The organism is Paracoccus zeaxanthinifaciens ATCC 21588 (assembly GCF_000420145.1).
In the GTDB taxonomy this organism is placed as follows: Bacteria; Pseudomonadota; Alphaproteobacteria; order Rhodobacterales; family Rhodobacteraceae; genus Paracoccus; species Paracoccus zeaxanthinifaciens.
The window spans coordinates 111480-166029 of sequence record NZ_ATUJ01000006.1 but is presented as its reverse complement, the minus strand read 5'-3'; the positions used below and the strand labels follow the sequence as shown (position 1 = coordinate 166029).

The following is a 54550-nucleotide window of genomic DNA, read 5'->3' as shown; positions in this document are numbered from 1 at the left end:
ATAGGCCCGCCGCCATTCCCCTGCGGCATCTTTGTCCACCCGCCGCCCACGTTCATGTGCATGACCGGGATTCTTCCATGTATTTCCGATGCTTCCCCTGTGGATGAAAAATAAAGGCAATGAAATCAATGCCCTTGGGTGCTGCCTAAAAATAGGGCAGTTTCACTGAACTGTAACGATTGCTGGTGCGGGCGGGGCTGCCTCACAGGCCTTGCACAGAGTTATCCACAGAATCCGTGGAAAGACTCTCCCTTGCCAAGGCAGTCGGAAACTTGCAGCCGATGAAAAGAATCACTTTCTTGACGACATGACCCAGAAAACCGGCCACGCGCTCATCCAGGACTATGTCAGAACGCTCGATGGCAGCCCCGGCGTCTATCGGATGCTGGATGCGCAGCAGGCCGTTCTCTATGTCGGCAAGGCCCGCGACCTGAAGGCGCGGGTGTCGAACTATGCCCGCCCCTCGGGGCATTCGGCGCGCATCGCCCGCATGATCCGCGAGACCGCGGCCATGATGTTCCTGACGACCAATACCGAAACCGAAGCGCTGCTGCTGGAACAGAACCTGATCAAGCAGCTGAAGCCGCGCTACAACGTGCTGCTGCGCGACGACAAGTCGTTCCCGAACATCCTTGTCGCCAAGGGGCACGAGTTTCCGCAGATCAAGAAGCATCGCGGCGCGAAATCCGAGAAGGGCGATTACTACGGGCCCTTCGCCAGCGCGGGGGCCGTGAACCGGACGCTGACGCAGCTGCAGCGGGTGTTCCTGCTGCGCAACTGCACCGACAGCGTCTTCGAATCCCGCACGCGGCCCTGTTTGCTGTACCAGATCAAGCGGTGCAGCGGCCCCTGCGTCGGGCGCATCGGGGTCGAGGATTACAACGCCCTTGTCGGCGATGCCGAACGCTTCCTGCAGGGCAAGTCCACGACCATCCAGGCCAATCTCAAGGCCGAGATGGCCGAGGCGGCCGAGGCGATGGAATACGAACGCGCCGCCGCGCTGCGCGACCGGATCAAGGCGCTGACCGCCGTGCAATCGGTGCAGGCCATCAACCCCAAGGGCGTGGCCGAGGCCGACATCATCGCCCTGCACATGGAGGGCGGGCAGGCCTGCCTGCAGGTCTTCTTCATCCGCGGCAATCAAAGCTGGGGCAATCGCGACTTCTATCCCCGCCTCGGCGGTGCCGAATCCCCCGACGAGGTGATGCAGGCCTTCCTGGTGCAGTTCTACGACGACAAGCCGCCGCCGCGGCAGGTGATCCTGTCCCACCCCCCCGAGGATCCCGAGCTGGCGGGCGACATCCTGTCGGAACGCGCGGGCCGCAAGGTCGAGCTGCTGGTCCCCCAACGCGGAGAGAAGCAGGAGCTGGTCACGAACGCCCTGCGCAACGCCAAGGAAAGCCTTGCGCGGCGCATGTCCGAAAGCGCGACCCAGATGCGCCTGCTCGAGGGGCTGGCCGAGGCGTTCGACCTGCCCGCACCCCCGCGCCGGATCGAGGTCTATGACAACAGCCACATCATGGGCACGAACGCCGTCGGCGGCATGATCGTCGCGGGGCCGGAAGGCTGGATCAAGAACCAGTACCGCAAGTTCAACATCAAGGGCACCGAGATCACGCCGGGCGATGATTTCGGCATGATGAAGGAGGTGCTGACCCGCCGCTTCTCCCGCCTGCTGAAAGAGGACCCGGACCGCATGACCGAGGCCTGGCCCGACCTGCTGCTGATCGACGGCGGCGCGGGGCAGGTCAGCGCCGTCCACGAGATCATGGCCGAGATGGGCGTCGAGGACATCCCGATGATCGGCGTCGCCAAGGGCGTCGACCGCGATCACGGCAAGGAGGAGTTCCACCGCCACGGTCAGCGCCCCTTCGCGCTGCGGATGAATGACCCGGTCCTCTATTTCGTCCAGCGCCTGCGCGACGAGGCGCATCGTTGGGCCATCGGCACCCATCGCGCCAAGCGCGCGAAATCGGTCATGTCGAACCCCCTGGACGAGATCGCGGGCGTCGGTGCCGCGCGCAAGCGCGCGCTGCTGGCGCATTTCGGCAGCGCCAAGGCCGTCAGTCGTGCGGGTCTGGCCGATCTGCAGGCGGTCGAGGGGATCTCGGCGGCGATCGCGCAGAAGGTCTATGACCACTTCCACGCCAAGGGCTGAAACGGGCGGAAATCCGCGATTGTCCCAAAGGGTATCGTGCTACCGCCGGGGATCGTCGGTTTCGCGCTAAGGTTGACGCCCAACCGAACAAGGGAGATTGCCATGCCTTTCCTCCGCCGCTTCGGCCTTCTTGCTGATCGCAGCCCCTGCCGCGCACCCGTGGATGTCACGGGCGCAGTCCCCACCGGGGGCGGTCAGCGCCTGACGGGCCTTCTGACGGACATCAACATCGCGGGCAGCCAGCCGACCCTGCAGGTCCGCGCCGCCGACGGCTTCAACTGGACCGTCGAGCTTGCGAGCCACGCCGAGAATCGCGCCGCCGGCCTCGAGGATGCGCCGATCCTGCAAGGCGACATGGTCGAGGTCTTCGGCCCCGCCACGGGTTCGCTGGGCGAATACCGCATCCGTGCGCATCGCCTGATCATCGCGGGTCGCCGCTTCGATCTGCCCGAGGGCTGCGCCGAGCCTGCCTGACACTGCGCCTTGCCCCTTTCCAAGCGGACGGGCAGGGATTAGCTTGCGGCCATGCGCTGGACCCTGCCCAATATCCTGACGATGATGCGACTGCTCGCCGCTCCGGCGGTGCCGCTGATGTTCCTCTATTTCCAACGGCCCTGGGCCGACTGGGCGGCGCTTGCGCTGTTCCTTCTGGCGGCCGTGACCGACTGGTTCGACGGCTATCTTGCCCGCGCGTGGAAACAGGAAAGCCGCTTCGGCGCGGCGATGGACCCGATCGCCGACAAGGCGATGGTGGTGATCGCGCTGATGGTGATCACCGGATACAGCGGCATGAACCCCTGGCTGATCCTGCCCGTCGCGGTGATCCTGTTCCGCGAGGTCTTCGTGTCGGGCCTGCGCGAATACCTGGGCGACCGGTCGCGGAACCTGTCGGTGACCAATCTCGCGAAATGGAAGACGACCGTGCAGATGGTCGCGATCTCGGTCCTGTTCCTCGGGACGGGGCTTGCCTATGTCGAGGTCGGCAGCCCCCCTCGCGTGGGCGAGACCGGCCTGATCTGGTCGGGCAGCCCTGCGGCACTGGCGACCCATGCGGGGCTGGTCCTGATCTGGATCGCCGCGGGCCTGACCTTCTGGACGGGCTGGGACTATTTCACCAAGGCGCTGCCCTTCCTCAAGGAACCGGGTGATGACGCTTGAGGTCCTTTATTTCGCGTCCCTGCGCGAACGCGTGGGCACCCCGCGCGAGACTGTCGAGACCCAAGCCGCGACCGTGCGCGCGCTGATGGCCGAACTGTCGGCGCGTTCGGCGGGCCATGCGGCGGCCTTCGCCGATCCCGCATCGCTGCGCTGCGCGGTCGATCAGCAGCTGGCCAATCTGGACGCGCCGCTGGACGGGGTCCGGGAACTGGCCTTCTTTCCGCCGATGACGGGCGGCTGACCCCCATGTCGGCCCATGTGCAGTCCGCGCCCTTCGACCCCGCGGCCCAGCTGCGGGATTTCGGGCGGGGCGCGGGCGCCATCGTCACCTTCACCGGCATCGTCCGGGATGAGGGCGGCACCCTGAGCGCGCTCGAGATCGAGCATTATCCCGGCATGACCGAGCGGCTTCTGGCCGAATACGGCGAACGGGCCGCGAACCGTTTTGGGCTGTCGGACTGGCACATCCTGCACCGGCACGGCACCATCGCGGTGGGCGAGCCGATCATGATGGTCGCCACCGCCGCCCGCCACCGCCGCGCCGCGTTCGAGGGGGCCGACTATCTCATGGACTGGTTGAAATCCCGCGCCCCCTTCTGGAAGCGCGAGATCCGCCGCGACGGGTCTGTCGCCTGGGTCGCGGCCAGGGACGGCGACGAGGACGACCTGGCCCGGTGGCAGGACGCATGATCCGCCCCGAGCTGCGCGACAGCCTGCGCCGTCATTCCGAGGCGATCGTCAGCGCCGCCGTGGCGGTGCTGGGCGTCTGGATCGCGACGCGCGGCGGCTGGTTCTGGGGTGTCCTGGGCGCGGGGCTGGCGGGTGTCGGCGCGGTCTTGGCGCTTGGGGCGGTGCGGCGGTCCTTCTTTCATCGCGACGTCGCCTCGCCCGGCCTGGTCGAGGTGGTCGAGGGGGCCGTCCGCTACTGGGGCACCGACAGCATGGGCGGAGAGATGGCCCTGTCGGACCTGTCCGAGATCCGCCTGATCGACCTGCGGGGCCATGCGCATTGGCGCCTGCGCGGCGCGGGCCCCGAGGCGCTGCTGGTACCCGTCGATGCGCAGGGCGCCGAGGCGCTGGCCGATGCCTTCGCGCGGCTGCCCGGCATCGACATGGGCGTCCTTGCGCAGGCGATGCGCGTGTCCGATGCGCCACGTCTTGCGGTGCTGTGGCGGCGGCCGCATCACGGCGCGGGCAATCGGCCGCCCACGCCTTGACTTGGCGCAGTCGGCTTGCCACCTGTGACCGACTGCAACCAGTCAAAGAGGCCGCGCCCCCATGTCAATTCCCCAGCAGGGCGGTGGCCCGATCGAGAGCCGCGATCAACTGGCAGCCTATGTCGCCTCGGGCGAGAAACCGGCACGGGATTGGCGCATCGGGACCGAGCACGAGAAGTTCGGCTATGTCGAGGCGACGAAGCAGCCGCTGCCCTACGAGGGTGACGCATCCATCACCGCCATGCTGGAAGGTTTGCGCGACCGCTTCAACTGGACCCCGGTGCAGGAGGCCGGCAAGCTGATCGGACTGGAACGCGACGGCGCGAATATCAGCCTGGAGCCCGGCGGCCAGCTGGAACTGTCGGGCGCGCCGCTGGAGACGATCCACCAGACCTGCGACGAGGTGAACAGCCATCTGGCCGAGGTCGAGGCCGTGGCATCCGATATCGGCGCGGGCTTCATCGGCCTTGGGGCCGCGCCGATCTGGTCGCAGGAGGACATGCCGATGATGCCCAAGGGGCGCTATCGGCTGATGACCGACTATATGGGTCGCGTCGGCACGCTTGGCACGCAGATGATGTACCGGACCTGCACCGTGCAGGTGAACCTGGATTATTCCTCGGAAGCGGACATGGTGAAGAAGCTGCGCGTGGCGCTGGCGCTTCAGCCGGTGGCGACGGCGCTGTTCGCCAATTCGCCCTTCCTGGACGGCAAGCCCAACGGCATGAAATCCTGGCGCAGCCATATCTGGCAGAACCTGGACGATGCCCGCACGGGCCTGCTGCCCTTCGTCTTCGAGGACGGCTTCGGATACGAGGCCTGGGTGGACTACGTTCTCGATGTGCCGATGTATTTCGTGTATCGCGATGGCAAGTATATCGACGCGCTCGGGCAGTCCTTCCGCGATTTCCTGAACGGTCGCCTGCCCGCCCTGCCGGGCGAGGTTCCGACCCTGTCGGACTGGGCCGACCACATGACGACCGTCTTCCCCGAGGCCCGCGTCAAGAAGTTCATCGAGATGCGCGGCGCCGATGGCGGTCCGTGGCGCCGCCTGTGCGCGCTGCCCGCGCTGTGGGTGGGCCTGACCTATGACCAGCAGGCGCTGGATGCCGCCTGGGACCTGGTCAAGGGCTGGGACGCCGAGACGCGCCAGGGCCTGCGCGTGGCCGCGGGCCGCGACGCCCTTGCGGGCGAGGCCGGCGGCGTCCGCCTGCTGGACCTGTCGCGCGAGGTGCTGTCCATCGCCGAGACGGGCCTGAAGAACCGCGCGCGCCCCGGCCAGGGCGGCCTTGTCCCCGACGAGACGCATTTCCTGAATGCCCTGCGCGAGAGCGTGGACAGCGGCAAGGCCCCCGCCGACGAGCTGCTCGAACGCTATCACGGCGACTGGCAGGGCGATCTGGGCCGGATCTACGACGAATATTCGTACTGATCCCGTTCATGTGACCCCGGACGCGCTTGATCGGCGCGTCCGGTGGTGGCATCGCCTGCCGAAACGAATGATTTGGGGCAGATGATGCGTATCGATTTCCTGGCGTGGTTCGGCCGTCTGGTGGCCTTTGTCTTCCTGATCGGCGCGTTGTCGCTGGTCGCGGCGGTCGCGGTTCTGATCCGCCAGGCCGAGGGCGTGCCGCCCATGCCGATCGCCCTGGGAATGGTGGGGATGGCCGCGCTGGTGCTTCTGGCGGCGGCGGCCTCGGCGCTGGTGTCGATCGCGCATTCGGCCCGTCGCGGTGCCGCCGCGCTGGAGCGGATGCAGACCCCGCCCCGCGCAGTCAAACCCGTGTTCGGACCCGGCATCGCGGATGCCCAGCCCGAACACGAAGAGGCGCGCGCCCCCGTCGCGGCCAGCCGGTCGAACCGGCCGACCATCGTCGCGCAGCGCTAGGGCGTCACTTCCGCCCGATCTTCGGTTCGGACCCGTCCATCAGGCGGCGGATATTGGCATGGTGGCGCAGGAAGATCAGCGCCGTCATGAAGACCGCGGCCAGGGCCAGCCAGGGCCGTCCAAGGCCCAGGGCCAGCAACGGCGCCGATGTCGCGGCCACCAGCGCCGACAGGCTGGAGATGCGCGAGACCGCGGCCGTCGCCAGCCAGACCGCGCAGGCGGCCAGCCCCACGGGCCAGTGCAGCGCGATCATGGTGCCGAGGAAGGTCGCGACCCCCTTGCCGCCCTTGAAGCCCAGCCAGACCGGGAAGCAATGCCCCAGAAAGGCCGCGGCCCCCGCCAGCAGGGCCGCATCCGCGCCGCCGAACTGGCGTGCGATCAGCACGGCGATCGCGCCCTTGCCCGAATCCAGCAGCAGCGTCGCCAGGGCCGCGGGCTTGTTGCCCGTCCGCAGCACGTTGGTCGCGCCGATATTGCCCGACCCGATCTGGCGCAGATCGCCCAGGCCCATCGCCCGTGTGATGACGATGCCGAAGGGGACGGACCCCAGAAGATATCCGAAGATCGCCCAGATCATGCCTCGCCCCCATAGACGCGATTGCCTGCGACCCAGGTCCCCTTGACCCGGCCCTGCATCCTTGCCCCGTCGAAGGGCGTGTTCTTCGATTTCGACAGCAGCGCGAAGCGGTCCATGACGAAGGGCGCGTCGGGATCGAACAGCACCAGGTCGGCGGGCGCATCCTTGGCCAGCCGCCCCGCCTCCAGCCCCAGCCTGCGCGCCGGGTTAAGCGAGATCGCCCTCCACAGCTGCGGCAATGTCAGCCCGCCCTGATGGACCAGCCGCATGGCGGCGGGCAGCAGGGTCTGAAGGCCGACGGCACCGGGGGCCGCGGCCTCGAAGGGCAGGCGCTTCGATTCCTCGTCCTGGGGTGTGTGGAAGCTGGCGATCACGTCGATCGCGCCGCTGGCCACGGCATCGACCATCGCCTGGCGGTCGGTCTCGGGGCGCAGGGGCGGGGTGAAGCGGAAGAAGGTCCGGTAATCGCCCACGTCGTATTCGTTCAGCGTCAGGTGGTGGATCGAGATCCCCGCAGTCACGTCCAGCCCCTTGTCGCGGGCACGCGCCAGCGCGGGCAGCGCGGCCTCGGTCGTGATCTGGTCGGCATGCCAGCGCACGCCCGTCATCTCGACCAGGGCCAGGTCGCGGTCGAGGCCCATCACCTCGGCCATGGGCGACACCGCCGGAATGCCATAGAGCGAGGCGAACTTGCCGCTGGTCGCCGCGGCCCCTGCGGACAGCGACGCATCCTGAGGATGCCCTACGATCAGCGCGCCTAAGCCCCGGGCATAGGTCATGCAGCGCGACAGCAGCTTGCTGTCGCGAACGACGCGCACGCCATCGGTGAAGGCGACCGCGCCCGCATCGGTCAGAAAGCCGATCTCGACCATCTCGCGGCCCTCGCGGGCGCGGGTCAGCGCGGCCATGTGGCGGATGTTCACGGGCGCGTCGGTGGCGCGGCGGGCGGCGAATTCCAGCGCCTCGGGGGTGTCGATGGGGGGCAGGGTGTCGGGGCGGACGATGACGGTGGTCACGCCGCCCGCCGCAGCCGCGCGTCCCGCGCTGCGGAAGCTTTCCTTGTGACGCTCGCCCGGCTCGCCGATCTTGACGCCCCAATCGACGATGCCGGGGGCCAAGGCGCGGCCGCGGCAGTCGATCTGGGTCGCGCCCTCGGGGGCGGGTTCGTCCGGGGCGCCGATGCCCGCGATCCGGCCATCGCGGACCAGCAGGCTGCCCATGCCGTCGGTCTGTGCCTCGGGGTCGATGAGGCGGGCATTCGTGAAGAGGGTCGTGCTCATACCATCACCCCCGATGCTGCGCGTCCGCGTTCGGCGCGCAGGTTGCGGGCCAGCAGGTCCAGCGCGGCCATGCGGACGGCGACGCCCATCTCGACCTGGTCCTGGATGACGCTGCGGTTGATGTCGTCGGCGATGGTGCCGTCGATTTCCACCCCGCGATTCATCGGGCCGGGATGCATGACGATGGCGTCGGGCGCGGCGACAGCCAGCTTTTCCGCATCCAGCCCGAAGCGGTGGAAATATTCGCGTTCCGACGGGATGAAGCCGCCATCCATGCGTTCCTTCTGCAGGCGCAGCATCATCACCACATCGGCCCCTTCCAGCCCCTTCTTCATGTCCTGGTGAACCTCGACCCCCATATCGGCCACCCCCGACGGCATCAGCGTCGGCGGCCCGACCAGGCGGATGCGGTTCTCCATCTTGCCCAGCAGGATCAGGTTCGACCGCGCGACGCGGCTATGGGCGATGTCGCCGCAGATGGCGATGGTCAGCCGATGCAGGCGCCCCTTGGCGCGGCGGATCGTCAGCGCGTCCAGCAGGGCCTGGGTCGGGTGTTCGTGCCGCCCGTCGCCCGCGTTGATGACGGCGCAGTTCACCTTTTCGGCCAGCAGGTTCACCGCCCCCGAATGGGGGTGGCGCACGACCAGCAGGTCGGGCTGCATGGCGTTCAGCGTCAGCGCGGTGTCGATCAGGGTCTCGCCCTTCTTCACGCTGCTGGACTGCATGGACATGTTCATCACGTCCGCGCCCAGACGCTTGCCCGCCAGCTCGAAGCTGGACTGCGTCCGGGTCGAGTTCTCGAAGAACATGTTGATCTGGGTCATGCCTGCCAGCGCGTCCGAATGCTTGATCGTGCGGCGGTTGAAGGCGGCGTATTCCTGCGCAAGATCCAGAAGCGCGGTGATCTCGTCCGGCTTCAGGTGATCGATGCCCAGCAGGTGGCGGGCGCGAAAGCTCATGGGCGGCCTCATGGTCGGGGACGGGCGATCTATCGCAGATGGGGGGGATTGCGGCAAGCGGCAGCGGTCTGCGGCTTGCCCGAAGGGGCGGCAGGGGATATGGCCTTGCCCATGTCATACGCACGCTATCGCCCCCATATCCGCGCGACGCTCGCGCTTGGGTTGCCGCTGATCGGCAGCCATCTTGCTCGCATGGCCATCGGCGTGGGCGATACCGTCATGATCGGCTGGTACGGGGTCGAGCCCCTTGCCGCGCTGGTGATCGCGACCTCGTGCTTCCATATCCTGTTCTTCCTGGGCATGGGCTTCGGCACCGCCGTGATGGGCCCCATCGCCACCAACATCGCCGCCGGCCGCGAGACCGAGGTCCGCCGCGGCACCCGCATGGCGCTGTGGCTGTCGGCGGGATTCGCGCTTCTGGGCATGCCGCTTCTGTGGTGGTCCGAGCCGATCCTGCTGGCGCTTGGCCAGACGCCCGCCGTCAGCGCGCTGGCGCAGGAATACCTGCGCATCGCGGGCTGGGGCCTGGCGCTGGTGCTGGGCCAGCTGACCCTGTCGTCATATCTTGCCGCGATGGAACGGACGGCCATCGTCATGTGGGTCACGCTGGCGGGGCTGCCGCTGAACCTGTTCCTGAACTGGGTGCTGATCTTCGGCAACCTGGGCGTGCCCGAACTGGGCGTGACCGGCGCGGCCCTTGCCAGCTTCACGGTCCAGCTGTTCCAGCTGGTCCTGCTGGCGCTCTATGCCGCCTGGCTGGCCGAGGCGCGCAAATACGCGCTGTTCCAGCGCTTCTGGAAGCCCGACTGGCATGCCATGGCCGAGGTCGCGCGCCTCGGCTGGCCCATCGGCCTGACCATGCTGGCCGAGGGCGGGCTGTTCGTCGCCTCGAACATCATGATGGGCTGGATCGGCACGCAGCAGCTGGCGGCCCACGGGATCGCGCTGCAGATCACCGCGATCACCTTCATGGCGCATCTGGGCCTGTCCAACGCGGCCACCGTGCGCGTGGGCCAGGCCAAGGGGCGGGGCGACCGCGCCTGGATGCGGGACGCGGCCATCACGGTGACGGCCATGTCGCTGGTCTTCGCGATCATCGCCATCGCGATCTACATCTTCTTCGCCCCCGGCCTGGTGCAGCTGTACATGGACCCGAACGACCCGCAGGCCCCCGAGATCGTGGCCATCGGCGTGTCGCTGCTGACTTTCGCCGCGCTGTTCCAGCTGACCGACGCCTTCCAGGTGATCGCCCTGGGCTTCCTGCGCGGGGTGCAGGACACGCGCGTGCCGATGTGGATGGCGGGCTTCAGCTACTGGGTGGTCGGCATGCCGGTGGCCTGGGCGCTGGCCTTCCCGCTTGGCGTCGGCGCGGCGGGGCTGTGGCTGGGGCTGTGCGTGGGGCTGACGCTGGCCGCGATCCTGCTGATGGCGCGGTTCTGGCGCGGCCATGCGCGGGGGGACTGGACCCGCGCCGCGCCCACGGTCTAACCTCGCGCCGCAAGGACAGGAGAACCCGATGCGAGCAGTCTTCGTGCAGTTCCGCTGCGAACCCGGCAAGACCTACCAGGTGGCCGAGGCGATCTACGACCGAGAGGTCGTGAGCGAGCTGTTCTCGACCTCGGGGGATTACGATCTGATCGCCAAGGTCTACATCCCCGAGGACGAGGATGTCGGCCGCTTCCTGTCGGATCGGCTGTTCGACATCCCCCATATCAGCCGCACCCTGACCACCATGACCTTCCGGGCCTTCTGAGGCCCATCTTGCGGCTGCCATGCGCGCGGGTATTCTGCGCGCCATGACAAGATTTGCCCCGATCCCCGCATCCCTTCCCCAGACGGTGCCCTTCACCGGCCCCGAGGAACTCGAACGCCGCATGGGCCGCCCCTTCGACGCGCGGCTTGGCGCGAACGAGAGCGCCTTCGGACCCAGCCCCCTGGCCGCCCGCGCCATGCGCGAGGCCGTGGCCGAGATCTGGAAATACGGCGACGCGCCCAGCCACGATCTGCGGCAGGCGCTGTCGACGCATCTGGGGATCGATGCCGCGCATCTCCTGGTGGGCGAGGGGATCGACGGGCTGCTGGGCAACCTGGTGCGGCTGATCGTCGGGCCGGGCGATGCGGTCGTGACCTCGGAAGGGGCCTATCCGACCTTCAACTATCACGTCGCGGGCTTCGGGGGCGTCCTGCACAAGGTCCCCTATCGCGATGACGCCGAGGATCCCGAGGCGTTGCTGGACCGCGCGCGGCAGGTCGGCGCGAAGCTGGTCTATCTGGCCAATCCCGACAACCCGATGGGCAGCTGGCACGACGCGTCGGTCGTGACCGCCATGCTGGACCGCCTGCCGCCCGACTGCCTGCTGATCCTGGACGAGGCCTATGTCGAGTTCGCCCCGCAGTCCGCGGTGCCGCGGATCGCGGCGGAGGATCCGCGCGTGATCCGCATGCGGACCTTCTCCAAGGCCTACGGGCTGGCGGGCGCGCGGATCGGCTATGCCATCGGGGATCGCGACCTGATCGCGGGCTTCGACCGCATCCGCAACCATTTCGGCGTGAACCGCATCGCCCAGATCGGCGCGCTGGTCGCGTTGCTGGACCAGGGCTGGCTGGCCCATGTCGTGGCCTCGGTCGCGGCGGCGCGGGACCGGATCGCGCAGATCGGGGCCGACAACGGGATGCGGGCGCTGCCCTCGGCCACGAATTTCGTGGCGCTGGACACGGGGCGCGACGGAGCGTTCTCGCGGGCGCTGGTGGGCGCGTTGCAGGAACGCGGGGTCTTCATCCGCATGCCGGGCGTCGCGCCGCTGGACCGCTGCATCCGCATCAGCTGCGCCCCGGAAACCGAGCTTGCGATATTCGAGGAACGCCTGCCGCAGGCGATCGCATCGCTGGAATGACGAAGGGGCGGCCATCGGGCCGCCCCTTGCGTTTCACATCGCTGCCAGCTGGTCCAGCGCGGCCTGAAGACGCGCAAGGTCGTCCTCCAGCGCGGCCAGCTTGTCGCGGGTCTCGTCGATGACCTCGGGCTCGGCGTTCTCGACGAATTTCGGATTGGACAGGCGCTTGCGCAGGCCGTCGGTATCCTTGGTCGTCTTGGCCTGCGATTTCTGCAGGCGCGCGGTTTCGGCGGCCACGTCGATCACGTCCCCGATGGGCAGCGCGAAGGACGCCCCCGTGGCCGAGACCGCGATCATGCCGCGGCCCGCCTCGCCTTCGACGGGCGCGTTCACGCGGGCCATCCGCTCGATCAGCGGGGCGTTGGCGGCCAGTGCGGCGCGGGCCGCATCGTCGGCCTCGGTCACGATCAGGTCCAGCTTCGCGCCGGCGGGAACACCCATCTGCGCGCGGGCCGAACGCACGGCCTCGATCAGCTGGATGACCCAGTTCATCTGGCGGTCGGCATCGGCGTCGATCAGCTCGGGCCCGTATTCGGGCCATTCGCCATGGACCAGCATGCCGTCGCGGTCGCCCGTCAGGGACCACAGCTCCTCGGTGACGAAGGGCATGATCGGGTGCAGCAGCAGGTAGCACTGGTCCAGCACCCAGCCCATCGTGGCGCGGGTTTCCTCGGCGTGCTCGCCGTCGAACAGGGGCTTGGCGAATTCCACGTACCAGTCGCAGACCTTGCCCCAGACGAAGGCGTAAAGCCCCGTCGCCGCATCGTTGAAGCGATAGGCGGCCAGCGCCTCGTCGGTGGACTGGCGGATGCGCGCGACCTCGCCGATGATCCAGCGGTTCACGGTATGGGCGGGCGCGGGCCGTGCCACGCCGCCGCGCACGCCGTTCATTTCCGCGAACCGGGTGGCGTTCCAGATCTTGGTGACGAAGTTGCGGTTCACCTCGACATGCTTCGGGCCCAGCTTGGGGTCGCGGCCCATCGCGGCCATGCCGGTCAGGGTAAAGCGCAGCGCGTCGGCACCGTAATCGTCCACCAGCGTCAGCGGGTCGATGACGTTGCCCTTGGACTTGGACATCTTGGCGCCCTTTTCGTCGCGCACCAGCCCGTGGACATAGACGGTGTGGAAGGGGATGTCCTTCACCACCTCCAACTGCATCATCATCATCCGGGCGACCCAGAAGAAGATGATGTCGAAGCCCGTGACCAGCACGTCGGTCGGGAAGTACTTCTCCAGTTCCGGCGTGGGTTCCGGCCAGCCGAGCGTGCCGATGGGCCACAGCCCGCTGCTGAACCAGGTGTCCAGCACGTCGGGGTCGCGGGTCAGCACCTTGCCCGGCGCCATTGCCTGGGCCTCGGCCTCGGTCGGGGCGCAGTACTGGTTGCCGTCCTCGTCGTACCACACCGGGATCTGGTGGCCCCACCACAGCTGGCGCGAGATGGTCCAGGGCTCGATGTTCTCGAGCCAGTTGAAATAGACCTTCTTGTGCTGTTCCGGCAGGATCTGGGTCCGACCCTCGCGCACGGCATCCAGCGCGGGGCCGACGATGCGCTGCGTGTCCACGAACCACTGGTCGGTCAGCATGGGTTCGATCACCACGCCCGAGCGGTCGCCGAAGGGCTGCATGATCGGCTTGTTCTCGATCACGGGGCGGCGTTCCAGATGCTCGGCGCCGGTCTCCTTCTCGATCTCCTTGTGGAGATAGGTCACGGCAAGGCCGTCGGCGGTGATCTGGTCGATCACCCGCTTGCGCGCGTCATAGCGGTCCAGCCCGCGCAGATCCTCGGGGACGAGGTTCACGTTCGACACGTCGCCCACATCCTCGCCCCGCGCGGCGCGCGATGCGATCGCGGCGCTTTCGTCATAGGACAGCCCGTCGGTGCGCAGCGCGCCCTTGGTGTCCAGCAGCGCGAACAGCGGGATGTCGTTGCGCTTGGCGACCTCGTAGTCGTTGAAGTCATGCGCGCCGGTGATCTTGACCGCGCCCGACCCGAAATCGGGGTCGGGATATTCGTCGGTGATGATCGGGATCAGGCGGCGCTGTTCCTTGGGACCCACGGGGATCTCGACCAGCTTGCCGACGATGGGGGCATAGCGGGGGTCGTCGGGATGCACCGCGACCGCGCCGTCGCCCAGCATCGTCTCGGGGCGGGTCGTGGCGATGGCGATATAGTCGCGGGTCTCGCGCAGGGTGACGGTGCCGTCCTCGTCGCGTTCCACGTATTCATAGGTCTCGCCGCCGGCCAGCGGGTACTTGAAGTGCCACATGTGGCCGGGAACCTCGCGGTTCTCGACCTCGAGATCGCTGATCGCGGTCTCGAAATGCGGGTCCCAGTTCACCAGCCGCTTGCCGCGATAGATGATGCCCTTGTTGTAGAGGTCGACGAAGACGCGGATCACGGCGTCGTGGAAATTGCCATCCTCGCCCGCGGGCGCACCGGGGGCGCCCGACATGGTGAAGGCGTTGCGCGACCAGTCGCAGGATGCGCCAAGGCGCTTCAGCTGGTTGATGATCGTGTCACCCGATTCCTGCTTCCAGGCCCAGATCTTCTCGACGAAGGCGTCGCGGCCGATCTCGCGCCGGCCCGGTTCGCCGCGCTGCGCCATCTGGCGTTCGACGACCATCTGCGTCGCGATGCCCGCGTGGTCCTGGCCGGGCTGCCACAGCGTGTCGAAGCCGCGCATCCGGTGCCAGCGGACAAGGATGTCCTGCAGCGTGTTGTTGAAGGCGTGGCCGATATGCAGGCTGCCCGTGACGTTGGGCGGCGGGATCATCACCGTGAAGGTCTCGGACCGCCGGGCATTCGCCCCGGCGGCGAATGCCCCGTTCCGTTCCCACTCCGCGCTGATCCGTGCCTCGGCTGCGCGGGCGTCAAAGCTCTTGTCCATGGTCATCGCTTCACATCCCCTTGCTTGAGGACGGGATTAGCGAATGCAGGCCGAAAGGCCAAGAGACGCTTGCGGTCAGTCGCCCTTCGGGCCGACCAGCCCGAAATGCGCACCCTGCGGATCGCGGATCATCAGGACATGCATCCCGCCCGGCACCTCTTCGGGGCCATGCAGGACCTGGCCGCCCAGGTCGCGCGCATGGTCCGCCGCCCGCGCGATCGCGCCGTGGCCGAAATAGGGCATCCAGAAGGGCTGCGGCATTCCCATCAGGCCCATCATGCCGCCGGTATCGGATCCGTCATGCGTGAAGATGTGGTACTTGCCCTGATCGCCCATATCCATCGCCTGTCCCGGCTGCCAGCCGAAGACGCGATCATAGAAGTCCAGCGCGGCTTCGGGATCGGCGGTCATCAGCTCGTTCCAGTTGGCCATGCCGGGGGTCGCCATGTCGAAGGCGCCGGGCTGCGGATCCTCCATGGGCGCGGGTTCGAGGATGCCGAAGACCGCGCCCTGCGGGTCGGACAGGATCGCAAAACGTCCGGTGCCGGGAATCTCGGCGGGTTCGCGCAGGACGGTGCCGCCGGTCTCGGCGACCAGCCCGCAGGTGGCCTCGGCGTCGGCGACCTCGAAATAGATGGTCCAGGCCGGGGGCATTCCGGGCATCTCCATCAGGCCTGCCGCCATCCGGTCACCCAGGCGCGCAAGGTGATAGCTGAACCCCTCCATCCCCGAATCCGCGACCTGCCAACCCAGAAGCGCGGCATAGAAGCCGCCCGCATCGGCAAGGCCGCCATCCGCGGTCGAAAGCTCGTACCAGCAGGGCATGCCGTGAGACGTCATGCGAAACCCCCTTTCAGGCGAAGGGGAACCATCCCGGCGAAATCGCGGGGAATCGCCCCGTCATGGTCCGATGGTCGCGCCGGATGCCGCGCAAATCAACGTCCGCGTGGCTCAGGTGGCGCGATCCAGCTTGGTGGACAGGTGGATCAGGCTCTCGCTGCCGCGCACGCCCTCGATCGCGCCGATGCGGTCCAGCGTCTCGTCCAGCTCGGACGTGGATCCGGTCGCCAGCTGCACCAGCATGTCGATCCGCCCGCTGGTCGTGTGCACGCGCTCGACCTGGGAAATCGCCCGCAGGCGGGTCATCACGCCCGCAAGGGACCGGGGCGCGATCTCCAGCAGGACGGTCGCGCGGATGCGCCCCTCGCGGGCCTGTTCGCCCAGCCGCAGCGTGTATCCGGCGATGGCGCCCGTGGCCTCCAGTCGCTCCAGCCGGGTCTGCGCGGTGGACCGCGCGACCTTCAGCCGACGCGCCAGGACGGCCAGCGACATGCGTGCATCGCCGGAAAGAAGCGCGATGATGTTGCGATCCAGATCGTCCATGTGGCCGTTTCGTCAAAATGACATGCAATTCGTCATAATAACCGATCTGTGAGGCATAACTACCCTTTTCATTGGTGAAATCGGAACCCAAAAGCGCCAGTCTGGGTTCGCGCCCAAAATTGACACCCTTCGTGCGAAAGGAACCGCCATGGGACAAGAGAAGACCGTCTGGGACAATCCGGCCGAGGTGATCCGTCACCTGAAGCCCGAGCATCCGGTCATGGTCTTCGCGCCGACGGTGCTGCAGGACCGGGCGCGGCGTTTCCTTCAGGGTTTCCCGGGTTTCGTGACCTATGCCGTCAAGTCCAACCCCGACGAGGCCGTGATCCAGAACCTGCTGGCGGCGGGCATCCGCGGCTTCGACGTGGCATCCCCGTTCGAGATCGACCTGATCGGGCGCATGGCCCCCGACGCGGCGCGCCATTACCACAACCCCGTCCGCGCCCGTTCCGAGATCGCGCACGCCGTGGGGTCGGGCATCCGCGCATGGTCGGTGGACAGCCGCTCCGAGCTGGAGAAGCTGTTCGATCAGGTCCCGACCGAGGTGGACGGGCAGGGGGTCGAGATCTCGCCCCGCTTCAAGCTGCCGGTTCTGGGCGCGGCCTATGATTTCGGGTCGAAATTCGGCGCCAGTCCCGAGCTTGCGGCCGAGCTGCTGGCCGAGGTCGCGCGCCGGGGCTACATCCCCTCGCTGACCTTCCATCCGGGAACGCAATGCACCGACCCCATCGCGTGGGAAAGCTATATCCGCGTGGCCAAGGACATCTGCGACATGGCGGGCGTGCGCGCCACGCGCCTGAACGTGGGCGGGGGCTTCCCCTCGCATCGCGTGGTGGGGGTCGAGCCGGACCTGGAATCGATCTTCCAGGAGATTGGCGACACCACGACCGAGATGTTCGGTGACGATGCGCCCGACCTGGTCTGCGAACCGGGGCGGGGCCTGTGCGCCGATGCCTTCGCGCTGATCACCCGCGTGAAGGGCGTGCGCGACGGCGGCGACGTGTTCCTGAACGACGGCACCTATGGCGGGCTGGCCGAGCTGCCGATCATCGGCAATATCGACCGGATCGAGGTCTATACCGCCGAGGGCGTCCTGCGCGAGGGTGACGCCGGCGGCCGCGTCATCTTCGGCCCGACCTGCGATTCGGTGGATCGCCTGCCGGGCGAACTGGCGCTGCCCGCCGACATCGCCGAGGGCGATTTCGTCGTCTTCCAGGGGGCGGGGGCCTATTCCGTGGTCACCAACACCCGCTTCAACGGCTTCGGCGCGATGACCCGCGCGACCGTCATGGCGCTGTGACGTCACATGCCCCCTTCCCGCACGGCGTGCTAGGTTGGGGGCATGAATTCGATTCGGCCGACCAGGACGCATGTGGTGCTGATGGATGGCACCTTCGCATCGCTTGCGCAGGGGCGTCGCAGTTCCATAGGCCGGATCCATCGCCTTCTGGGCGGTGAGCTGGGCCTGCCGCGTCCGAACGAACGGATGCGGGTCCATTACGCCATCGGCCAGCAGTGGAACCGGTGGCGCACCCTTCCCGAACTGATCATGGGCACCGCGCTGGAAGAACGCATCGTCGAGGCCTATGGCTGGCTGGCCTCGGGCTGGCGACCGGGCGATCCGATCTTCATGATGGGCTACAGCAGGGGCGGTTTCGCGGTGCGCAGCCTTGCGGGCATGATCGCGCGGGTGGGGCTGTTGCGCCCCGAATTCGCGACGCCCCGCAACATCCGGCTGGCCTGGCGCTTCTATCGCCGGGGCGGGCCGCAGAAGGCGCAGGACCTGTTCCGCCGACGCCGCTGCCACCCCGAGGCCCCGATCCGCATGCTGGGCTGCTTCGATGCGGTCATGTCGCTGGGCCTGCGCCTGCCCTTCCTGTGGATGATGACCGAGCCGCGCTTCCGCTTTCACGACGCGCATCTTGGACAGGGGATCGCCCACGGATACCAGGCGCTTGCCCTGGACGAGACGCGCTTGGCCTTCGCGCCGGTCCTGTGGGACGACGACCACGCGGCGGGCCGGATCGAGCAGGCGTGGTTCCGCGGATCGCATCCCGATATCGGCGGGCAGCTGGCGGGGTATGAATTCGCAAGGCCGCTGTCGAACATCCCGCTGGTCTGGATGCTGGAACGCGGCGAATCGCACGGCCTGCCCCTGCCGGACGGGTGGCGGGCGCTGTTTCCCTGCGATGTCACCGCGCCGTCCCTGGGCACGTGGCGGCGATGGGGCAAGCTGTTCCTTGCGCGGGGCGGCAGGCAGGCGGGGCGCTTTGCCACCGAATGCCTGCACCCGTCGGTGCCCTGCCCCTATGCGGGACCGGGCCGCCTGACGGGGCATCTGGCCGACAAGGGCTGCGAGGCCCCGGTCGAGGCCGCGCCGGGGCAGGGCCCCCACCCGGCCTGAGCGGTCAGGCGACCGCGTTCAGTTCCGGGCGGGCCGTCACGCCAAGCGCGGCGCAGACGTCGCGCGTCAGCTCGGGGCGGTTCAGCGTGTAGAAGTGCAGCCGGTCCACGCCCCCCTCGATCAGGCGCGCGCACAGATCGACCGACAGGTCGGTCGCCAGGCGGCGATGCGCCTCGGGGCCGTCCAGCTCGGCCAGCTGGAACGCCTCTTCGGCCCAGGCGGGCACGGTGGTGTTGCAGGTGGCGGCAAAGCGCTTGGTGCCTGCCCAGCTCTGGACCGGAAGGATGCCCGGAATGATCGGCGCATAGATCCCCGCGGCCACGCATTTGTCGCGGAAGCGAAAGAAGGTCTCGGGCTCGAAGAAGAACTGGGTGATCGCGCTGGTCGCGCCCGCGTCGATCTTGCGCTTGAGCCATGCCACGTCGGCATCGCTGTCCGCGCTGTCGGGATGGGGTTCGGGATAGGCGCCGACGCGGATGGTCATGTCGCCACGCGCGGCGATCGCCTCGATCAGCTCGATCGAGTTGGCAAAGCCCTCGGGATGCGGCGTGAAGCGGTCGGCACCCTTGGGCGCGTCGCCGCGCAGGGCCACAATCTCGCGGATACCGGCTTGGGCGTAGTCGTCGACGATCTTCATCGTCTCGTCGCGGGTGGCCTCGACGCAGGTCAGATGCGCCGCGACCGGCAGGCCATAGCGGCGGTTGATCGTGGTGACGGCCTCGTGGGTCAGCTGGCGGGTGGTGCCACCGGCGCCATAGGTGACCGACACGAAGTCCGGTCCCATCGGCGCCAGCGCCCGCGCGGTTTCCCACAGCCGGAAGGACGCATCCAGCGTCTTCGGCGGGAAGAACTCGAAGCTGATTTTCGGCGCTTGGGCGGACATGGTGGTTCCTTTCTGTTGGCATCGCTTGTGCCATGCGCGTATCAGTGAGACAAATTCATAATCCTCAAGATCAAGCTGAGTTTCATTCATCATGCATCTGGAGCTTCGCCACCTTCGCACCGTCGATGCCGTCCACCGTCAGGGCGGCCTGGCCCGCGCGGCCGAGGTGCTGAACATCACGCAATCCGCATTGTCCCACCAGATCAAGGCGTTGGAGGAGCAGGCCGGGGTCGAGCTGTTCGTCCGCCGCGCCAAGCCCATGCGCCTGTCCGCGGCCGGGATGCGCCTGTTGCGGCTGGCCGAACAGGTCCTGCCGCTGGTCGCCGCGACCGAGGCCGAGTTCAAGGGCGTCGAGGCCGGGCGCGTCGGGCGGCTGCATATCGCGATGGAATGCCATGCCTGTTTCGACTGGCTGCTGCCGGTGCTGGACATCTTCCGCCGCGCCTGGCCCGATGTGGACGTGGACATCCGCCAGCGCCTGGCCTTCGGCGCGCTGCCCGCGCTGGTCCGCGAAGAGGTGGACCTGGTCATATCGTCGGACCCCGAGGATCTGCCGGGCGTCGTCTTCCAGCCGCTGTTCGACTATGCCCCCACGATGGTCGTGCCCGCCTCGCATCCGCTGGCCGCCAAGGGCTTTGCCGAACCCGAGGACCTGGCGCGCGAGACGCTCATCACCTATCCGATGGACCGGGCGCGGCTGGACGTCTTCAGCCAGTTCCTGACACCTGCAGGCATCGAGCCGTCCCAGACGCGCCATGTCGAGCTGACCGCCGTGGCGCTGATGCTGGTCGCATCGGGGCGCGGGATCGCGGTCATGCCGGACTGGGTCCTGCGCCGAGAGGCCGCCAATCCCGAACTGGCGCTGCTGCCCCTTGGACAGGGCGGATTGCGCCGCCGCCTGTTCGCCGCCGTGCGCGAGGACGACCTGCGCCAGCCCTACATGGCCCATGTGTTGCGACTTTCGCGCACCGAACCCCTGCGGATGCTGCGCGGATCGGCGGGCTAGGGCGCCTTTCGCTTCACATTCGCCCCGCGCTCGCCTAAGACGCGGGCAACCCCCAGATTCCCCGAGGTACAAGATGGCAAGCGCCAATCTCAACATCATGATCAAGGCCGCCCGCAAGGCGGGTCGCAGCCTGGTCAAGGACTTCCGCGAGGTCGAGAACCTCCAGGTCAGCATCAAGGGCGCGGGCGACTTCGTGTCGCGCGCCGACCGCGAGGCCGAGCGGATCATCAAGGAAGAACTGCGCGGCGCGCGCCCCAGCTATGGCTGGCTGGGCGAGGAGACCGGCGAGGAAGCGGGCGACGACCCCACCCGCCGCTGGATCGTGGACCCGCTGGACGGGACCACGAACTTCCTGCACGGCCTGCCGCACTGGGCCGTCAGCATCGCGCTGGAACACAAGGGCGACATCGTCGCGGCCGTCATCTTCGACGCCGCCAAGGACGAGCTGTTCACCGCCGAGAAGGGCGCGGGCGCCTTCATGAACGACCAGCGCCTGCGCGTGTCGGGCCGGACGCGCCTTGCGGAATCGGTCTTTGCGACGGGCATCCCCTTCGCGGGCAACGGGCCGCTGCCCGCCACGCTGCAGGACCTGGCGCAGCTGATGCCGGTGACCGCTGGCGTGCGCCGCTTCGGTGCTGCCGCGCTGGACCTGGCCTATGTCGCGGCGGGCCGCTTCGACGGCTATTGGGAACGCGGCGTGAAGTCCTGGGACGTCGCGGCGGGCATCCTGATGGTGCGCGAGGCCGGCGGCTTCGTCCACGGCATCCGCGAGAATGACGATCCGCTGGAATCGGGCCGCCTGATCGCCGCGAACCCCCAGCTGATGGAGCCTTTCGCCAAGATCGTCCGCGCGCGCGACTGAGCCGCGGCCATTGCATCTGGGGCACGATCGGGCCGCCTTGCACCATGTGCAAGGCGGCCTTGCCTTGACCCGCGCCGCGCAAGGGCGCAGCAGCAGGGGGCAAGCAGAGGTGTCCCATGTCCCGTGAACCCGACCAGCAGCCCTATGCCGCATCGGCCGCCGCCGCATCCGCGCCGCCGCCGATCCCGCCCCGGACCACCGGCACGGGCGACCGGACGGGCTTCGCCATCTTCCTGATGTGCGCGGTCAGCTTCATCTTCGCGCTGCAGGACGCGTTCTCGCGGGTGCTGGGCAGCGCCTATCCGCCCGAGCTGATCGTCATGCTGCGATATTGGGTCTTCGCGGCCTTCGTGATCGCGCTGACCGCCCGCCAGCCCGGCGGCATCCGCCGCGCCCTGCGCACCCGCCGCCCCGTCACCCAGATCGCCCGCGGCGTCCTGCTGGCCGCCGAGGTGCTGGTGATGATCGAGGCCTTCGTGCGGCTGGGCCTGATCGAGACCCATGCCGTCTTCGCCGTCTATCCGCTGATGATCGCCGCGCTGTCTGGCCCGATCCTGGGCGAGAAGGTCGGCTGGCGTCGCTGGACCGCCATCGGCATCGGCTTCGCGGGCATCCTGTTCATCCTGCAGCCCGGCGGGGGCGTGATGACGCCCGCGGCCCTGCTGCCCGCGCTGGCCGCGCTGCTGTTCGCGATCTATGGCCTGCTGACGCGGCACGTGTCGCGCGACGATCCGGCCTCGGTCAGCTTCTTCTGGACCGGCACGGCGGGCGCGGTCGCCATCACGCTGGTCGGCATCTGGGAATGGCAGCTGCTGGCGCCGGGCGACTGGATCTGGCTGGGATGCCTGTGCGTCTGCGGGATGACCTCGCATTACCTGATGATCCGGGCCTACGAGTTGGCCGAGGCATCGGCCCTTCAGCCCTTCGCCTATACCCAGCTGGTCTGGGTCAGCCTGATCGGCGTCACCCTGTTTGGCGAGGTGCTGCGCAGCAATGTCGTCATCGGCGGCGCGATCGTCGTCGGGGCGGGCCTGTTCACCCTCTATCGTCAGCGACAGTCAGCGGCCAGATCCACCTAGAGGGCAGCGGCGGCCCGATCGTCAGGGGCTTGGGCACGGGCGGTTTGGACAGGGCCAGCGTCAGGCGCTGCGGGGGCAGGGGTTTCTGCCCGCCGCCCGACAGGTCCCACCGCGTGACGACGGGCGCGGGCCTGCCGTGGATGCGCGAACGATAGACGGGCAGCGCCTCGGCCACACGCATGACATAGTTGCGCGTCTCGTCGAAGGGGATCAGCTCGACCCAGTCCACCGGGTCGGCATCGTCGCGCAGGTCGCCGAACTGGTCCAGCCAGCGGATCGGCCGCCCCGGCCCGGCATTGTAGCCCGACGCGATCAGCGCGACCGACGGCCCGAACCGGTCCGACAGCCCCGTCAGATAGGCCGAGCCCAGCCGCGCGTTGTAGGCCGCGTCCCGCGACAGGCGCGGCAGGTCGTAGGGCAGGCCGGTCTGCGCGGCCATCTGTTCGGCCGTGCCCGGCATCAGCTGCATGAGGCCCTGCGCGCCGACATGGCTGGCGGCGGTGTGGTTGAATTCGGATTCCTGCCGCGCGATGGCCATGACCAGCTCGGGCGGCGGGCCCAGATCCTCGGATTCGAGGCCGGTCAGCGGGAATTGCGCGGCGGGCCAGATGACGCCCTGGTTGGCCGACTGCTTGGCCAGCCGCAGCCCGTGCCAGGGGGTGCCCGCCTCGTACATCAGGCGCGACATGCGGGCGATGTCCTCGGGGGTGGCCGATTGGGCAAGGTGCAGGAAGAAGCGCTGCGCCTCATCCCGGCGGCCGGTGGCCATCAGCCACATGCCCGCGCGGAAGACCGGATCGGCGCGCAGGTCGGACCCGCGCCAGTCGGGCAGGCTGTCCAGCGCCGCCCCCGGCACCGCGTATTCGGCGGGCATGGGGCGGGCCAGTTCGGCCATCGCCAGCTGGCCGTAATAGACGCCGGGATGTTCGGCCGCGGCCTCGAATGCGGCACGCGCGGCGCGGTCGTCGCCAAGCGCCCGGTGCGCGCGGGCCTGCCAGTAATGGGCGCGCGACTTGCTTATCGCGCTGCCGACCACGGTTTCCAGATGCAGGAAATGCTTCAGCGCCAGGTCGGCGCGATCGACCTTCAGCGCGGCAAAGCCCGCCAGCCATTCGAGGTCCGAATAATGCCGGTTCTCGGGGGGCAGGTAATGCGGCGCGGCCAAGTCCAGCGCGCGCTGCCAGTCGCCGTTGCGCATGGCAAGGCGGGCGTAATCGACGCGCATCTGTGCCCAGACCTCGGGGTCGCGCAGGGCGTCCGTGCCGGTCGAGGCCGCCAGCATCAGGTCCTGCGCGCCGTCATGCAGCTTGGCCCGCACGCGCCACAGGAAGCGGTCCATCGTCAGGCCGGGATCGGCGCGCAGATCCTCGGGCAGGGCCAGGATCAGGTCGTCCACCCCCGCACGCCCCGCCTGCAGCGCGATGCGCGCGGCGTGCAGGCCGCGTTCCTCTTCGGGCAGGCGGTCCAGCAGGCGTTCGGCCCCCGCCCAGTCGCGTGCGTCCAGCCTTGCGGCGATGCGGTCGGGGATCAGCGGCGTCAGCACCGCGCCTTGGGCCGCCAGAAGACGAGCCTCGTCCGCGGCGGGCATCTCGCGGGTCAGGAAGAAGCGGATCCGCGCCTCGCGGGCCTTGCGGGTCGACAGCGTCTCGGACAGGGCCTCGACGGCGGCAAGGCTGGTGGGCTCGTGATCCGCGAACCAGGCGCGCAGGTCGTCGGGGTCCAGGCCGGGCCGCAGCAGCGCATCGCCGTTGCGCCTGATGCGCGCCATGCCCGGCCAGTCGCCGTGATCGCGCACGAAGGCCGCGTAATCGGCGAACTTGCCGTGCCCCTCCTGCAGGGCCTGCCATCCGACCAGCGCCTGCGCCAGCGGCCCCGCGCGTTCGGCGGCGGACCGGGCGGTCACCCAGTCCGACACGTCGGCGGCGGCCAGCGCCAGCGCCATCGCGCCCGGTTCCTCGGCCCGGACGGGGGCGGACAGGGGCAGGACGCCCAGCATCCCCGCAAGCATCATGTCACGCAGAAGTCGCATCACCGCCCTGTGTCGCCGTCAAAGCACGCTTGCGCAATTCACATCCTTGGCAAGTCCGGCGCACGGGGATAGTGAAGGCGGCGGAATCCCATCTCATGCCCCCGCATCGGGGGACGCAATCATCAAGGAGCGTGTCATGTTCAAAGGGTCTTTGCCAGCCCTCGTCACGCCGTTCACCCAGGACGGCGAGCTGGATCTGGACACGCTCAAGAAACTTGTCGAATGGCATGTCGAACAGGGCAGCCACGGCATCGTGCCGGTCGGCACCACCGGCGAAAGCCCGACCCTGACCCACGAGGAACACCGCCTCGTCGTCGAAGAGGTCGTGCGCAGCGCGGCGGGCCGCATCCCGGTCATCGCGGGCGCCGGGTCCAACAGCACCCGCGAGGCGATCGGCCTTCTGCGCTTCTCGCAAGAGGTGGGGGCCGATGCGGCGCTGGTCGTCACGCCCTATTACAACAAGCCGACGCAGGCGGGCCTGATCGCCCATTACGAGGCCCTGGCCGAGGCCTGCGACCTGCCCATCGTCATCTACAACATCCCCGGCCGCTCGGTCATCGACATGTCCCCCGAGACGATGGGCGTGCTGGCGCGCATCCCCTCGATCATCGGGGTCAAGGACGCGACCGGCAAGCTGGAACGCGTCAGCAGCCAGCGCATGACCTGCGGCACCGATTTCGTCCAGCTCTCGGGCGAGGATGCGACCGCGCTCGGGTTCAACGCGCATGGCGGGGTCGGCTGCATCAGCGTGACCGCGAACGTGGCTCCGGGCCTCTGCGCGAAGTTCCAGGAGGCGACGCTGCGCGGCGACTATGCCGAGGCGCTGCGTTACCAGGACCTGCTGATGCCGCTGCATGTCGCGATTTTCGTCGAGCCGGGCCTGGTCGGCGCGAAATATGCCATGTCGCGCCTGGGCATCTGCAACGAGCGCGTGCGCCTGCCGCTGACCCCGCTGAGCGAGCCGACCCGTCACCTGATCGATGCGGCCCTGGAACATGCCGGCCTGATCTGAGGCCCGACTTGCCCGCGCGCCGTCAGGCTGCGCGGGCGCTTCGCATTCGCCGCGGAAAATCGCCCGCTATACGAAGGTGCACTTTTCAATTCCCTGTCCCGGTCCCATATTGGTGGCAAGGAGAGGAGTGTTCCATGCCGTTGCCCCATTTCCTGATGCTGCTGACCGCCGTGATCCTTGGCGCCGCCGTGACGCTGTGGGCCGGACTTGCGGCAGGTGTGCCCCCGGTGGCCTTCCTGGTGCTTGCGCTCAGCGCCGCGCTGTGCGCGCATCTGGGCTGGCGGAACCATCACGACCCGAAGGGCTGATCCCTCAGCTCTCCAGTTCGGCATCCCAGTACAGGTAGTCCATCCAGCTTTCATGCAGGTGGTTCGGCGGAAAGCGCCGCCCGACCGAGTGCATTTCCTCGGACGTGGGCTGGCGCGGCTTCCTTTGCAGCGACAGGCCGGAATGGCGCAGCGACCGGTTGGCCTTGCGCAGGTTGCAGGGCGAACAGGCCGCGACGACGTTCTCCCAGCTTGTGACGCCACCGCGAGAACGGGGCACGACGTGGTCGAAGGTCAGATCGCCCTTCGCGCCGCAATACTGGCAGCAGAATTCGTCCCGCAGGAAAAGATTGAAGCGCGTGAATGCCACGCGCTTCTGGGGACGGACGAAATCTCTCAGCACGACCACCGAGGGGATGCGGAACGCCTGGCGCTGACTTCGCACCTCCTGCTCGTATTCCGCGATGATCATCACGCGGTCCAGGAAGACGGCCTTGATCGCCTCCTGCCAGGGCCACAGCGACAGCGGATAGTAGCTGAGCGGGCGGTAATCCGCGTTCAGCACCAGCGCAGGGTAATGCTTCAGGTTGGCCGGTTCGCGAACGAACTGGGTCCGGAAATCGGTGTGATGATGGTCGTCCAGCATGGTGCCTTCCCGTCTGCCCCGATGGCTTGACCGGGGCGCCCGTCTCATCTGTCAACTCGACTATATATCGCGTCAGGTATCTGGCAAGCCCCTGCATGTGCGGGACGCAGGCCAAGCGATACAAGCACGCCGTGACAGCAGCATGACGGCGGGATGCAAAAGCTGCGGGCAGGGTGCGCCCGCGGCTGCCCGCAGGGGCAGCCGCCACCGCCGACCCGCATGGGCCGACAGCCCCCTTTAGTCTATTCCGGCAGGTGCTGGTTCAGGAAGCCCAGTGCAACCGACAGCCCGTCCGGCGCGATGCCGTGGCCGGTGCCCTCCATCACGTGGCCATAGACGGTGAAGCCCGCCTGCTGCAGCGCCTGCGCCGCGATGCCCATGTCGTCGAAGGGCACCACGTCGTCCTGGTCGCCATGGATCAGCACGACCGGCGGCTTGGTCTTCGCCTCGGCCTGCAGCGCCTCGGGGGCCAGCAGCCGACCCGAGAAGCCGACGACGCCCGCGATCTGCGTATCGCGGCGCGGGGCCACGTGCAGCGACATCATCGTCCCCTGGGAAAAGCCCACCAGCGCCAGCGCCTCGGGGGGCAGCCCCTCGTCGGCCAGCACCTTGTCGATGAAGGCGTCCAGCATGCGCACCGATACGGCCATGCTGGATTTCGCGGCCTCCTCGGAGGATCCGTCCAGCCAGGGGATCGGGAACCACTGGAAGCCCATCGGATTGCCCTTGCAGGGCTCGGGCGCGTTCGGCGCATAGAAGGCCGTGTCCGGCAGATGCGGGGCCAGCGGATCGGCCAGGCCCAGCAGGTCGTTCCCGTCGGCGCCATAGCCGTGCAGGAAGATCACGACGGATTTCGCGGTTTCGGGACCCTTGCGGGCGGATGTCAGCGTGGCGGTCATGTCACTCCCTCGCGGCCTTTCGCGTGGCGGTAATAGGCCCAGAGCCCGCGTGCCGCAACCGCACGCCAGGGCGCCCAGGGTTCGGCCAGTCTGCGCAGCGCTGCGGGCGTGGGGCGTTCGGGCAGGTCGTACATCACGCGCGCGGCCTCCTGCAGGGCCAGGTCGCCCGCCGCCAGAACGTCGGGCCGCCCAAGCGCGAACATCAGATAGATCTCGGCCGTCCAGACGCCGATGCCCGGCAGCGCCGTCAGCGTGGCGATGGCCCGGTCGTCGGGCATTTCGCGCAGCGCGATCCAGTCGATCCCCGCATCGGCGATGCCCTTGAGGTACCGCGCCTTGGGTCGCGACAGGCCGAGCGCGCGCAGCTCGTCCTCGGTCGCCATGCGCAGGGTGGCTTCCTCGGTCATTCCGGCAGCGTCCAGCCGCGCCCAGATCGCCCCTGCCGCCGCGATGGAAATCTGCTGCCCGATCACCGCCTGCGCGATGGCCGGAAAGCCGTCGTCGCGACGCCGCAGCGGCAATTCGCCCAGTTCCGGCAGGACGCCCGCCCAGACGGGGCAGACCCGCGCCAGATGTGCCGCACCCGCCGCGACATCCTCGGGGCCCGCGATCAGGACCGGCTCAGCCACCGGCCTTGGCCTCCAGCTTCAGCCGCGTTTCCCATGCCATCGAGATGTGCTGGCGCAGCGCCTCGTCGGCGGCCTTGCCGTCGCCCGCCGCGATGGCATCGACGATGCTGGCATGTTCGGCCAGCGCGGTCTCGCTGCGCCCCTCGGCGGCAAGCGAGGTGCGCGCCATCAGCGCCATGGTCCGGTGCACGAGGTCAAGCTGCTGCACCAGGTAGCGGTTGTGGGATGCCAGGTGGATCTGGCGGTGGAACCGCTTGTTCGCGCGGGCCAGCGCCTCGGGGTCGTGCTTGTTGGCGCGGTCCTCCTCGACCATCTGGGCCAGCACGCGCACCTCTTCCGGGGTGGCGTGGCGGGCGGCCAGGCGGCCTGCCAGCGCCTCCAGCTCCGCACGGACGGTATAGAGTTCGGCCAGCTGGTTGTGGTCCAGCGAGGCGACGATCAGGCTGCGCCCGTCGCGGACCAGCATGGCCTGCGTCTCCAGCCGCTGGAGGGCCTCGCGCACGGGGGTGCGGCTGACGCCGAACCGCTCGGCCAGTTCGGATTCGACCAGCCGGTCGCCGGGGCGATATGTCCCGCCCTCGATGGCGGTCAGGATCAGGGAATAGGCGTCCTTCATGGCGGGCAGGATTGGCAGATGCGGGGTGAATTGCAAGCGCGACCGCCGCAGGCTATCTGATCCGCATGGATTTTTCGCATGTTCGCACCTGGATCTTCGATCTGGACAATACCCTCTATCCGCCCGAGGCGCAGCTTTTCGCGCAGATCGAGACGCGGATGACGCAATGGATGATGCGTCTTCTGGGCGTCCCCGCCCCCGAGGCCGACCGCCTGCGCGCCGAATACTGGCGGCTGCACGGCACCACGCTGGCGGGGCTGATGGCCGAACATGCGATCGACCCCGTGGCCTACCTGGCCGATGTGCACGATATCGACATGACGCATCTGGACCCCGCGCCCGATCTGGCCGCGGCCATCGCGGCCCTGCCCGGGCGGCGGATCGTGCATACCAATGGCGATCGTGCCTATGCCCGCCGCGTGCTGGCGGCGCGGGGTCTGGATGCACCGGACCTGTTCGAGGGCGTCTATGGCATCGAGGAGACGGGCTTTCATCCCAAACCCTCGCCCGAGGCATTCGCCCGCGTGCTGAACGCCACGGGCATCGACCCGACCGTCGCGGCCTTCTTCGAGGACGATCCCCGCAACCTGCTGGTCCCGCATGAACTGGGCATGCGCACGGTGCTGGTGGGGCAGGGGCGCGACGGGCCGGATGCGCTGGCGGGCGATCCGGGGCCGCATGTCCATCACCGCACCGACGACCTGACCGCGTTCCTGCGCCGCATTGCCTGAGAGGGCGGGCCGTCCTATCTGGGTTGCGACACATCAGGGGGCGCGGCCATGGACACGCAGGATATCGACATCCTCATCTCGGGCGGGGGGATCGCCGGGCTGATCGCGGCGGCGGGCTTCGGCGCGCAGGGCTTCGGCGTGATCTGCGTCGATCCCGCGCCGCCCGTCACGGACGAGGGCGCCGAGGGCGCCGACCTGCGATCGACCGCCTTCCTGCAACCCTCGGCCCGGCTTCTGGAACGGATCGGGCTGTGGGAACGGCTGGGCCCGCACGCGACCGCGCTGCAGGTCATGCGCATCGTCGATGCGGGCGGGGCGGACCCCGTCCCGCGCCTGGTCCGCGATTTCGACGCGGCGGAGATCGGCGACCAGCCCTTCGGGTGGAACCTGCCCAACTGGCTTCTGCGCCGAGAGATCTCGGCCATGCTGGAGGGGATGCCCAATGTCGAGTTCCGCCCCGGCACCGCCACGACCGAGGTCGTGACCCGCGCCGAGGGGGCGATGGTCGCCCTGTCCGACGGGACGCGCCTGCGCGCGCGCCTGCTGGTCGGGGCTGACGGGCGCAATTCCCCAGTGCGGCAGGCCCTGGGGATCGGGGTCTCCACCCGCCGCTATGGCCAGAAGGCGCTGGCCTTTGCCGTCACGCATGACGAACCCCACGGCAATGTCTCGACCGAAGTGCACCGCTCGGGCGGGCCGTTCACGCTGGTGCCGCTGCCCGATCGCGACGGCAGGCCGTCCTCGGCCGTGGTCTGGATGGAAAACGGGTCCGAGACCGCGCGGCTGCGGTCGCTGGACCCCGCCGCCTTCGAGGATGCGCTGAACGCAAGGTCGGCGGGTGTTCTGGGCCATCTGCGGCAGGCGACGGCGCTGACCGAATGGCCAATCATCAGCCAGATCGCGGATCGCTTTGCCGGTCCCCGCACCGCCCTGATCGCCGAGGCCGCCCATGTCCTGCCGCCCATCGGCGCGCAGGGGCTGAACATGAGCCTGGCCGATCTGGACGGGCTGCTGGACCTGATGCGCGAAAATCCCGGCGATCAGGCCGCGTTGCTGCGATACGACCGCCAGCGCCGCCCCGAGGCCCGCGCCCGGATGCTGGGCATCGACGCGCTGAACCGTGCCAGCCAGGCGGGATCGCGCCCGCTGCGCGACCTGCGCGCGGCGGCCCTGGGCGGGCTGTACGCCGCGGCGCCCGTGCGGCGGCTGATGATGCGGGCGGGGCTGGGCATGCGCTGAGGGCCTTGCGGCCCCGCGCCCGCGACACTAGCTTCGCCTGCCAGAGGACGACCTCTCCGATCACGGGTTCCCGCAGGGCGGGAACGGAACGCCGGGACGACCCGGCCCTGTCCATGGATGCGTCATGCCCTGGATCCTGCTGACCGTCGCCGGCCTTCTCGAAATCGTCTGGGCGACGGCGATGAAATACTCGCAAGGTTTCTCAAAGCCCCTTCCCACCGCGATCATGGTGGTGGGGATGTTCCTGTCCTTCTGGCTGCTGGCCGTCGCGATGCGCCACCTGCCACTGGGCACGGCCTACATGGTCTGGACCGGCATCGGTGCGGTGGGCAGCTTCGTCATCGGAATTGCCTTCCTGTCGGAACCCGTCACGATGATCCGCCTGGCCGCCGCCGGGATGATCGTCATGGGCATCGTCACCATGAAGCTGGCGTCCTGACTGCGCGGGATCGCCCCTTCGCGACCGAAAATCACTTGAAATCGTTCGTTCCGGCAATTTCCTTCCGTCTGCGCCGGTGTTAAACAGCCCGCCAAGCCAAAGGAGATCAGCCAATGCCCGCCTATCGTTCCCGCACCACCACCCATGGCCGCAACATGGCCGGCGCCCGTGGCCTGTGGCGCGCGACGGGCGTGAAGGACAGCGATTTCGGCAAGCCGATCATCGCCATCGTCAACAGCTTCACCCAGTTCGTGCCCGGCCATGTCCACCTCAAGGATCTCGGCCAGATGGTCGCACGAGAGGTCGAATCGGCCGGCGGCATCGCGAAGGAGTTCAACACCATCGCCGTCGATGACGGCATCGCGATGGGCCATGACGGCATGCTCTATTCGCTGCCCTCGCGAGAGGTGATCGCGGATTCGGTCGAATACATGGTCAACGCGCATTGCGCCGACGCGATGGTCTGCATCAGCAATTGCGACAAGATCACGCCGGGCATGCTGATGGCCGCGCTGCGCCTGAACATCCCGGTCGTCTTCGTGTCGGGCGGCCCGATGGAGGCCGGCAAGCTGGTGCTGGAGGATGGCAAGCTGAAGGCGCTGGACCTGGTCGATGCCATGGTCGCCGCCGCCGACGACGCCTATTCCGACGAGCAGGTCGAGGCGATCGAGCGTTCGGCCTGCCCGACCTGCGGGTCGTGTTCCGGTATGTTCACTGCGAACTCGATGAACTGCCTGACCGAGGCGCTTGGCCTTGCGCTGCCGGGCAACGGGTCGACGCTTGCCACCCATGCCGACCGCAAGCGCCTGTTCGTCGAGGCCGGCCACCTGATCGTGGACCTTGCGCGCCGCTACTATGAAGGCGACGACGCGTCGGTCCTGCCGCGCAACATCGCCAGCTTCGAGGCGTTCGAGAACGCGATGACGCTGGACATCGCGATGGGCGGGTCGACCAACACCGTGCTGCATCTGCTGGCCGCGGCCCACGAGGCCGGGATCGACTTCACCATGTCCGATATCGACCGCCTGTCGCGCGGCGTGCCGGTCCTGTGCAAGGTCGCCCCCGCCAAGGACGACGTCCACATGGAGGACGTGCACCGCGCGGGTGGCATCATGGGCATCCTGGGCGAACTGGACCGCGCGGGCCTGCTGAAGACCGATGTGGGCAGCGTCCATGCTGCATCGCTGGCCGAGGCGCTGGACCGTTGGGACGTCAAGCGCACCGATTCCGCGACCGTGCACGATTTCTATCGCGCGGCGCCGGGGGGCGTTCCGACGCAGGTCGCATTCTCGCAGGAGCAGCGCTTCGAAGAGGTCGACCTGGACCGCGAGAAGGGCGTGATCCGTACCAAGGAACATGCCTTCTCGCAGGATGGGGGCCTTGCGGTGCTCTATGGCAACCTGGCCGAGGACGGCTGCATCGTGAAGACGGCGGGCGTGGACGAATCGATCCTGACCTTCGAGGGTCCGGCCCATATCTTCGAGAGCCAGGACGACAGTGTCAGCGCCATCCTGACCGGCAAGGTCAAGGAGGGCGAGGTCGTGCTGATCCGCTATGAGGGGCCGCGCGGCGGGCCGGGGATGCAGGAGATGCTGTATCCGACCAGCTATCTGAAATCGAAGGGGCTGGGGAAGGCCTGTGCGCTGGTCACGGACGGTCGTTTCTCGGGGGGGTCCTCGGGGCTGTCGATCGGCCACGTCTCGCCCGAGGCGGCCGAGGGCGGCACGATCGGCCTGGTCGAGCAGGGTGACACGATCCGGATCGACATCCCGAACCGAAAGATCGAGCTGCTGGTCGACGATGCTACTCTTGCCGCCCGCCGCGAGAAGCGCGAGGCCGAGGGCTGGAAGCCCGCCAAGCCGCGCCAGCGCAAGGTCTCGACCGCGCTGCGCGCCTATGCGGCGATGACGACCAGCGCCGCGCGCGGCGCGGTTCGCGTCATCCCCGAGTGACGAACCCGACGGCCGCGCCCTTGGCGCGGTCGTTTCGATTCAGGGTGTGTCCAGTGCACCCAGGGGCCCGGGCCTGCGTTCCTCGGACAGGACCACGTTGGCCTCGACCTGGCCCACGCCGGGCAGGGTCATGATGCGGCGACGCAGGATGCGCTCGAAATCGCTGATGTCGCGGGCGGTGATCCGCAGGCGATAGTCGAACTGCCCCAGCACGTGCTGAACCAGCTGAACCTCGGGGATGGCGGTGACGGCGCGTTCGAAATCCTGCAGCCCCGTGCGCCCCTTGGCGGCCAGCTTGATCCCCAGAAAGACCGTGACGCCAAAGCCCAGGGCGGGCTTGTCCAGCACCACGCGCCGCCCCGCGATGACGCCCTGCTGTTCCAGCCTGCGGATGCGCCGCCATGCCGCGGGCTGGCCGATGCCCACGGCGCGCCCGATCTGCGCGGCGCTTCGGGTCGCATCCTCGACCAGCAGCCGCAGGATCGCCAGGTCGGTTGGGTCCAGCGCGGTCACAGCGGCAGATCCTCTCGGTCCGAGATGGTCGAGACCAGCATCAGCGCGTCCAGCTCGGCGATATGGGGCAGGGTCAGGATCCGGTCACGATAGACCTGCTGCCAATGCGCCATGTCCCGCGCGATGACGGTCGCGCGCCAGTCCACGCTGCCCAGAAAGCTCTGGATCTCGATCACCTCGGGGACCTCGCGCAGGGCTGCCAGGAAATTGTCGAAGGCGCGGGGATCGGTCTTGTCCAGCGTGAAGCGCAGGCTGACCTCGACCTCCCATCCCAGGGCGCGCCAGTCGATCCGCGCATGAATGCCCTTCAGCACGCCCGCCTCGCGCATGCGTTCCATGCGCCGCCACAGGCTGGCGCCGGTCACGCCCGCGCGTTCGGCCAGCTGGGCGTTTGATGCCGAAGGATCGCCCAGAAGCTGGCGAAGTATGCGGCGATCCGTGCTGTCGGGCATGAAAATCATGTAATATTCACTATCAAGGCATGATTATTTCCGCAAGACGGATGAATGCGGGCGCTTTGCACGGAATCTGTCACGAAGGCCGGTTAGAAAGGTGGCAATCAAGGAAAGGATATTCCGATGCGCGTTTTCTACGACCGCGACTGCGACGTTAACCTGATCAAGGAAAAGAAGGTCGCGATCCTCGGCTATGGCAGCCAGGGTCACGCCCACGCCCTGAACCTGCGCGATTCCGGCGCGAAGAACATCGTCGTCGCCCTCCGCGAGGGCAGCGCCTCGGCAGCCAAGGCCGAGGGCGAGGGTCTGCAGGTCATGGGCATCGCCGAAGCCGCAGCATGGTGCGATGTCATCATGTTCACCATGCCGGACGAACTGCAGGCCGAGACCTACAAGAAATACGTCCATGACAACCTGCGCGAGGGTGCCGCGATCGCCTTCGCACACGGCCTGAACGTGCATTTCGGCCTGATCGAGCCGAAGGCCGGCGTCGATGTCATCATGATGGCGCCCAAGGGTCCGGGCCACACCGTGCGCGGCGAATACAGCAAGGGCGGCGGCGTGCCCTGCCTGTTCGCGGTCCATCAGGACGCGTCGGGCAAGGCGCAGGACATCGCGCTGTCCTATTGCTCGGCCATCGGTGGCGGCCGTTCGGGCATCATCGAGACCAACTTCCGCGAGGAATGCGAGACCGACCTCTTCGGCGAGCAGGCCGTCCTGTGCGGTGGCCTGGTCGAGCTGATCCGTGCCGGCTTCGAGACCCTGGTCGAAGCGGGCTACGAGCCCGAGATGGCCTATTTCGAGTGCCTCCACGAGGTGAAGCTGATCGTCGACCTGATCTATGAAGGCGGCATCGCGAACATGAACTACTCGATCTCGAACACGGCCGAATACGGCGAATACGTGTCGGGTCCGCGCGTCCTGCCTTACGACGAGACGAAGAAGCGCATGAAGGACGTCCTGACGGACATCCAGAACGGCAAGTTCGTCCGCGACTTCATGCAGGAAAACGCCGTCGGCCAGCCCTTCTTCAAGGCGACCCGCCGCATCAACGACGAACACCAGATCGAGCAGGTCGGTGCGAAGCTGCGCGAGATGATGCCCTGGATCAGCAAGGGCAAGATGGTCGACAAGTCGCGCAACTGATCGACCCGTCGCACATGACGAAGGGGGGCCATCGCGGCCCCCCTTTTCTTATTCCGCCGACAGCTTGTCCTGCGTGCGCGTCTCGAAATCGGATGCGTCGTGCCGCTCGTGCAGCTGCTGGGACGGGTCCCCGGACGTCTTGTTGACCATGATGCCGCGCCGGACGGCGGGGCGGGCCATGATCTCGTCATGCCAGCGCTTCACGTTGGGATAGCTTTCGACATCGAGGAAGGTCGCGGCATCGCCATACATGCGCCCGGCGACCAGGCCGCCATACCATGGCCAGATCGCCATGTCGGCGATGGTGTATTCCTCGCCCGCGACGAAGCGGTTCTCGGCCAGGCGCTGGTCCAGCAGGTGCAGCTGGCGCTTGACCTCCATGGTGAAGCGGTCGATCGGGTATTCCAGCTTCTCGGGGGCATAGGCATAGAAATGCCCGAAGCCGCCGCCGACATAGGGTCCCGAGCCCATCTGCCAGAACAGCCAGTTCAGCGTCTCGGTCCGGCCCGCGGGATCCTTGGGTAGGAAGGCGCCGTATTTCTCGGCCAGGTACAGCAGGATCGAGCCCGATTCGAAGACGCGCTGCGGCGGGTTCGCCGTGTGGTCCATCAGGGCGGGGATCTTGCTGTTGGGGTTCACCTCGACGAAGCCGCTGGCGAACTGGTCGCCCTCGCCGATATTGATCAGCCAGGCGTCGTATTCGGCGTCATGGCCGGCGGCCAGCAGCTCCTCCAGCAGGATCGTGACCTTCTGCCCGTTCGGCGTCGCCAGCGAATACAGCTGCAGCGGGTGCTTGCCCACAGGGCGGTCACGGTCGTACTGCGCCCCCGAGGTCGGCTTGTTGATGTTGGCGAACCTGCCGCCATTCGCCCCCTTCTGGGTCCAGACCTTGGGCGGGGTGTAACTGTCCGTCATGGCGCATCCTGCACTTGGTTGATTTCATGATGGAACATGCGGTCCCCGCGCCGATCTTTCAACGGGCTGGCGGATGTTCCGCATGTGTTCTATATTGCGGACATGCTTCCACCGCGCGATCCCGACCGCAGACTGAAGGCCCGCGGCGCGGCTTCCCAGCCCGCCGGACGGTTCGAGCCGCACACCCGCATCCGCGAAAGCGACGGCTGGGACATCCCCGAGGACGAGCACCTGCTGCGCACCGAGGTGACCGAGGAACGCCCGCGCAGCATCATCACGCGCAACACCTCGCCCGATGTGCCGTTCGACCGGTCGATCAACCCCTATCGCGGCTGCGAGCATGGCTGCATCTACTGCTATGCGCGGCCCAGCCATTCCTATCTGAACCTGTCGCCGGGCCTCGATTTCGAGACGCGCCTGATCGCCAAGCCGGACGCCGCGCGGCTTCTGGAACGCGAACTGGCGCGACCGTCATACAAGCCCGCGCCGATCGCCCTGGGGACGAATACCGACCCCTATCAGCCGATCGAGGCGACATACGAGATCATGCCGCAGATCCTGCGCGTGCTGCGCGACTGGAACCACCCGGTGACGCTGGTGACGCGGGGGCGGCTGGTGCTGCGCGATCTGGACCTGTGGGCGGAACTTGCGGCCAAGGGACAGGCGATGGTGGGCATCAGCGTGACGACGCTGGATGCCGATCTGGCCCGCAGCCTGGAACCGCGCGCCCCCGCGCCCGAGACGCGCCTGCGCATGATCCGCGAGCTGGCCCGCGCGGGCATTCCGGTCCGCGTCATGGTCGCCCCCGTCATCCCCGTGCTGACCGAACCCGAGATCGAGCGCATCCTGGCCGCCGCGCGCGATGCAGGCGCCACCACCGCCACCATGATCCCCCTGCGCCTGCCGCACGAGGTCGCGCCCCTGTTCCGCGACTGGCTGGACCGCCACCGCCCCGGCATGGCCACGCATGTGATGAACCGCGTGCAGGCCATGCGCGGCGGGCGCGACAACGACCCGCGCTTCGGCCACCGTTTCCGCGGCGAGGGGATCGAGGCAGAGCTGGCGATGAAGCGCTTTCGGCTGGCGCGCAAGCGGCTGGGCTATCACGAGGGAAGCCCCGCGCTGGATTGCAGCCGCTTCGGGCCGCCGCCCCGCGCGGGGGACCAGATGTCACTGTTCTAGCGGCGTCCGATGGTCAGCACGTCGTCGCGATCCGACCCCGCGCTGCTGAACGGCCCCAGAAGCGCCGTGATCTGTTCCAGCGTCGGGCGCGGGCCGGGGGCGCGGCTGGCCAGCGCGTCGCGCATGGCCGACAGGTGTTCCGGCATCGTCCCGCAGCAGCCGCCGATCACGCGTACGCCCAAGTCGCGCGCAAGGCAGGCGTAATCGGCCATCAGTTCGGGCGTGCCGTCGTAATGGATATGCCCGTCTGCTAGGTGCGGGACGCCCGCGTTGCCCTTGGCGATGATCGGGCGTTCGTTCCCCGATGCGACGAAGCTGGCGACGGTGCGCAGCAGGTCGGACGCCCCGATCCCGCAATTCGCGCCATAGGCGACGGGCGGGTTCGGCAGCGCCTCGACCGCGGCGGACAGCTGGCCCGGCGTCACGCCCATGATCGTGCGACCCGCCGTGTCGAAGCTGAGGCAGCCGCACCATTCCATCCCGACCTTGCGGGCGGCCTCGGCGGCGGCGCGCAGTTCCTCGAGGGCGCTCAAGGTCTCGATCCACAGGATGTCGGCGCCGCCATCCTTCAGGGCCTGCGCCTGTTCCACGAACATCTCGACCGCGCGGGCATGGGTCAGGCTGCCCATCGGGGCCATGATCTCGCCTATGGGGCCCATGCTGCCCGCCACGATCACGGTGCGACCGGCGCGATCGGCCTCGGTCCGGGCGATGGCGGCGGCCTTGCGGTTCAGTTCGGCCACGCGATCCGACAGGCCGTGCAGGCGCAGGCGGCTTTCATTGGCGCCGAAGCTGTTGGTCAGGAACAGGTCCGACCCCGCCTCGATCGCGCCGCGATACAGTCGGGCGACCTTCTCGGGCTGGGTGTCGTTCCACAGCTCGGCCGGTTCGCGGGCCAGAAGCCCCATGTTCATCAGCGCGGTGCCCGTGGCCCCGTCCGCAAGGACATGATCGCGTTCGGCCAGCATCAGGCTCAGCGGGTCGGTCATCGTAAACATCCTTCTCTGCGGGTCGATATCGCCCGCCCAGAGATCTCCAACCATCTGGTCCATAGTAGTCCGTGCATTCGGGGGAAACAATTTCGGCGCATTGGAACGAACAAAAAACCGCGCCGGTTTCCCGGCGCGGTCGAATTTTCGGTCCGATCTTCGGAAAAAGCCCTCAGGCCTCCGAATCGTCCTCGTCTTCCGAGGCGCCACCGATGTCGTCGAACAGTTCGGCGATCTCGAATTCGGCTTCGGCGTCTGCTTCGGCGGCCAGGTCCTGGATGGACTTGCCCTGCGCCTGCAGCTCGGCTTCCTCGTTCGAACGGGCGACGTTCAGCGTGATCGTCGCGTTCACTTCCGGGTGCAGGACGACGGTGACGTCGTGCAGGCCCAGATCCTTGATCGGGGCGCCCAGGACGACCTGCTTGCGGTCGACGCTGAAGCCGCCCTCGGTCGCGACATCGGCTGCGTCACGGGTCGTGACCGAACCGTAGAGCGCGCCCGAATCGGATGCCGAGCGGATGACGACGAAGGTTTGACCGTCGAGGGTCTCCGCGAACTTCTCGGCCTCGGCCTTCGATTCGGCGTTGCGTGCCTCGAACTGCACCTTCTGGGCTTCGAATGCCTTGACGTTGGCGTCCGATGCGCGAAGTGCCTTGCCCTGGGGCAGCAGGAAGTTACGTGCGTAACCTTCCTTGACCTTCACGACTTCGCCCATCTGGCCCAGCTTGGCCACGCGTTCCAGCAGGATGACTTGCATGTCCAGGTCTCCTTACTTCACGACGTAGGGCAGCAGGGCGAGGAAGCGTGCGCGCTTGATGGCACGAGCCAGTTCACGCTGCTTCTTGGCCGAGACTGCGGTGATGCGCGAGGGCACGATCTTGCCGCGTTCGCTGATGTAGCGCTGCAGCAGACGGGTGTCCTTGTAGTCGATCTTCGGCGCATTCTCGCCCGAGAACGGGCAGACCTTGCGACGGCGGAAGAACGGTTTGTTCGCCATTGTTCAGATCTCCTCAGTTCCGCTCGCGGCGTTCGCGGCGGTCGCCACGGTCACCACGCTCTTCGCGCTTCTGCATCTGCACCGAGGGGCCTTCCTCATGTGCTTCGACCTTGATGGTCATGACGCGCATGACATCGTCGTGCAGACGGGCAAGACGCTCCATTTCCTGCACGGCGGCCGAGGGCGCGTCCGAACGCAGGAAGGCGTAGTGGCCCTTGCGGTTCTTGTTGATCTTGTAGGCGAGGGTGCGGACACCCCAGTATTCGTTTTCCACGACCTTGCCGCCGTTATCGGCCAGCACGGTCGAGAAATGTTCGATCAGCCCTTCGGCCTGCGTGTTCGACAGGTCCTGACGAGCGATCAGCACATGCTCGTAAAGCGGCATGGCGATCCTTTCTCTGGTTCAAGGCGGCTTCATAGGCGGGTGTCGCACCTTCCGCACCCGCCACGAGAGGACACGCCGGTTGCGAAGTCTTCGGCGGAAGGATGGGGCCTTATAGCGGCGGCGCCTGCGATTGCAAGGTGATTCCCCCCGCCGTCGATGCTTCTTGCCGATGGCGTGGGGCTTGGCTACATCCAGTACATGCTGCCTCAAGACCGCCTCGACCAGATCACACAGCGTTTCGAGTTTCTCGAGGCGCAGCTCAATGCCGGGGCCGAGCCCGCGCGCATCGCCCAGATCAGCCGCGAATATGCCGAGCTGAAGCCCGTCGTGGCGCAGATCGCCGAATGGCGCCGCGCGACAGGCGCGCTGGCCGATGCCCGCGCCATGCTGGCCGACCCCGAGATGCGCGAACTGGCCCAGGACGAGCTGTCGCGGCTGGAGGACGAGCTGCCCGAACGCGAACAGGCGCTGCGCATCGCGCTGCTGCCGCGCGACGCGGCCGATGCCCGGCCCGCCATCCTGGAGATCCGTCCGGGCACCGGCGGGGACGAGGCCGCGCTGTTCGCGGGCGACCTGCTGTCCATGTACCGCCGCCACGCCGAACAGCAGGGCTGGAGCTTCCAGCTGCTGGAGCTGGTCCAGACCGAGCTGGGCGGCATCAAGGAGGCCGTCGCCCGGATCGAGGGCGAGGGCGTCTTCGCCCGGCTGAAATACGAATCCGGCGTCCACCGCGTCCAGCGCGTGCCGGAAACCGAAAGCGGCGGGCGCATCCATACCAGCGCCGCCACCGTCGCCGTCCTTCCCGAGGCCGCCGAGGACGTGGATATCGACATCCCCGCCGGCGACATCCGCATCGACACGATGCGCGCAAGCGGGGCGGGCGGCCAGCACGTGAACACGACCGACAGCGCCGTGCGGATCACGCATATCCCGACCGGCATCGTCGTCACCAGCTCCGAGAAGTCCCAGCACCAGAACCGCGCCAACGCGATGGCCGTGCTGCGGGCCCGGCTCTATGACATGCAGCGGCAGAAGGCGGATGCCGAACGGGCCGCCGACCGCAAGGCGCAGGTCGGTTCGGGAGACCGGTCGGAACGCATCCGCACCTACAACTTTCCGCAGGGCCGCATGACCGATCACCGCATCAACCTCACGCTCTATGCGCTGGACCGGATCGTGGCGGGCGACCTGTCCGAGATCATCGACGCGCTGACGGCCCACGACCAGGCCGCGCGACTGGCGGCCCAGGAATGAGGATCTCGGACGCCCAGGCCGAGGGGGCGGCCCTTCTGCGCGCCGCCGGGATCGAGGGGGCGGCCCGCGATACCGACCGCATCCTTGCGGCGGTGCTGGGGATCGAGCCGGGGCGTCTGCGCATGACCGACGACCGCCGCCTGACCGATCCCGAACGCGCCAGCTTCAACCGCGGCATCGCGGCGCGCGCGCTGCATCAGCCGGTGGCGCAGATCGTGGGCCATCGCGATTTCTGGGCGCATCGCTTCAAGGTGACGCGCGACACGCTGGACCCCCGCCCCGAGACCGAGGCCCTGGTCGAGGCCGCGCTGGAACGCCCCTGGCGCGACGTGCTGGACATGGGCACGGGCACGGGCGCGATCCTGATCTCGCTTCTGGATGCGCGGAAGGGGACGCGCGGTCTGGGCACCGACATCTCCGAGGAGGCGCTGAAGGTCGCCCGCTTCAACGCCCGCCAGATCGGGGTCGATGCCCGCTTCCGCCGCGCCGACTGGTTCGAGGGCGTCGAGGGAACGTTCGACCTGATCGTGTCGAACCCGCCCTATATCTCGGTCGCGGAAATGGCGGGGCTGTCGCCCGACGTGCGCGAATGGGAACCGCTTGGCGCGCTGACCGACGGGGGCGACGGGCTGGGTGCCTATCGGGCCATCGCGGCGGGCGCGCGGGCGCATCTGAACCCCGGCGGGCAGGTCCTGGTCGAGATCGGCCACTTGCAGGGCGCCGATGTCGCCGCGCTGTTCGCCGCGCAGGGTGCCCGGATCGAGGTTCTGCCCGATCTGGACGGTCGCGATCGCGTCGTCTGCGCCGATTTCGGCTGATTTCCGGCACTTGTAACGGCTTTCGGGACATTTTTCGGCAGTTTGCGCTTGTCTTGGGGGGCTTGGCATGATTAGTCAGTGGCGTGCGGCAGGCGACAGCCACCGCATGGGTCAGCCTGACACTGCCGGAACTGACGGGGCGCGCATGACGACGATGCGCCTTGAGGCAAGGCAAGGCTGAACGGAGAGGTCAACGCCCCCGTAGCCGTCCGAAATCGCCGTCCAGGTCATTCTGGCATCCCTGACGATCAGAACCCTAAAGACAGACTGATGAGATCATCGAAATCCCGCTCGCGCAGCAAATCGAACCGCCAGCGTTCGCTTGGCAATATCGTCAACCGAGTCTTCGAAAGCTCGGGCCCCGAAGGCAAGGTTCGCGGCACGCCGCAGCAGATCATCGAGAAGTATTTGACGCTGGCGCGTGACGCCCAGCTGTCGAACGACCGCGTGGCGGAACAAAGCTTCCTGCAGCATGCCGAGCATTACACCCGCATGCTGGGCGAGGCGCAGCGCGAGATGGCCGAACGCCAGGCGCAGCAGAACCAGAACAACAACCATGGCCATCCCCATCATCGCCAGAACGGCGATGACGACCAGAACGGCCACCAGCACAACCGCGACCAGCGCCGCGACGAGCCCGAACCCGAGGTCAAGCAGCCCGAGGTCAAGCAGGCCGAGCCGAAGCAGCCCGAGGCCGAGGATGCGCAGCAAAGCCTGCCCATCGCCCAGGAGGCCGATGGCGACGCGGCCCCCGTCGAGACCCCCGAGGCCGAGGCCAAGCCCGCACGCAGCCGCACCCCGCGCAGCCGCACGCCCCGCAGCAGCGGTGGCGCCCCGCGCAGCCGCCGCAAGCCCGCAGCCGATGACGGCGCGCCGGCGGCGGACACGCAGGCAGGCGGTTCGGAATAATCTACGGGTCGCAGATCGAAGAAAGGGCGCGGGGATCATTCCCGCGCCCTTTTCGCATTCTCAGCCCTGCCGCGCGTCCTTGAGGGCGCGGGCCAGGGCGCAGAACTGCTCCAGCCCGATCTCTTCAGCGCGGGCGGTGGGGGCGATGCCGCAGCCCTCCAGCAGCTCCTCGATCCGGGGATGCAGGCCGCGAAGGCTGGCGCGCAGCATCTTGCGGCGCTGGTTGAAGGCCGCGCCCGTGACCTGCGACAGGACCGCCGCATCGGCCGGAAAGCGCGGCTCGGGCAGGGCGGTCAGGTGGACCACGGCGGAATGGATCTTGGGGGCGGGCACGAAGGCCTCGGGGGGCAGGGCCATGACGATGCGCGCCTCGGCCCGCCACTGGGCCAGCAGCGCCAGCCGGCCATAGGCCTTGGAGCCGGGCTTCGCCACGATCCGCTCGGCCACCTCCTTCTGGAACATCAGCGTCAGGGACTGCCAGAAGGGCGGCCATTCCTTGGGCGTCAGCCAGCGGATCAGCAGTTCCGTCCCGACATTGTAGGGCAGGTTCGCGGCGATGCGGATCGGCGGGGTCAGGTGTTCCAGCGGATCGACCTGCAGCGCGTCGCCGTGGATGACCTTCAGCCGGTCGGGATAGGCCTCGGCGATCTCGGCCAGGGCGGGCAGGGCGCGTTCGTCCTTCTCGATCGCCAGCACGCGGCGCGCGCCCTCGGCCAGCAGGCCGCGGGTCAGCCCGCCGGGGCCGGGGCCGATCTCCAGCACGTCGCAGCCGGTCAGGTCGCCCGCCTGGCGTGCGATCTTGGCGGTCAGGTTCAGGTCCAGAAGGAAGTTCTGGCCCAACTGCTTCTTGGCGCGCAGGTCGTGGGTCTGGATGACCTGGCGCAGGGGGGGAAGGTTGTCGATGGTGCTCATGTCGGGTCCGGGCCGGGTCGGGATGCGGCCATGCTGCGGGCCATGCGAATGGCCGCGATGGTTGAGGACGGGTCCGCCAGCCCCTTGCCCGCGATGTCGAAGGCCGTGCCGTGATCGGGCGAGGTGCGGATGAAGGGCAGCCCGAGCGTGACGTTCACGCCTCCGTCGAAATCCAGCGTCTTGATCGGGATCAGCCCCTGATCGTGATAGCAAGTGACGGCCGCGTCATAGCGGGCGCGGGCGGCGGCGTGGAACATCGTGTCGGCGGGCAGAGGGCCGGTCAGATCGAAGCCCAGGCCGCGCAGCCGCTCCAGCAGGGGCGCGATCATGCGGGTTTCCTGCTGGCCCATCCGCCCACCCTCGCCCGCATGGGGGTTCAGCCCCGCGACGGCGATGCGGGGGCGGGGAATGCCGAAATCGCGGACAAGGCCCGCATGGGTCAGGCGGATCGCCTGTTCCAGCGCATCCGGGGTCAGCGCGTCAGGCACGTCCTGCAGGGGAATGTGGATCGTCGCGGGCACGACGCGACAGGCGGGCGTGACCGTGGTCGAGGCCAGCATCATCGCGACCGGCACGTCGCCGCCCAGATGCGCAAGATATTCGGTATGCCCCGGAAAGGCGAAGCCCGCGCCGGTCTGCAGGGCCTCCTTGCTGATGGGGGCGGTGGTGATCGCCGCGACCTGTCCCTGCATCGCCATGCGGGCGGCGCGGGCGATCACGTCGATCACGCCCTGCGCATTGGCCGGATCGGGGCGGCCCGCGACATTGGGCGCCGCGAAATCGTGGCGCAGCACCGGCAGGTGACCCGGCGGGACCGGGGCACCCGGATCCGCGATCTCGGTCCAGGCGGTGCCGGGTGGCAGGTGGCGCGGATCGCCCATCCAGGCGATGTCCTGGCCCGAAGCCAGCACCAGGGGCGCCAGCTCGGGGCCGATGCCCGCGGGCTCGCCGCAGGTCAGAAGGACGCGCGCCACCGGATCACGGCCTGCGGATCAGGGCGTCGGCGCGCAGGTCGGCCAGAAGCCCGTCCGCCGCCGAGTTGATGCGCTGGTTGAACAGCTCGTCGCGGACCGCCTCGCGCGAGGGGATGCCGTTCTGGGGCTGCGGGATCGCATCCTCGACCCCGTCCTGCGGCTGGGCGGTGGTCGGCACCTCGGCCTGCTGGGCCAGCGCGGGCTGGCGCGAACACAGCGTCACGACCTCGGCGGCGTTGCCCGCCGGGACGACGCCGGATTCGCCGTCGTCCAGAGATGCGAGGCGTGCGGCGATCAGCGTCGGGATCTGCGCCTGCGACACGGTCTGGCGCTGGACCTGCAGCGCGGCCTCGGGGCCGACCTGCTTGTACAGATCGTCGCAGGACAGCGTGCGCTGCGCCACGGCGGTCGCCTCGGCCATGCTGGGCAGGGTGATGGTCGCGTATTCCAGCACCTGTTCCCGCGCGCCGGGGCGCAGGCTGCCTTGCGCGTCGCGCAGGAAGAACAGGATGACCGCGCCTTCGACCTGCAGCGGCTGGGTCACCTGGCCCGGCTGCAGCTGGCTGATGACCTGGCGCAGGCCCGGCGGCAGCGCCTCCAGCTCCAGCGTTTCCAGCCTGCCGCCCGCCTGGGCCGAGGGCGTCGCGGAATACCTGCGGGCCGCATCGGCGAATTGGCCTTCGGTCGGGCGCGACCCGGCGATGCGTTCGGCCAGCGCAAGGGCCTGCGCCTCCTGCCCCGGAGGGGCGGGGATGATCAGTTCGGAAATGGCCACGCGGTCGATGATCGGCGTCTCGATCACGCGCTTGAGCTGCTGGTCCACCTGCGCGTCCGAGATCTCGATCTGGGGCAGCAGGCGTGCGCGGACGACCTGCCGCCACAGCGTGCCCGCACGGACGAAATCGCGGAAGGTGTCGGCATCGACGCCCGCCTGTTCCAGCCGCGCGATGAAGCTGGCGGCATCCAGGCCCGCGCGGCCCGCGAATTCCTCGAGGCCCGATTGAAGCTGCTCGTCCGACAGCTGCGCGCCGATGGCTTCGGCGGCCTCGACCCGCAGGCGGTCGTCGATCAGCGCGGTCTCGGCGGCCTCGGCGCTGGTGTCGGGGGCGCCGATCACCTGCATGAAGCGCTGCCGCTGAACGATCTCGTAGCGGGTGACGGCGCTGTCGTTCACATAGACGACGGTCTGGAACAGGTTCTGCGCGTTCGCGGGCGCGACGGCGCCCGTCGCGATGACCGCCGCCAGCGCGAGACCTGAGAGGAGTTGCCGCATCTGCTGTTCCTATCCTTGCCTTTTGGCGGGCAGATTAGCGCATGCAGTTGCGCTGCGCCACCGTGCCCTGACCGCCGGTCGTGTTGCCGAAACCCGCCAGCCGGACCGACAGGTCGAAGCTGGTTTCCGCGTCGATCGTGTCCGAACTGGTGAAGCGCCTGGAGACGCCCGTCTCGACCGTGATGCATTCGTTGCGATAGGTCACGTCCAGCGACGCGCTCTGGGCGCGTTCGGCGGTGAAATCGTAACGTGCCTCGGCGCTGCCCCACCAGCCGGGCGCGATCTGCCAGCCGACGCTGGCCGCCAGTTCGGATGCGTCGCTGTCGCGCCCCTCGGCCAGGTCGGCATCGATCCACAGATAGCCCGCCGAAAGCTGCAGGTCGTCGCGGAGCCAGCCCATGCGCAATTCGTTGCGCGAGACGTTGAAGCTGTCGTCGAACAGCGCCCTGTTCGCGATGGCAAGGCCGCGCCCGCTGTCATAGGTCGTCGACAGCAGCCAGTCCGACCGCCGCCCGCCGATGAAGCTCCGGTCCTCGTCGCCGCTGCCCTGCCGCGCGCGGAAGACCCGCCCGCCCGTCACGCCAAGCGACCAGCCGTTGGGGTCGATCCGCGTCCAGGTCAGGCCGGCATTGGCGCGCAGGCCGCCCTCGCTGCGGTCATAGCCCGGAAAGCGGCTGTCCGAGAACAGGTTCCCCTCGTCGAACTCGACCAGCAGGCTGTCCTCGTTCGGGATGTCGTCGTCATCGCCCGGGGGCGAATAGAGAAGCTGCAGGACCGGTTCGACCATATGCGTCGCGCGCCCGTGGACCGTCGCCAGGGGCCAGCGCAGCTCGACCCCGACCTGCGGGTCCGCGCGGGCCACCACGTCGTCATAGCTGTCGTCCTGCGCGATGCGATAGAGATCGGCCTCGAGCCCGGCGATGGCCGCGGCCATGACGCCGCCCGGCAGGATCTGGGAACGTCGCCAGTCCAGGTCGAACGAGGCGCGCGCCACGTCGCGGCCGATCCCGTCATCATCCGAGGGGCGGCGATGGGCATGGGCGGACCATTCGACGGTCGCCTCGCCTCCGATGCGGGGGGGCGTGAAGCGGCGCATCCAGATCGCGTCGGCCACCTGCGCCGGAGAGCTGGATTCGTCCTCGTCGTCGCGGAGCGAGTTGTAGTTGCCGATCCGCGCCCAGACCAGCTTCTTGCGGCGGACCTGTTCCAGCGTGATGCCCGACCACAGCCGGTCGGCATCGGTCACGTCGTAATCCAGCAGATAGGCCCGGTCGGTCGCCGCCTGCACCTGCACGCCCAGCTTGTAGTCGCGCGGCAGGTCGAACTGCGCGATCCCGAAGACATAGCCGCGCCATTCGTCGGGCAGCAGGTCGTCGCGGGTGATCGCGCCGTTCCATTCCGTCGCCCCGTTGGCGAATGCCTGGCGGTACCGCAGCTCCAGCGTGCTGGTGCGATCGACCGCGACATAGGGCGTCACCGTCACGTCCGCATGATCCCCGAGCGTCACGAAATAGGGCAGCTTGATCCCGAACCCCAGGCTGGAGGTCGTGCGGATCTCGGGGCGCAGGAAGCCGTTCTTGCGATCGACGGTCGGGTCGGGGGCGGTCACGCTGAAGGGCACATAGGCCAAGGGCACGCCGAAGGCGCGGAATTGCGGGTGGTCGAAGGTGATCGTCCGGGTCTCGGCGTCGTGGGTGATCGCGCGGGCGCGGATCTCCCACAGGGGGGTGGGGTCGCTGGCGCAGATCTGGCAGGACGATGCCGCGACCTGGCGCAGTTCGGTGACGCGGCCGCCGTCGCGGCGTTCGGCCTCTCGCGCGGCAAGCTGCAATTCGCGCCCGATCACGAGGCGCGCGCCGCGGATGATGCCGTCCTGCAATTCGCGGTCCAGCTGGGCGGCATCGGCGATCAGGATCGTGTCCTGTTCGGGGTCGGTGCTGTCGGGGCGGGACAGGTGGATCGGACCCTCGATGGTCAGATCGCCCGTCGGGCCGTCCACGATCACGCGCGATGCGACCAGACGTGCGCCTTGGTACCAGATGACCACGCCGCCCGCCGCGACCAGCGTGCGGTCGTCGCGCAGCCGGACGGCATCGGCCAGCACCGTCGCCGCCCCGCCTTCGCCCGCCGTCCCGCGATCGCCGGGGATGCGGACCGAGGCGTCGGGCTCGACCGCCTCGGGGGCGCTGGTCGAGGGGGTGCGGTCGCCGATGGGCTCGCTGCCCAGGCTGTCGGATTCGGGCGCCAGCGCCGACACGCCGCCGATGCTGGCCAGGGGCGCGGTCTGCGACACGCCGGGCATCTGCGGCATGGACGCGTCCTGGTCGAAGATCGTCTGACCGGCTGCGGGCGCGGCAAGTGCCGCGATCAGCGCCGTCCCGAGGCGCAGGGATCGTCTGGTCGTCTGAACGGTCATCCGTCCTCTCGCTTCAGGATCAGCCCAAGGGCCAGAAGGGCGCCGACAAGGGGCGGGGTCCATGCGGCCATCGCCGCACCGATCTGCCCGTTGTCACCCAGAACCTGCGCCATGTTGCGCAGAAAGAACAGCGCGATCCCCGCCGCGAAGGCCAGAAGGACCGCGACCCCGGTATTGCGGCCACGGATATGCTGCATGGTGAAGGCCGCCGCGATCAGCACCATCGCCCCCATCAGGAAGGGGCGCGCCAGTTCCATCTGGAACCAGACCCTGTGCCGCGAGGCCGAGAAGCCCGCGCGTTCCAGCCCCGCGATGAAGCCCGGCAACTGCCAGACCGGCACGGATTCGGGGCGCCCGAACCCCTCGCGGATGCGCTGCGCGGTCAGGTCCGACGGCAGCAGCATGTAGGGCGCGCGCTTGACATCGGCTTGCGGGTTCGCCGCGTCCAGGGGGTAATCGCGGACCTCGGCCAGGCCCCAGGATCCGGGGATCAGCCGTGCGGTGCGGGCCTCGATCCGGCGGACGGGGCCTGACTCGTCGTCGAAGACCAGGAAGGTCGCATCGTGCAGGGTCAGCGCATCGGCGCTGGCGCGGCGGGCGCGGATGACGATCTGGCCCGATTCCTCGCCGTTCTCGATGACGGCCTGCCGCAGCCAGACGGCGCTGTCGCCAAGGCTGACGGTCTGGCTGCCGCCGCGGTCGATCTCGGCCACGGCATCGTCATAGAGCTGCCCCGTCGCCGCGACCAGCGGGTTCAGAAGCCCCACGGTCAGCGCCCCCACCGCCACCGCGGTCAGCGCGGGTGCCGCGATGACGCGCATCCCCGACCGGCCCGAGGCGCGGATGGCCACCATCTCGGAGCTGCGCGCCAGCCCCAGGAACAGCGCGATGCCCGCCAGCACCGTCATCAGCGGCAGGATGGAATAGAAGCTGTCGGTGATGTTCAGCGCGGCCAGGCGCGCGGCCCCACCCAGCCCGATATCGTCCCCCGAGAAGCGGCGGATGATCTCGATCATGTCGATCAGGAACAGGATCAGCAGGAAGACGCCCGCGATCAGCAGGAACGACCGCAGGAAGCGCCGCGCGACATAGCGTGCAAGGATCATGACCGCCCCCCCCTGGGTCGCGCGGCCAGCCATAACAGCCCCGCGCACATCATTGCCCCGACGATCGCGGGAAGATACAGCAGCGGCCACATCGCCGGATCGGTGCCGACCCGGTCGGCGGCGGCGTTCGACAGGAACTGCACGAAGATCAGCGCAAGGATCGCCCAGCCGACCTGCCGCCACACCCCGAAGCGCGAGAAACCGCCCACCAGCAGCGTCGCGAAGCCGATCATCGCCGCGACCGGCGACAGCAATGGCTGGGCGATGCGCTCATGTGCCTCTCGGCGGGCATCGCCCGCGGTGGCGCCGGTCGTCTCCAGCAGGGCGGCATCGGCGGCCAGAAGGCGAAGCGTGCCGTAATCGCGCAGGTCGCGCCCCTTGCTGCCGCCGCCCGTGATCATCGCCCCGATGTCATAGCTGAACTCCTCGAACCGGGTCACGGCAAGGCGGGGGCGGCCATCTTCGCGCGTCAGGGTCTGGGCCATGCCCTGCAGCAGGACCAGCGCGGGGCCGGTATCGGTGCGCACCAGCAAGGCCTCCTGCGCGGTATAGGTGGTCTGGCGGTCGGGGTCGCGCGCATCCTCGATGAACAGGTCCAGCAGGTGCCCGTCGCTGGCGATGTCGCGGATGAACAGCGTCACGTCGTCGGTCGGATACTGGAAGCTGCCGGGCCGCAGGAACTGCGAGGTGACGTTCTCGGCCAGCTCGGCGCTGCGTTCGGCCAGCCGTTCGCGCGCCATCGGAACCAGCCCGTGGACCAGGATCGCGACCATCAACCCCACCGACAGGCCGAAGACCAGCACGGGCCGCGCCATCCGCCAGGGCGATATGCCCGCCGACTGCATCGCCACCAGCTCGGATTCGCCGGACAGGCGGTTCGTGCCGTATGCCGTGGCCGCGAAGGCCGCGACGGGCAGCACCACCGAGATCACCAGCGGCAGCGTCAGCAGCGTGAATTCCAGCACCACCAGCGCGGTCTGGCCGTCGTTCAGCAGGTCGTCGAACAGGCTGACGGCCCGGTTGATCCAGTAGACGGACACCAGCACAAGCGCGAAGAAGCCGAACAGCGTCAGCAGCTGGCCAAGGATATATCGGTCGATCCGGGGCATGGGCTGCCTTCCCTCGCGTGACGTCGGGTCCTGATTAGCGGCAAGGGACGCTCTGGAAAAGGGTGCGCGGGGTGTCTAGGTTCACGACAACAAGAGAGAGGACCTCGAATGACCCATCCCGTTCAGATCGACTTCATCGAGACCGCACCCGAGAAATTCGCCGAGCACGAGGGCCGCATCGCCCTGCTGGTCGGTGCGGACGACCGGGTGCCGGGGCGCCTGCCCAAGGCTCTGCGCGACGCCGCGCAGCGGGCGCTGACCTCGAAGGCGGGGCAGGGGCTGAAGCCCGGCCAGGCGCTGGAGATGGCGTTCCCGGCAGGCATCGCCGCCGAGGCGCTGATCCTCGTGCGGCTGCCGGTGGCCTCGAGCTCGACCGAGGCGCGCCAGGCCGGTGCCGCCATCGGCGCGCGCCTGAACGGGGGGCACATGCTGGTCGCGGGCGGCCCGCAGAAGCTGGCCTCGGACGTGGCCCTGGGCCTTGCGCTGCGCGCCTATGATTTCGACGCCTACAAGTCCCGCCCCGAGGATGACGAGAAGCCGAAGGGCCGCGTGACCTTCATGGCGAAATCCCCCGAGGCGCTGGCCAAGGCCGCCGCATCCGCCGCCGCCGTGGCCGAGGGCGTGTTCTTCACCCGCGACCTGGTGAACGAGCCCGCCAACGTGCTGACCACCACCGATTTCGCCGACCGCCTTGCCGCCATGCAGGAGCTGGGCCTCGAGGTCGAGGTGCTGGACGAGGATCAGCTGGCCGAGCTGGGCATGCGCGCGCTGCTGGGCGTGGGGCAGGGCAGCGAGAGCCCGTCCAAGGTCGTGGTCATGCGCTGGAACGGCGCGGGCGACGAGGCGCCGCTGGCGCTGGTCGGCAAGGGCGTCGTCTTCGACACGGGCGGCATCTCGATCAAGCCCGCCGCGGGCATGGAGGACATGACCATGGACATGGGCGGCGCGGGCGTCGTGGCGGGCGTGATGCGCACGCTGGCGCTGCGTCGGGCCAAGGCCAATGTCGTGGGGCTTGTGGGCCTGGTCGAGAACATGCCCGACGGCCGCGCGCAGCGTCCGGGCGACATCGTGAAGTCGATGAAGGGCGACACGATCGAGATCATCAATACCGACGCCGAAGGGCGGCTCGTGCTGGCGGACGTGCTGTGGTACGCGCAGACGCGCTTCAACCCCTCGGCCATCGTGGATCTGGCGACGCTGACCGGCGCGGTCATCATCGGGCTTGGCCATGACAATGCCGGGGTCTTCGCCAATGACGACACGCTGGCCGACGGCATCCTGTCCGCCGCCCGGTCCGAGGGCGAGGGCGCGTGGCGGCTGCCGCTTGGCGCAAGCTATGACGCGCAGCTGAAGTCGCGGCTGGCCGACATGAAGAACACCGGCGGCCGCGCCGCGGGTTCGATCACGGCGGCGCAGTTCCTGCAGCGCTTCGTCCGCGAAGGGCAGCCCTGGGCGCATATCGACATCGCGGGCGTGGCCCTGCCGCCGCAGGCGACCGACCTGGCCCCCAAGGGCGCGTCGGGCTGGGGCGTCATGACGCTGGACCGCATGATCCGCGACCGCTTCGAGGTGAAGTGATCCCGTCATGGGCAAGGCGATGTTCTATCACCTGACCCGGTCCCCGGCCGAGGCGCTGCTGCCCCAGTTGCTGGGCAAGGCCGCGCAGGCCGGGTGGCGGGTGGAACTGCGCGGGACCGACCCTGCGCGGATGGAACGGCTGGACATGCAGCTGTGGCAGGGCGACGGCTTTTTGCCGCACGGGCTGGCGGGCGGCGCGCATGATGCGCGTCAGCCGGTGCTGCTGACCACGGGCGACGGGGGCGGGGCCGCGAACGACCCCGCCTGCCTGATCGCGCTGGACGGGGCCGAGGTTCCCGTGTCGCAGGCGCAGGCGATGGAGCGCACGCTGATCGTCTTCGACGGCGGCGACGGCGCGGCCACCGCCCGCGCCCGCGACCAGTGGCGCGCCCTCACCCAGGGCGGCATCGAGGCCGAGTACTGGTCCGAGGATTCGGGCCGGTGGGAGCGCAAGCGCTAGGCCGCGGCATGCCCCGCAAGACGGGCGTGCAGATCCTCGCGCCGCAGCTGCGCCTTCGGGCCCTGCATGACGGCGCGCCCGCGCTCCATCACCAGGAAGTCGTCGCCCAGGTCCCAGGCGAAGTCGAAGAACTGTTCGACCAGCACGATCGCCATGTCGCCCCGGTCGCGCAGCGCCGCGATGACGCGGCCGATCTGGGCGATGATGTTGGGCTGGATGCCTTCCGTCGGTTCGTCCAGCAGCAGGATGCGCGGCCTAGTGATCAGCGCGCGGGCGATGGCCAGCTGCTGCTGCTGGCCGCCCGACAGGTCGCCGCCGCGTCGATGCGCCATTTCCGCTAGGACGGGGAAGCTGTCGAAGATCTCGTCGGGGATGCGGCGTTCGGCGCGGGGCAGGCAGGCGAAACCCGTCTCCATGTTCTCGCGCACGGTCAGCATCGGAAAGATCGCGCGCCCCTGCGGGACATAGCCCACGCCCATCCGCGCCATGCGCTGCGCGTTCACGCGGCCCAGGTCGCGCCCCTCCATCGTCAGGGTGCCGCCCGATCTTGGGTGACGCCCCGCCAGCAGGTTCATCAACGAGGTCTTGCCCACGCCGTTGTTGCCCATGACGCAGGTGACGCGTCCCGGCGTGGCCGCGATGTCGATGCCGTGCAGGATCTGGCTGCCGCCGTAATGCAGGGTCAGGTTCTTCGCGTTCAGCATGTCAGCGCCCCAGATAGACTTCGATGACTTCGGGATTCCGCGTCACGTGATCCAGGCTGCCCTCGGCCAGGACCGACCCCTGGTGCAGCACGGTGACGCGGCAGTTCAGGCGGCGGACGAAATCCATGTCGTGTTCGACGACCACCACCGCGCGGGTTTCGGCCAGGCGGCACAGAAGCGTCGTGGTCAGTTCGCGTTCGGCCAGCGTCATCCCCGCCGCGGGTTCGTCCACCAGCAGCAGCTGCGGTTCCTGCGCCAGCAGCATGCCGATCTCCAGCCATTGCTTCTGGCCGTGGCTCAGTTCGCCCGCCTTGCAGGGCAGCTGGTCCGACAGGCCCACCTCGGCGGCCAGTTCAGCCACGCGCGTCTCGCTGTCGTCCGAGGGGCGCCAGCGCAGGACCGCGAAGGGGCCGCGATCGGCGCGCAGTGCCATGGTCAGGTTGTCGGCGACGCTCTGATCCTCGAAGACGGTGGGGCGCTGGAACTTGCGGCCGACGCCCGCGCGGGCGATCTGGGCCTCGTTCATCTTCAGCAGCGACCGGGATTCGGTGCCCCACAGGACCTCGCCCTCGTCGGGGGTGGTCTTGCCGGTCACGATGTCCATGAAGGTCGTCTTGCCCGCGCCGTTGGGGCCGATCACCGCGCGCAGTTCCGCCCGCCCGATGGAAAATGACAGGTCGTTGATCGCCTTGAACCCGTCGAAGGTCTTCGAGATTCCGCGAACTTCCAGAAGCGCGCTCATGACTTGGCCTTTCGGTTCAGGATGTCGAACAGCCCGGCGATCCCCTTGGGCGCGAACAGGGTGACCAGCACGAAGGTCAGGCCCAACGCGACCTGCCACCAGTCCACCCAGGCCATGCGCAGGCCCGCGATGTTCAGGTCGGGCGCGCGTCCGCCGGTGAACCAGCTGGACAGAAGCGACACGACCACCGCCCCGATGACAGCGCCGTACAGCCGCCCGCGACCGCCGATGGCGACCCAGACGGCAAGATAGATCGACGCGATGGGCGCAAGCTCGGCCGGGTTGATGATGCCCGCCTGCGGGTAGTACAGCGCGCCCGCGATGGCGGTGATCATGGCGGCGATGGTGAAGACCGCCAGCTTGAACCCCTCGACCGGGTAGCCCAGGAACCGCACGCGGGTCTCGTCGTCGCGGATGGCGCGGGTGACGCTGCCGAACTTGCCGCCCATCAGCCAGGCGGCCAGCACGTATCCCAGGGCCAGCGCCAGCGCCGACGCCCAGAGGAACCAGACCGACAGTCGCGCCTGGCCGACATCTTCGAGACCCGGGATGTTCTGCAGGCCCGACAGGCCGTTGTTGCCCCGGAACCCGCTGTCGTTCTGGAACAGCCACAGCGCC

58 protein-coding genes (2 of these 58 only partly in view) are annotated in these 54550 nt (G+C 68.5%); 30 read left to right on the top strand and 28 right to left on the bottom strand.

Going from position 1 to position 54550, the window contains the following annotated elements; genetic code table 11:
- From F804_RS0108290 to F804_RS0108250, 9 genes are all read left to right on the top strand, one after another.
- Window positions 1-4: the 3' portion of an SDR family oxidoreductase gene (locus F804_RS0108290; protein WP_022707288.1), read on the top strand. The gene continues 788 nt to the left of window position 1, outside the view; 4 of the gene's 792 nt are visible here — the last part of the coding sequence; its start codon lies off the left edge, out of view; its stop codon occupies window positions 2-4.
- 303 nt (window positions 5-307) lie between these two features.
- Complete coding sequence (gene uvrC, locus F804_RS0108285) at window positions 308-2158, top strand: excinuclease ABC subunit UvrC (protein ID WP_022707287.1); 1851 nt, start codon at window positions 308-310, stop codon at window positions 2156-2158.
- Window positions 2159-2260: 102 nt separating this feature from the next.
- A complete protein-coding gene (locus F804_RS0108280) occupies window positions 2261-2632 on the top strand; it encodes a hypothetical protein (RefSeq protein ID WP_028725778.1) in 372 nt (123 codons plus the stop codon).
- Window positions 2633-2683: 51 nt separating this feature from the next.
- Window positions 2684-3316 (top strand): CDP-diacylglycerol--glycerol-3-phosphate 3-phosphatidyltransferase, encoded by a 633-nt coding sequence (pgsA, locus tag F804_RS0108275; RefSeq protein ID WP_022707286.1) that lies wholly within the window; start codon window positions 2684-2686, stop codon window positions 3314-3316.
- Entirely contained in the window at window positions 3306-3557 is a 252-nt protein-coding gene (gene moaD / locus F804_RS0108270; protein WP_022707285.1) for a molybdopterin converting factor subunit 1, read from the top strand. The genes pgsA and moaD overlap by 11 nt, the downstream gene beginning before the upstream one ends.
- Before the next feature lie 5 nt (window positions 3558-3562).
- A complete protein-coding gene (locus F804_RS0108265) occupies window positions 3563-4006 on the top strand; it encodes a molybdenum cofactor biosynthesis protein MoaE (protein WP_022707284.1) in 444 nt (147 codons plus the stop codon).
- Window positions 3991-4533, top strand: a complete 543-nt coding sequence (locus F804_RS16025) for a hypothetical protein (RefSeq protein WP_211214618.1) — start codon at window positions 3991-3993, stop codon at window positions 4531-4533. The genes F804_RS0108265 and F804_RS16025 overlap by 16 nt, the downstream gene beginning before the upstream one ends.
- Before the next feature lie 61 nt (window positions 4534-4594).
- Window positions 4595-5965, top strand: coding sequence for a glutamate--cysteine ligase (locus F804_RS0108255; RefSeq protein WP_022707282.1), 1371 nt, complete (start codon window positions 4595-4597; stop codon window positions 5963-5965).
- 84 nt (window positions 5966-6049) lie between these two features.
- A complete protein-coding gene (locus F804_RS0108250; protein WP_169447686.1) occupies window positions 6050-6421 on the top strand; it encodes a hypothetical protein in 372 nt (123 codons plus the stop codon).
- A 4-nt stretch (window positions 6422-6425) separates the two neighbouring features.
- Here F804_RS0108250 and plsY read toward each other — a convergent pair whose 3' ends face one another.
- From plsY to F804_RS0108235, 3 genes are read right to left on the bottom strand one after another with little or no spacing between them, the layout of a single operon-like run.
- Window positions 6426-6998: a glycerol-3-phosphate 1-O-acyltransferase PlsY gene (gene plsY, locus F804_RS0108245; RefSeq protein ID WP_022707280.1), complete on the bottom strand. Its 573-nt coding sequence runs from the start codon at window positions 6996-6998 to the stop codon at window positions 6426-6428.
- Window positions 6995-8278: a dihydroorotase gene (gene pyrC / locus F804_RS0108240; RefSeq protein WP_022707279.1), complete on the bottom strand. Its 1284-nt coding sequence runs from the start codon at window positions 8276-8278 to the stop codon at window positions 6995-6997. The genes plsY and pyrC overlap by 4 nt, the downstream gene beginning before the upstream one ends.
- A complete protein-coding gene (locus F804_RS0108235; RefSeq protein WP_022707278.1) occupies window positions 8275-9237 on the bottom strand; it encodes an aspartate carbamoyltransferase catalytic subunit in 963 nt (320 codons plus the stop codon). The genes pyrC and F804_RS0108235 overlap by 4 nt, the downstream gene beginning before the upstream one ends.
- Window positions 9238-9348: 111 nt before the next feature.
- On the opposite strand from F804_RS0108235, the gene F804_RS0108230 reads away from it, so the two are divergent.
- From F804_RS0108230 to F804_RS0108220, 3 genes are read left to right on the top strand one after another with little or no spacing between them, the layout of a single operon-like run.
- Window positions 9349-10725 carry an MATE family efflux transporter gene (locus tag F804_RS0108230; protein WP_028725777.1) on the top strand — a complete coding sequence of 459 codons (1377 nt, stop codon included), beginning with the start codon at window positions 9349-9351 and terminating at the stop codon, window positions 10723-10725.
- A gap of 28 nt (window positions 10726-10753) precedes the next feature.
- Window positions 10754-10990, top strand: a complete 237-nt coding sequence (locus F804_RS0108225) for an Lrp/AsnC ligand binding domain-containing protein (protein WP_022707276.1) — start codon at window positions 10754-10756, stop codon at window positions 10988-10990.
- A 43-nt stretch (window positions 10991-11033) separates the two neighbouring features.
- Entirely contained in the window at window positions 11034-12131 is a 1098-nt protein-coding gene (locus F804_RS0108220) for a pyridoxal phosphate-dependent aminotransferase (protein WP_028725776.1), read from the top strand.
- A 33-nt stretch (window positions 12132-12164) separates the two neighbouring features.
- On the opposite strand, the gene F804_RS0108215 is transcribed toward F804_RS0108220, so the two are convergent.
- The 3 genes from F804_RS0108215 to F804_RS0108205 form a co-directional block, all read right to left on the bottom strand.
- Window positions 12165-15026 (bottom strand): valine--tRNA ligase, encoded by a 2862-nt coding sequence (locus tag F804_RS0108215; protein ID WP_022707274.1) that lies wholly within the window; start codon window positions 15024-15026, stop codon window positions 12165-12167.
- A 69-nt stretch (window positions 15027-15095) separates the two neighbouring features.
- Complete coding sequence (locus tag F804_RS0108210; protein ID WP_022707273.1) at window positions 15096-15860, bottom strand: VOC family protein; 765 nt, start codon at window positions 15858-15860, stop codon at window positions 15096-15098.
- Between the two features lie 111 nt (window positions 15861-15971).
- On the bottom strand, window positions 15972-16403 hold the full coding sequence (locus tag F804_RS0108205; protein WP_022707272.1) for an Lrp/AsnC family transcriptional regulator: 432 nt from the start codon (window positions 16401-16403) through the stop codon (window positions 15972-15974).
- 148 nt (window positions 16404-16551) lie between these two features.
- Here F804_RS0108205 and F804_RS0108200 point away from each other — a divergent pair, with 148 nt between their 5' ends.
- Together F804_RS0108200 and F804_RS16020 are read left to right on the top strand one after the other, a co-directional pair.
- Complete coding sequence (locus F804_RS0108200; protein ID WP_022707271.1) at window positions 16552-17703, top strand: type III PLP-dependent enzyme; 1152 nt, start codon at window positions 16552-16554, stop codon at window positions 17701-17703.
- 42 nt (window positions 17704-17745) lie between these two features.
- Window positions 17746-18807, top strand: a complete 1062-nt coding sequence (locus tag F804_RS16020; protein ID WP_022707270.1) for a DUF2235 domain-containing protein — start codon at window positions 17746-17748, stop codon at window positions 18805-18807.
- A gap of 4 nt (window positions 18808-18811) precedes the next feature.
- Here F804_RS16020 and metF read toward each other — a convergent pair whose 3' ends face one another.
- A complete protein-coding gene (gene metF / locus F804_RS0108190; RefSeq protein WP_022707269.1) occupies window positions 18812-19690 on the bottom strand; it encodes a methylenetetrahydrofolate reductase [NAD(P)H] in 879 nt (292 codons plus the stop codon).
- Between the two features lie 91 nt (window positions 19691-19781).
- On the opposite strand from metF, the gene F804_RS0108185 reads away from it, so the two are divergent.
- From F804_RS0108185 to F804_RS0108175, 3 genes are all read left to right on the top strand, one after another.
- Window positions 19782-20696 (top strand): LysR family transcriptional regulator, encoded by a 915-nt coding sequence (locus tag F804_RS0108185; RefSeq protein WP_022707268.1) that lies wholly within the window; start codon window positions 19782-19784, stop codon window positions 20694-20696.
- A gap of 73 nt (window positions 20697-20769) precedes the next feature.
- On the top strand, window positions 20770-21558 hold the full coding sequence (locus tag F804_RS0108180) for an inositol monophosphatase family protein (protein ID WP_022707267.1): 789 nt from the start codon (window positions 20770-20772) through the stop codon (window positions 21556-21558).
- Window positions 21559-21674: 116 nt separating this feature from the next.
- A complete protein-coding gene (locus F804_RS0108175) occupies window positions 21675-22637 on the top strand; it encodes a DMT family transporter (RefSeq protein WP_022707266.1) in 963 nt (320 codons plus the stop codon).
- Here F804_RS0108175 and F804_RS16015 read toward each other — a convergent pair.
- Window positions 22594-24666, bottom strand: coding sequence for a lytic transglycosylase domain-containing protein (locus F804_RS16015; protein WP_022707265.1), 2073 nt, complete (start codon window positions 24664-24666; stop codon window positions 22594-22596). The genes F804_RS0108175 and F804_RS16015 overlap by 44 nt on opposite strands.
- Before the next feature lie 136 nt (window positions 24667-24802).
- On the opposite strand from F804_RS16015, the gene dapA reads away from it, so the two are divergent.
- Both dapA and F804_RS17510 read left to right on the top strand, forming a co-directional pair.
- Window positions 24803-25678, top strand: a complete 876-nt coding sequence (gene dapA, locus F804_RS0108165) for a 4-hydroxy-tetrahydrodipicolinate synthase (protein ID WP_022707264.1) — start codon at window positions 24803-24805, stop codon at window positions 25676-25678.
- A 134-nt stretch (window positions 25679-25812) separates the two neighbouring features.
- Window positions 25813-25986: a hypothetical protein gene (locus F804_RS17510; RefSeq protein ID WP_022707263.1), complete on the top strand. Its 174-nt coding sequence runs from the start codon at window positions 25813-25815 to the stop codon at window positions 25984-25986.
- Window positions 25987-25990: 4 nt separating this feature from the next.
- Here F804_RS17510 and F804_RS0108155 read toward each other — a convergent pair whose 3' ends face one another.
- From F804_RS0108155 to F804_RS0108140, 4 genes are all read right to left on the bottom strand, one after another.
- Window positions 25991-26590, bottom strand: a complete 600-nt coding sequence (locus F804_RS0108155) for an HNH endonuclease (RefSeq protein WP_022707262.1) — start codon at window positions 26588-26590, stop codon at window positions 25991-25993.
- 242 nt (window positions 26591-26832) lie between these two features.
- Window positions 26833-27489 carry an alpha/beta hydrolase gene (locus F804_RS0108150; protein WP_022707261.1) on the bottom strand — a complete coding sequence of 219 codons (657 nt, stop codon included), beginning with the start codon at window positions 27487-27489 and terminating at the stop codon, window positions 26833-26835.
- Complete coding sequence (locus tag F804_RS0108145) at window positions 27486-28118, bottom strand: DNA-3-methyladenine glycosylase family protein (RefSeq protein ID WP_022707260.1); 633 nt, start codon at window positions 28116-28118, stop codon at window positions 27486-27488. The genes F804_RS0108150 and F804_RS0108145 overlap by 4 nt, the downstream gene beginning before the upstream one ends.
- Window positions 28111-28734 carry a GntR family transcriptional regulator gene (locus F804_RS0108140; RefSeq protein WP_022707259.1) on the bottom strand — a complete coding sequence of 208 codons (624 nt, stop codon included), beginning with the start codon at window positions 28732-28734 and terminating at the stop codon, window positions 28111-28113. The genes F804_RS0108145 and F804_RS0108140 overlap by 8 nt, the downstream gene beginning before the upstream one ends.
- A 65-nt stretch (window positions 28735-28799) precedes the next feature.
- Here F804_RS0108140 and F804_RS0108135 point away from each other — a divergent pair, with 65 nt between their 5' ends.
- The 4 genes from F804_RS0108135 (at window position 28800) to ilvD (ending at window position 33095) form a co-directional block, all read left to right on the top strand.
- Window positions 28800-29465: a pyrimidine 5'-nucleotidase gene (locus F804_RS0108135; RefSeq protein WP_022707258.1), complete on the top strand. Its 666-nt coding sequence runs from the start codon at window positions 28800-28802 to the stop codon at window positions 29463-29465.
- A 48-nt stretch (window positions 29466-29513) separates the two neighbouring features.
- Window positions 29514-30704, top strand: a complete 1191-nt coding sequence (locus F804_RS0108130) for a UbiH/UbiF family hydroxylase (protein WP_022707257.1) — start codon at window positions 29514-29516, stop codon at window positions 30702-30704.
- 124 nt (window positions 30705-30828) lie between these two features.
- A complete protein-coding gene (locus F804_RS0108125; protein ID WP_022707256.1) occupies window positions 30829-31143 on the top strand; it encodes a DMT family transporter in 315 nt (104 codons plus the stop codon).
- A 113-nt stretch (window positions 31144-31256) separates the two neighbouring features.
- The gene (gene ilvD, locus F804_RS0108120; protein WP_022707255.1) at window positions 31257-33095 is read left to right on the top strand and encodes a dihydroxy-acid dehydratase; all 1839 of its coding nucleotides are present in this window, start codon (window positions 31257-31259) and stop codon (window positions 33093-33095) included.
- 39 nt (window positions 33096-33134) lie between these two features.
- Here ilvD and F804_RS0108115 read toward each other — a convergent pair whose 3' ends face one another.
- Entirely contained in the window at window positions 33135-33608 is a 474-nt protein-coding gene (locus F804_RS0108115; protein ID WP_022707254.1) for an Lrp/AsnC family transcriptional regulator, read from the bottom strand.
- On the bottom strand, window positions 33605-34060 hold the full coding sequence (locus F804_RS0108110) for an Lrp/AsnC family transcriptional regulator (RefSeq protein ID WP_022707253.1): 456 nt from the start codon (window positions 34058-34060) through the stop codon (window positions 33605-33607). The genes F804_RS0108115 and F804_RS0108110 overlap by 4 nt, the downstream gene beginning before the upstream one ends.
- Window positions 34061-34186: 126 nt before the next feature.
- Here F804_RS0108110 and ilvC point away from each other — a divergent pair, with 126 nt between their 5' ends.
- Complete coding sequence (ilvC, locus tag F804_RS0108105) at window positions 34187-35209, top strand: ketol-acid reductoisomerase (RefSeq protein ID WP_022707252.1); 1023 nt, start codon at window positions 34187-34189, stop codon at window positions 35207-35209.
- A gap of 48 nt (window positions 35210-35257) precedes the next feature.
- Here ilvC and yghU read toward each other — a convergent pair whose 3' ends face one another.
- The gene (gene yghU / locus F804_RS0108100) at window positions 35258-36124 is read right to left on the bottom strand and encodes a glutathione-dependent disulfide-bond oxidoreductase (protein WP_022707251.1); all 867 of its coding nucleotides are present in this window, start codon (window positions 36122-36124) and stop codon (window positions 35258-35260) included.
- Window positions 36125-36217: 93 nt separating this feature from the next.
- On the opposite strand from yghU, the gene F804_RS0108095 reads away from it, so the two are divergent.
- Entirely contained in the window at window positions 36218-37306 is a 1089-nt protein-coding gene (locus tag F804_RS0108095) for a PA0069 family radical SAM protein (RefSeq protein ID WP_425413864.1), read from the top strand.
- Here F804_RS0108095 and bmt read toward each other — a convergent pair.
- The 4 genes from bmt to rpsF all read right to left on the bottom strand — a co-directional run bounded on the left by bmt (window position 37303) and on the right by rpsF (window position 39677).
- Window positions 37303-38295 carry a betaine--homocysteine S-methyltransferase gene (bmt, locus tag F804_RS16010; protein ID WP_022707249.1) on the bottom strand — a complete coding sequence of 331 codons (993 nt, stop codon included), beginning with the start codon at window positions 38293-38295 and terminating at the stop codon, window positions 37303-37305. The two genes, F804_RS0108095 and bmt, sit on opposite strands and share 4 nt — an antisense overlap.
- 172 nt (window positions 38296-38467) lie before the next feature.
- Window positions 38468-39052, bottom strand: coding sequence for a 50S ribosomal protein L9 (rplI, locus tag F804_RS0108085; RefSeq protein ID WP_022707248.1), 585 nt, complete (start codon window positions 39050-39052; stop codon window positions 38468-38470).
- Between the two features lie 12 nt (window positions 39053-39064).
- Window positions 39065-39292, bottom strand: coding sequence for a 30S ribosomal protein S18 (gene rpsR / locus F804_RS0108080; protein ID WP_022707247.1), 228 nt, complete (start codon window positions 39290-39292; stop codon window positions 39065-39067).
- A 13-nt stretch (window positions 39293-39305) separates the two neighbouring features.
- Window positions 39306-39677: a 30S ribosomal protein S6 gene (gene rpsF, locus F804_RS0108075; RefSeq protein WP_022707246.1), complete on the bottom strand. Its 372-nt coding sequence runs from the start codon at window positions 39675-39677 to the stop codon at window positions 39306-39308.
- A gap of 198 nt (window positions 39678-39875) precedes the next feature.
- On the opposite strand from rpsF, the gene prfA reads away from it, so the two are divergent.
- From prfA to F804_RS17155, 3 genes are all read left to right on the top strand, one after another.
- The gene (gene prfA / locus F804_RS0108070) at window positions 39876-40931 is read left to right on the top strand and encodes a peptide chain release factor 1 (RefSeq protein WP_028725773.1); all 1056 of its coding nucleotides are present in this window, start codon (window positions 39876-39878) and stop codon (window positions 40929-40931) included.
- Window positions 40928-41749 (top strand): peptide chain release factor N(5)-glutamine methyltransferase, encoded by an 822-nt coding sequence (gene prmC / locus F804_RS0108065; protein WP_022707244.1) that lies wholly within the window; start codon window positions 40928-40930, stop codon window positions 41747-41749. Before prfA ends, prmC begins: the two co-directional genes overlap by 4 nt.
- 270 nt (window positions 41750-42019) lie before the next feature.
- Window positions 42020-42658: a DUF4167 domain-containing protein gene (locus F804_RS17155; RefSeq protein ID WP_022707243.1), complete on the top strand. Its 639-nt coding sequence runs from the start codon at window positions 42020-42022 to the stop codon at window positions 42656-42658.
- Window positions 42659-42718: 60 nt separating this feature from the next.
- Here F804_RS17155 and rsmA read toward each other — a convergent pair whose 3' ends face one another.
- Genes rsmA through lptF form a run of 6 tightly spaced genes read right to left on the bottom strand, consistent with a single transcriptional unit; the run spans window position 42719 to window position 50448 of the window.
- Complete coding sequence (gene rsmA / locus F804_RS0108050; protein WP_022707242.1) at window positions 42719-43570, bottom strand: 16S rRNA (adenine(1518)-N(6)/adenine(1519)-N(6))-dimethyltransferase RsmA; 852 nt, start codon at window positions 43568-43570, stop codon at window positions 42719-42721.
- Window positions 43567-44544 carry a 4-hydroxythreonine-4-phosphate dehydrogenase PdxA gene (gene pdxA / locus F804_RS0108045; protein ID WP_022707241.1) on the bottom strand — a complete coding sequence of 326 codons (978 nt, stop codon included), beginning with the start codon at window positions 44542-44544 and terminating at the stop codon, window positions 43567-43569. Before pdxA ends, rsmA begins: the two co-directional genes overlap by 4 nt.
- Window positions 44545-44548: 4 nt before the next feature.
- Window positions 44549-45817 (bottom strand): peptidylprolyl isomerase, encoded by a 1269-nt coding sequence (locus F804_RS0108040; RefSeq protein WP_022707240.1) that lies wholly within the window; start codon window positions 45815-45817, stop codon window positions 44549-44551.
- A gap of 34 nt (window positions 45818-45851) precedes the next feature.
- Entirely contained in the window at window positions 45852-48233 is a 2382-nt protein-coding gene (locus tag F804_RS16000) for an LPS-assembly protein LptD (protein ID WP_022707239.1), read from the bottom strand.
- Complete coding sequence (gene lptG / locus F804_RS0108030) at window positions 48230-49339, bottom strand: LPS export ABC transporter permease LptG (RefSeq protein WP_028725771.1); 1110 nt, start codon at window positions 49337-49339, stop codon at window positions 48230-48232. The genes F804_RS16000 and lptG overlap by 4 nt, the downstream gene beginning before the upstream one ends.
- Window positions 49336-50448, bottom strand: coding sequence for an LPS export ABC transporter permease LptF (gene lptF / locus F804_RS0108025; protein ID WP_022707237.1), 1113 nt, complete (start codon window positions 50446-50448; stop codon window positions 49336-49338). The genes lptG and lptF overlap by 4 nt, the downstream gene beginning before the upstream one ends.
- A gap of 108 nt (window positions 50449-50556) precedes the next feature.
- Between lptF and F804_RS0108020 the strand changes: the two genes are divergently transcribed.
- Window positions 50557-52026 carry a leucyl aminopeptidase gene (locus F804_RS0108020; RefSeq protein ID WP_022707236.1) on the top strand — a complete coding sequence of 490 codons (1470 nt, stop codon included), beginning with the start codon at window positions 50557-50559 and terminating at the stop codon, window positions 52024-52026.
- A gap of 7 nt (window positions 52027-52033) precedes the next feature.
- Window positions 52034-52486 (top strand): DNA polymerase III subunit chi, encoded by a 453-nt coding sequence (locus F804_RS0108015; protein WP_022707235.1) that lies wholly within the window; start codon window positions 52034-52036, stop codon window positions 52484-52486.
- Here the strand turns inward: F804_RS0108015 and urtE are convergent.
- The 3 genes in view from urtE to urtC are tightly spaced (at most 1 nt apart) and all read right to left on the bottom strand, a layout consistent with a single transcriptional unit that may run on beyond the window.
- Window positions 52483-53190: an urea ABC transporter ATP-binding subunit UrtE gene (gene urtE / locus F804_RS0108010; protein ID WP_022707234.1), complete on the bottom strand. Its 708-nt coding sequence runs from the start codon at window positions 53188-53190 to the stop codon at window positions 52483-52485. The genes F804_RS0108015 and urtE overlap by 4 nt on opposite strands.
- Window position 53191: 1 nt before the next feature.
- On the bottom strand, window positions 53192-53932 hold the full coding sequence (gene urtD / locus F804_RS0108005; RefSeq protein ID WP_022707233.1) for an urea ABC transporter ATP-binding protein UrtD: 741 nt from the start codon (window positions 53930-53932) through the stop codon (window positions 53192-53194).
- Window positions 53929-54550: the 3' portion of an urea ABC transporter permease subunit UrtC gene (gene urtC / locus F804_RS0108000; RefSeq protein ID WP_022707232.1), read on the bottom strand. It continues 551 nt past the right edge of the window; the window shows 622 of its 1173 coding nt (coding positions 552-1173); its start codon lies beyond the right edge, outside the window — the gene reads right to left on this strand; the stop codon is at window positions 53929-53931. The genes urtD and urtC overlap by 4 nt, the downstream gene beginning before the upstream one ends.

What these genes read in the sequence shown, in the direction of transcription:
- F804_RS0108150 (WP_022707261.1), bottom strand. Translation starts at nt 27,489, where the DNA reads ATGACCGCCACGCTGACATCCGCCCGCAAGGGTCCCGAAACCGCGAAA.
- metF (WP_022707269.1), bottom strand. Translation starts at nt 19,690, where the DNA reads ATGTCCGCCCAAGCGCCGAAAATCAGCTTCGAGTTCTTCCCGCCGAAG.
- F804_RS0108255 (WP_022707282.1), top strand. Translation starts at nt 4,595, where the DNA reads ATGTCAATTCCCCAGCAGGGCGGTGGCCCGATCGAGAGCCGCGATCAA.
- pyrC (WP_022707279.1), bottom strand. Translation starts at nt 8,278, where the DNA reads ATGAGCACGACCCTCTTCACGAATGCCCGCCTCATCGACCCCGAGGCA.
- rpsR (WP_022707247.1), bottom strand. Translation starts at nt 39,292, where the DNA reads ATGGCGAACAAACCGTTCTTCCGCCGTCGCAAGGTCTGCCCGTTCTCG.
- pgsA (WP_022707286.1), top strand. Translation starts at nt 2,684, where the DNA reads ATGCGCTGGACCCTGCCCAATATCCTGACGATGATGCGACTGCTCGCC.
- F804_RS16020 (WP_022707270.1), top strand. Translation starts at nt 17,746, where the DNA reads ATGAATTCGATTCGGCCGACCAGGACGCATGTGGTGCTGATGGATGGC.
- F804_RS0108140 (WP_022707259.1), bottom strand. Translation starts at nt 28,734, where the DNA reads ATGAAGGACGCCTATTCCCTGATCCTGACCGCCATCGAGGGCGGGACA.
- plsY (WP_022707280.1), bottom strand. Translation starts at nt 6,998, where the DNA reads ATGATCTGGGCGATCTTCGGATATCTTCTGGGGTCCGTCCCCTTCGGC.
- F804_RS0108185 (WP_022707268.1), top strand. Translation starts at nt 19,782, where the DNA reads ATGCATCTGGAGCTTCGCCACCTTCGCACCGTCGATGCCGTCCACCGT.
- yghU (WP_022707251.1), bottom strand. Translation starts at nt 36,124, where the DNA reads ATGACGGACAGTTACACCCCGCCCAAGGTCTGGACCCAGAAGGGGGCG.
- F804_RS0108040 (WP_022707240.1), bottom strand. Translation starts at nt 45,817, where the DNA reads ATGCGGCAACTCCTCTCAGGTCTCGCGCTGGCGGCGGTCATCGCGACG.
- F804_RS0108230 (WP_028725777.1), top strand. Translation starts at nt 9,349, where the DNA reads ATGTCATACGCACGCTATCGCCCCCATATCCGCGCGACGCTCGCGCTT.
- F804_RS17510 (WP_022707263.1), top strand. Translation starts at nt 25,813, where the DNA reads ATGCCGTTGCCCCATTTCCTGATGCTGCTGACCGCCGTGATCCTTGGC.
- ilvC (WP_022707252.1), top strand. Translation starts at nt 34,187, where the DNA reads ATGCGCGTTTTCTACGACCGCGACTGCGACGTTAACCTGATCAAGGAA.
- bmt (WP_022707249.1), bottom strand. Translation starts at nt 38,295, where the DNA reads ATGACCGACCCGCTGAGCCTGATGCTGGCCGAACGCGATCATGTCCTT.
- F804_RS0108250 (WP_169447686.1), top strand. Translation starts at nt 6,050, where the DNA reads ATGCGTATCGATTTCCTGGCGTGGTTCGGCCGTCTGGTGGCCTTTGTC.
- uvrC (WP_022707287.1), top strand. Translation starts at nt 308, where the DNA reads ATGACCCAGAAAACCGGCCACGCGCTCATCCAGGACTATGTCAGAACG.
- moaD (WP_022707285.1), top strand. Translation starts at nt 3,306, where the DNA reads ATGACGCTTGAGGTCCTTTATTTCGCGTCCCTGCGCGAACGCGTGGGC.
- ilvD (WP_022707255.1), top strand. Translation starts at nt 31,257, where the DNA reads ATGCCCGCCTATCGTTCCCGCACCACCACCCATGGCCGCAACATGGCC.
- rplI (WP_022707248.1), bottom strand. Translation starts at nt 39,052, where the DNA reads ATGCAAGTCATCCTGCTGGAACGCGTGGCCAAGCTGGGCCAGATGGGC.
- F804_RS0108200 (WP_022707271.1), top strand. Translation starts at nt 16,552, where the DNA reads ATGGGACAAGAGAAGACCGTCTGGGACAATCCGGCCGAGGTGATCCGT.
- F804_RS0108225 (WP_022707276.1), top strand. Translation starts at nt 10,754, where the DNA reads ATGCGAGCAGTCTTCGTGCAGTTCCGCTGCGAACCCGGCAAGACCTAC.
- F804_RS0108280 (WP_028725778.1), top strand. Translation starts at nt 2,261, where the DNA reads ATGCCTTTCCTCCGCCGCTTCGGCCTTCTTGCTGATCGCAGCCCCTGC.
- urtE (WP_022707234.1), bottom strand. Translation starts at nt 53,190, where the DNA reads ATGCTGAACGCGAAGAACCTGACCCTGCATTACGGCGGCAGCCAGATC.
- F804_RS17155 (WP_022707243.1), top strand. Translation starts at nt 42,020, where the DNA reads ATGAGATCATCGAAATCCCGCTCGCGCAGCAAATCGAACCGCCAGCGT.
- F804_RS0108215 (WP_022707274.1), bottom strand. Translation starts at nt 15,026, where the DNA reads ATGACCATGGACAAGAGCTTTGACGCCCGCGCAGCCGAGGCACGGATC.
- F804_RS0108155 (WP_022707262.1), bottom strand. Translation starts at nt 26,590, where the DNA reads ATGCTGGACGACCATCATCACACCGATTTCCGGACCCAGTTCGTTCGC.
- F804_RS0108205 (WP_022707272.1), bottom strand. Translation starts at nt 16,403, where the DNA reads ATGGACGATCTGGATCGCAACATCATCGCGCTTCTTTCCGGCGATGCA.
- prmC (WP_022707244.1), top strand. Translation starts at nt 40,928, where the DNA reads ATGAGGATCTCGGACGCCCAGGCCGAGGGGGCGGCCCTTCTGCGCGCC.
- F804_RS0108220 (WP_028725776.1), top strand. Translation starts at nt 11,034, where the DNA reads ATGACAAGATTTGCCCCGATCCCCGCATCCCTTCCCCAGACGGTGCCC.
- dapA (WP_022707264.1), top strand. Translation starts at nt 24,803, where the DNA reads ATGTTCAAAGGGTCTTTGCCAGCCCTCGTCACGCCGTTCACCCAGGAC.
- rpsF (WP_022707246.1), bottom strand. Translation starts at nt 39,677, where the DNA reads ATGCCGCTTTACGAGCATGTGCTGATCGCTCGTCAGGACCTGTCGAAC.
- F804_RS0108015 (WP_022707235.1), top strand. Translation starts at nt 52,034, where the DNA reads ATGGGCAAGGCGATGTTCTATCACCTGACCCGGTCCCCGGCCGAGGCG.
- prfA (WP_028725773.1), top strand. Translation starts at nt 39,876, where the DNA reads ATGCTGCCTCAAGACCGCCTCGACCAGATCACACAGCGTTTCGAGTTT.
- F804_RS0108130 (WP_022707257.1), top strand. Translation starts at nt 29,514, where the DNA reads ATGGACACGCAGGATATCGACATCCTCATCTCGGGCGGGGGGATCGCC.
- F804_RS0108265 (WP_022707284.1), top strand. Translation starts at nt 3,563, where the DNA reads ATGTCGGCCCATGTGCAGTCCGCGCCCTTCGACCCCGCGGCCCAGCTG.
- rsmA (WP_022707242.1), bottom strand. Translation starts at nt 43,570, where the DNA reads ATGAGCACCATCGACAACCTTCCCCCCCTGCGCCAGGTCATCCAGACC.
- F804_RS16015 (WP_022707265.1), bottom strand. Translation starts at nt 24,666, where the DNA reads ATGCGACTTCTGCGTGACATGATGCTTGCGGGGATGCTGGGCGTCCTG.
- urtD (WP_022707233.1), bottom strand. Translation starts at nt 53,932, where the DNA reads ATGAGCGCGCTTCTGGAAGTTCGCGGAATCTCGAAGACCTTCGACGGG.
- F804_RS0108235 (WP_022707278.1), bottom strand. Translation starts at nt 9,237, where the DNA reads ATGAGCTTTCGCGCCCGCCACCTGCTGGGCATCGATCACCTGAAGCCG.
- F804_RS16000 (WP_022707239.1), bottom strand. Translation starts at nt 48,233, where the DNA reads ATGACCGTTCAGACGACCAGACGATCCCTGCGCCTCGGGACGGCGCTG.
- F804_RS0108020 (WP_022707236.1), top strand. Translation starts at nt 50,557, where the DNA reads ATGACCCATCCCGTTCAGATCGACTTCATCGAGACCGCACCCGAGAAA.
- lptG (WP_028725771.1), bottom strand. Translation starts at nt 49,339, where the DNA reads ATGATCCTTGCACGCTATGTCGCGCGGCGCTTCCTGCGGTCGTTCCTG.
- F804_RS0108135 (WP_022707258.1), top strand. Translation starts at nt 28,800, where the DNA reads ATGGATTTTTCGCATGTTCGCACCTGGATCTTCGATCTGGACAATACC.
- F804_RS0108125 (WP_022707256.1), top strand. Translation starts at nt 30,829, where the DNA reads ATGCCCTGGATCCTGCTGACCGTCGCCGGCCTTCTCGAAATCGTCTGG.
- F804_RS0108110 (WP_022707253.1), bottom strand. Translation starts at nt 34,060, where the DNA reads ATGCCCGACAGCACGGATCGCCGCATACTTCGCCAGCTTCTGGGCGAT.
- lptF (WP_022707237.1), bottom strand. Translation starts at nt 50,448, where the DNA reads ATGCCCCGGATCGACCGATATATCCTTGGCCAGCTGCTGACGCTGTTC.
- F804_RS0108210 (WP_022707273.1), bottom strand. Translation starts at nt 15,860, where the DNA reads ATGACGTCTCACGGCATGCCCTGCTGGTACGAGCTTTCGACCGCGGAT.
- F804_RS0108180 (WP_022707267.1), top strand. Translation starts at nt 20,770, where the DNA reads ATGGCAAGCGCCAATCTCAACATCATGATCAAGGCCGCCCGCAAGGCG.
- F804_RS0108175 (WP_022707266.1), top strand. Translation starts at nt 21,675, where the DNA reads ATGTCCCGTGAACCCGACCAGCAGCCCTATGCCGCATCGGCCGCCGCC.